We start from the raw sequence: 55,639 nt of genomic DNA, 5'->3' as shown, positions 1-55,639 counted from the left end.
TTGGGTTGCCTCGATCGAGCCTTCGATGGCGCCGAACAGATTCTCGCTGCCGTGCTCCGCAAGGCGCGCTTCTGGGAGGCGGTGGCGGGCCAAACGTTCAGCCAGCGTCAGCGCAAGGTCATCAACCGTCTGCTCGACGGGTTCGAGGGTAAGCTCACCTCGTCGAAATGGGCGACGCTGACCAAGACCTCGCCCGACACGGCGTTGCGCGACATCAACGACCTCGTGGCGCGCGGCATCCTGATAAAGGGCGAAGCAGGCAGCCGCAGCACGAGCTATTTGCTGGTTATGGGAGAGCGGTGATATTCCCGATGTCTCTGAAACCCGCAGAAAACCTGGGAAAAGTGGCTCCCTGGACTGGACTCGAACCAGTGACCCGCTGATTAACAGTCAGCTGCTCTACCAACTGAGCTACCAGGGAACACGAGCGCCGGATCGCTCCGGGCTGTTGGTGGCGCGGCTTATAGCAACCTCGCCTCGCCCTGCCAAGCCTCACCTGCACCTCCAATCGTACTTTTTGGGGATGCTGGTCCGGCCGGCATGTCGGGCGGGCCGTTTGGAGGCGCGAGCCGGAATCGAACCGGCGTGCACGGATTTGCAGTCCGCTGCTTGACCACTCAGCCATCGCGCCCCGACGGCGGCCCCCGTATATCGTCCGCCGAGAAGCAGGGTCAAGGAGGAACACGTGGATCTTTCGATCCTGTTCGCGCGGGCGATTGGGCCGGGCGGCATCAGACCGATTGTGTTGCGGGCGCGAAGGCCGATATAACCGCTGCGTTTGAGTGCACAGCGACCGCCCGGCCGCTGTGCCTCGCCGTTCTCAGAGTGCGGAATCCCATGGTCGACTACGCAGCCGCCCGCCTGAATATGGTCGAAGGGCAGATCAAGCCCAACAAGGTCGTCGACCAGGCCCTGATCGACGCGATGATGGCCGTCCCGCGCGAACGCTTCGTGCCGGCCGACCGGCGCGGCGTCGCCTATGTCGACGAGGATGTGGCGATCGGCGGCCGCCGGGTGCTGATGGAGCCACGGGTCCTCGGCCGGCTGCTGAACGACGCCCGGATCACGCCGGACAGCCGGGTGCTGATCGTCGGCGCCGGCACCGGCTACAGCGCCGCGATCGTTGCACGCCTCGCCGCCAAGGTGGTGGCGCTGGAGGAGGACAAGGCGCTGCTCGGCACCGCGCGTGGGGCGCTGTCGGAGCTGGGCGTTGGGAGTGTCGCGCTGGCCGAAGGGCGGCTGGCGGAGGGTTGGCCGGCCGAAGGCCCCTACGACGTCATCCTGGTCGACGGGGCGGTGGCGGAGGTGCCGGCGGCGCTGATCGCACAGCTGGCGCCCGGCGGCCGTCTGCTCACGGTGGTGGATGACGGCAACGGTGTCGGCCGTGCTATGCTGGTCGGCGCGGTCGATGGAGTCGCGTCGCAGCGCCCGCTGTTCGACGCGACGACGGCGATGCTGCCCGGCTTCGAGCGCAAGCCGGCTTTCCAGTTCTGAGTGCGACGGGGTATCGGGTGCAGCAGTTCGAGATCGACGTGACGACCCTGTCGGATTGGCGGCGCGACGGCACGGAGCATGTGCTGGTCGATGTGCGCGAGCCGCAGGAGCTGGCGGTGTGCCGGGTCGAGGGTTCGCTCGATATCCCGATGGGCGAGATCCCGGGCCGGCTGGAGGAGATTCCGGGCGATCGCCCGGTGGTCGTCATGTGTCACCACGGGGGGCGCAGCGCGCAGGTGGTGCGGTGGCTTTCGGCGAGGGGCATGGACAACGTGGTCAATCTGCGCGGGGGCATCGATGCCTGGGCGTGCGAGATCGACCCAACCATGGGACGGTATTGACGATGACACGATTTGGACGGTACGGGCTCTCCACCGCGGTCCTGGCCGCGGCGCTGGTGCTGGGCGCCGCCCCGGCCTCGGCCCAGTCGATGACCGAGGCGCTGGCCTCGGCCTACGCTACCAACCCGGACCTCGCCGCCGACATCGCCAATCTGAAGGCGGTCAATGAAGGCGTCGCCCAGGCCCTGTCCGGCTATCGGCCGAATGTGAGCGCCAGCGCCAGCATCGAGAGCCAGTTCACCAATACGACCTCGGACAACGTCCCGGCCACCGGCATCATCTCCCAGTTGCAGCCGAGCGGCCAGAAGGGCGATCCGGTGAGCTCCGGCGGCCGGGAGGGTTACTGGCACGAGGTCAACCCGGCTACGCTCGGCATCACGGTCACGCAGAACATCTACAATGGCGGCCGGACCCAGGCGTCGGTGAACCAGGCCGAGAACACGGTGATGGCGACCCGTGCCGTCGTCCAGACCACCGAGCAGACGGTGCTGCTGGACGCCGCCACCGCCTATGCCGACGTGGTCCAGGCCCAGGCAGCACTCGACGTGCAGCGCAACAACGAGGCGGTGCTGCGCCGGCAGCTGCAGGCGACCCAGGACCGGTTCAATGTCGGCGAGGTGACCCGCACCGACGTCAGCCAGGCCGAGGCCAGCCTGGCCAGCGCCACCGCCGGCCGGATCGAGGCCGAAGGCACGCTACGCGCCAGCCGCGCTACCTTCGAGCGCTTCATCGGCCAGCCGCCGGGGACGCTGGAGACGCCGGCAGTGCCCGTCGGGCTGCCGTCCTCGATGCAGGACGCGATCCAGAAGGCCCAGGCGAACTATCCGGGCATCGTCGCGGCGGTGTTCACCGAGCGCGCCGCGGCCGACAACATCGACCTGCAGTTCGGCGCGCTGCTGCCGTCGATCGATGTCCAGGCGCGGATCCAGCGGCAGTATTCGACGATCTCGCATCCGAAGACCAGCAGCGGAGCGCAAAACCGCATCGATTCCGCCGCGATCGTGGCCCAGCTGACCATTCCGCTGTATTCGCAGGGCAATCAGGAATCGCTGGTGCGCCAGGCCCGCTACACCCATGGCCAGCGCCGCATCCAGATCGAGTCGCAGCGGCGCACCGCGATCCAGGGCGCGGTCCAGGCTTGGCAGGCGTTGGTGACGGCGCGAGCGGCGATCAAGTCGTTCCAGGCCGCGGTCAAGGCCGAAGAGCTGGCGGTGGAAGGCCTGCAGCAGGAAGCGCAGGTCGGGTCGCGCACCGTGCTCGACGTGCTGACCGAGCAGCAGAACCTGCTCAACGCCCAGCTCAGCCTGGTGCAGGCGCGGCGCAACGAGGTGGTCGCCGGCTACCAGCTGCGGAACGCGACCGGCACCCTGACCGCGCAGGATATGGGCCTGCCGGTCAAGGTCTACGATCCGGAGCCGGACTATCAGAAGACCCGCGCCCGCTGGTTCGGGACGTCGGTCGACGAGTGAAGACCGCTTCTCCCGGCATGGGGGAAAGGGGCATGTCCTGTCATTGCCGGGCTTGACCCGGCAATCCGGAGGGTGTCGACACTCTTCGGATGCCCGGATCAAGCCCGGGCACGACATTGAAGTTGGAAGTGGAAGACGACCGAGAGGATGAGCGAGACGCGGGCACAGCAGGAGCCGTCGATGGAGGAGATTCTGGCCTCCATCCGGCGCATGATCATCGAGGACGATCCGGCGCGCGGCCGGGCCGTTCCGACCGATGCTGCGCGGGCCCAGCCTTTGCCGTCCGCTGCCCCGGCCGATGACGACGTGCTGGAGCTGACCGAGGCGCTGGACGATCCGCGGCCGGCCGCTCCTCCGCCGCCCCCCGAAGCTGCGGCCGCGGAGGACGATGCGGTGGTCTCGCCGGCCAGCGCCAGCGCCGCGCTGGCCGCCCTGGCCCGGCTGAACGCCGCGGCCCCGCCGCCGGCGGCGGTGCACAAGAGCCAGACGGTGGACGATCTGGTGCGCGAGCTTCTGCGGCCGATGCTGAAGGAATGGCTCGACGCCAACCTGCCACGGCTGGTCGAGCAGGCGGTCGAGCGGGAGGTATCCCGCATCGCCAGCGGCGCCGTACGGCGCTGATCCGCCCCTCCGCTTCACCGCTCCATCGTCAAGAATTCAAGAATACGGAAGGTTCAGCCATGCTGGACAAGACTTACGGGCCGCGCGAGGTCGAGGCCAAGCTCTATCCCGAATGGGAAAGCAGCGGCGCCTTCGCCAACAACGTCCAGTCGAACGCGGCGCCCTTCACCATCATGATGCCGCCGCCGAATGTGACCGGCAGCCTGCACATGGGTCATGCCTTCAACATGACCCTGCAGGACGTGCTGACGCGGTTCAACCGGCGGCGCGGCCGCGACGCGCTGTGGCAGCCCGGCACCGACCACGCCGGCATCGCCACCCAGATGGTGGTCGAGCGCGAGCTGGCGAAGGACGGCATCAAGCGCCAGGATCTCGGCCGCGACGGCTTCCTGGAGAAAGTCTGGGACTGGAAGGCGCAGTCCGGCGGCGCCATCACCAGCCAGCTCCGCCGCCTCGGCGCCACCCCGAACTGGGCGCGCGAGCGCTTCACCATGGACGAGGGCCTGTCCCGCGCCGTGGTCAAGGTGTTCGTGCAACTGCACCGCGAGGGCCTGATCTACCGCGACAAGCGGCTGGTGAACTGGGACCCGAAGCTGCGCACCTCGGTCTCCGACCTCGAGGTCGAGCAGAAGGAGACCAAGGGCCATCTCTGGCACTTCCGCTACCCGATCGAGGGCGAGGAGGGCCGCTTTATCGTCGTGGCCACGACCCGGCCGGAGACGATGCTGGGCGACACCGCAGTCGCCGTGCATCCGGATGACGAGCGCTACAAGGACCTGGTCGGGAAGAACGCGGTGCTGCCGCTGGTCGGCCGCCGCATCCCGATCGTCGCCGATGAGTATTCCGACCCCGAGAAGGGCTCGGGCGCGGTGAAGATCACCCCGGCGCACGACTTCAACGATTTCGAGGTTGGCCGCCGCCACGACCTGCCGCTGATCAACATCCTCGATGAGGAAGCGCGGCTGAACGACCAGGTGCCGGAGGCCTATCGCGGTCTGGACCGGTACGAGGCGCGGAAGCGCGTGGTCGCCGACCTCGAGGCGCTCGGCCTGGTCGAGAAGATCGAGGATCACGTCCATGCGGTGCCGCATGGCGACCGCGGCGGCGTGCCGATCGAGCCGTACCTGACCGAGCAGTGGTACCTGAAGGCCGAGGTGCTGGCGAAGCCGGCGATCGAATCGGTGGAGCAGGGCCGCACCGTGCTGCTGCCGAAGATGGCAGAAAGCATCTTCTTCGAGTGGATGCGCAACATCCAGCCCTGGTGCATCAGCCGGCAGCTGTGGTGGGGCCACCAGATCCCGGCCTGGTACGGGCCCGACAACGCGATCTTCGTCGAGGAGAGCGAGGCCGAGGCCAAGGCGGCGGCCGAGAACCATTACGGCGAGCCGGTCGAGCTGCGGCGCGAGACCGATGTGCTCGACACCTGGTTCTCCTCCGCCCTGTGGCCGTTCTCGACCCTGGGCTGGCCGGACCAGACGCCGGAGCTGCACCGCTACTACCCCGGCGACGTGCTGGTCACCGGCTTCGACATCATCTTCTTCTGGGTCGCCCGGATGATGATGATGGGCCTCCATTTCATGGGCGAGGTGCCGTTCCGCACCGTGTACTTCCACTCCCTGGTCCGCGACGAGAAGGGCCAGAAGATGTCGAAGTCCAAGGGCAACGTCATCGACCCGCTGGAGCTGGTCGACCGCTACGGTGCAGACGCGCTGCGCATGACCCTGGTGTCGCTGGCCGCCGGCCGCGACATCAAGCTCGGGCCGCAGCAGGTCGAGGGCTATCGCAACTTCGCCACCAAGCTGTGGAACGCCGCCCGCTTCTGCGAGATGAACGAGTGCCGGCCGGTGCCGGGCTACGACCCGGCGGCGAACACGCTGACGCTGAACCGCTGGATCGTCGGCGAGGTGGCGAAGACGGCGGAGAAGGCGGCCGCAGCGCTGGAGGGCTTCCGCTTCAGCGAGGCGGCGCAGGTGCTGTACCAGTTTACCTGGGCCGGCTTCTGCGACTGGTACCTCGAATTCGCCAAGCCGGTGTTCTCGGGCCCAGATTCTGATGAAGAGGCCGAGGCGGCCAAGGCCGAGACCCGGGCCACCACCGCCTGGGCACTTGAGCAGATCCTGAACCTGCTGAACCCGATCATGCCGTTCGAGACCGAGGAGCTGTGGCGGCACCTGGCGGATCGCGGCGACGCCACGCTGGTGACTCAGCCCTGGCCGGACTACCCGGCCGGCCTGGTCGACCCGCAGGCGGCGGCGGAGATGGACTGGGTGATCCGTCTGATCTCCGCGGTCCGCACCATCCGGTCGGAGATGAACGTGCCGCCGGCGGCCGAGCTGGCGGCGACGCTGCGCGGCGCCTCGGCGGAAACCAGGCGCCGGCTCGACACCCATGGCGCGCTGATCCGTCGCCTGGCGCGTCTCGCCTCGATCGACGTGTCGGAGGCGGAGCCGGCGAAGGGCTCGGCCCAGGCGGTGATCGACGAGGCGACGCTGGTGCTGCCCCTGGCCGGGATCATCGATCTCGACAAGGAGCGGGCGCGGCTGACCAAGGAGATCGAGAAGAACGCATCCGAGGCCGAGAAGATCGACCGCAAGCTCGGCAACGCCCAGTTCCTGGAAAAGGCGCCGGACGAGGTGGTCGAGGAGCAGCGCGAGCGCCGCGCCGAGGCGCAGGCCGCGATCGAGCGGCTGCGCGAGGCTTTGGCCCGCGTCGCCGGCTAGCCGCCGGGCCCGCCCCGGCCCCGCCACAAGCTGACATCGTATTGGCTGTCCGGGAGTGACCCCGGGGGGCGATTGAGGTCGCGCAGGATCGCGGCCTCGATGGGCTGCGTCCATTTCGGAAGGAGAAGCGGGGAACCGGCCGCGGGTGGCGGCTCGTTGACTTGATGAGCGGGTCGCGCAAGCGGCATCCCGCATCGCCCGACCCGCCGCCTATCTGCAATCGGACGGCCCTGGGCCGAGGGAGAGCGTCATGAGAATAGCCGAGGTTATGACCAGCGACGTCGCGGTGCTGCGGCCGCGGGACAGCATCCGTCATGCGGCGCAGAGGATGGATGAGCTGAACATCGGGTCTCTGCCGGTGTGCGACGGGAAACGGCTGGTCGGTGTGATCACCGATCGCGACATTACCGTCCGCGTTACCGCCGCGGGGCTGGACCCCGAGGGCACGGAGGTCTCGAACGCCATGTCCCAGGATGTGCGCTGGTGCTGGGCGGATGATGACGTCGAGGAGGTCTCGGAGCTGATGGGCGAGGCCCAGATCCGCCGCGTTCCCGTGATCAATGCCGACAAGCAGCTGGTCGGCATGGTCTCGCTCGGTGACCTGTCGACCAAGCATGCGCCGGGTGCGGCGGAGACGCTCGAGGAGGTATCCACGCCCTCCGCGCCGGATCGGAGCGGGAGAGGGACATGAGCGCGACCGGACTCGAAGTCTTCGACAAGACGCTGCAGACCACCAACATCTGGCTGAACGAGATCGGTGAGACACTGGGGCCCGACCGGCAGCGCTGCTATCAGGCGCTGCGCGCCGTGCTGCAGACCCTGCGGGACCGGCTCAGCGTCGAATCGGCGGCCCATGTCTCGGCCCAGCTGCCGATGCTGGTGCGCGGCATCTTCTATGACGGCTGGCGGGCACGCCCGAGGTGGTGCGCAGCCAGGACGAGTTCTTGCAGCGGATCTCGGCGCGGCTCGACAGCGGCCGGGCGATCGATGCCGCCGACGCCGCCCGCGCCGTGTTCGCGGTCCTGACTCACCACCTGCCGGAGGGCACGGTGCGGCATGTGACCGACACCCTGCCGGACGAGATCCGGCGGCTGTTTCCGCAGCAGGCGGTGCATTGACACCAGGTCCGGCCGGCACGATCCAGCCTTGACAAAAAAAATTGTCAAGGCTGGAATGGGCGCATGCTGGACGTGGATGTCATCGACGATCCGGCGGCCGCCATGGCCGCGCTCGAGCCGGTCCGCAGCCGCCTGCTGGCGGAGCTGGCCGAGCCGGCCTCCGCTGCCGGGCTGGCCGCGCGGCTCGGGATTCCGCGGCAGAAGGTGAACTACCATCTGCGCGCGCTGGAGGTGCACCGGCTGGTCCGCGAGGCGGAGACGCGGCGCTGGGGCGGCCTGACCGAGCGACTCTACGTCGCCACCGCCACCTCCTACATCGTCTCGCCCCAGGCGCTCGGGCCGGTCGCCGCCGACCCCGGGCGTGCCTCCGACCGGCTGTCGGCCAGCTACCTGATCGCGCTGGCCGCCCGCATCGTCCGGGAGGTCAGCGGCCTGTGGCGGGCCGCCATCCGCGCGGAGAAGCGGCTGGCGACCCTGTCGATCGACACCGAGATCCGCTTCGCGTCGCCGGCCGATCGGGCCGCCTTCACCCAGGAGCTGACGGCGTCGATCGCCGGTCTGGCGGCGCGCTACCACAACGCGTCGGCGCCCGGGGGACGGGACCACCGCCTGGTCCTGATGGCCTATCCCAAGCCCGCCGACCCATCGGGGAAGGAGCAGACATGCCACTGAAGACTGACGCGACGCGGCGCTGGGTCGAACTCGACGTGCTGCTGCCGGGAACGCCGGAGCAGGTGTGGCAGGCGATCGCCACCGGACCCGGCCTCAGCGCCTGGTTCACCGCGACCTCGGTCGAGGAGCGGGTCGGCGGCGCCATCCGCTTCGAGTTCGGCGAGGGCATGGCCTCCGCCGGCACCGTCACGGTCTGGGAGCCGCCGGTCCGCTTCGCCTATGAGGAGACGGGCTGGAACGGTGACGCGCCGCCGGTGGCGACGGAATGCGTCATCACCAGCCGGTCGGGCGATGCCTGCGTGCTGCGGCTCGTCCACACCCTGTTCACCACAGATGGCAGCTGGGACGACGAGCTGGAGGGCTTCGAATCCGGCTGGCCGGGCTTCTTCGTCATCCTGCAGCTCTATCTGCAGCGGTTCGCCGGCCTGCCGGCGGCGCCGGCCCGGGCCATGGCCATGCATCCCGGCCCCGATCTCGCGGCCTGGACCGACCTGGCCGGCAGGTTCGGCTTCGCCGGCGTGAATGTCGGGGAGCGCTGGAGCACGCCGGCCGGCGTCCCGGCGCTGGCGGGAACGGTGGAGCGAGTGAAGCAGGACACCAAGTCGCGCGAGGTGACGGTGGCGCTGGACCGGCCGGCGCCCGGCATCGCGCTGATCGGGATCCATGGCTGGCAGGGCCGAGCCCGGGTGGCGGCGAGCGTCTTCTTCTACGGCGACAACGCCGCCGACACCGCCACCCGGTTCCAGGCCGAGCTGCGCCGCTGGACCCAGGAGACCTATCCGGACAAGGAGGGGGGATAGCCATGCCCGTGAAGAGGGATGAGACCGGCCGTCGCACCGTCGCGGCCGAGGTCGAGGTGCCCGGCACGCCGGAGGAGGTGTGGCAGGCCATCGCCACCGGCCCCGGCGTGACCTCCTGGTTCGTGCCGACCCGGGTGGAGGAGCGGGTGGGCGGCACGATCGTCGCCAATTTCGGGCCGGGAATGGACTCGCTCGCGACCATCACCGCCTGGGACCCGCCGCGCCGCTTCGCCGCCGACAGCCGTGACATGGGGCTGGGCAGCCCGGCCATCGCCACCGAATGGACCGTCGAGGCCAAGGCCGGCGGCACATGCATCGTCCGGGTGGTGCATGCCTGGTTCGCCGAGACCGACGACTGGGACGGCCAGTTCGAGGGGCACGAGCACGGCTGGCGGGCTTTCTTCCGCATCCTGCGGCTGTATCTGGCCCATTTCCGCGGCCGGCACGGCGTCAATCTCCAGCTGATGGGCATGGCGTCCGAGCCGATGGTCGGGGAGGCCTGGGCGGCGCTGACCGGGCGGCTCGGCATCGCCGGCGCCGGGCCGGGGCAGCGGGTGCAATCGGCTGCAGGGACACCGGCTTTGGCCGGACAGGTCGAGGGCGTCGGCCCGGACGAGCATCCGGAGTTGTTGCTGCGGCTCGACGCGCCCGCGCCCGGCATCGCCCATCTCTTCGCCCTGCCGATGGGCGGGCAGATCTATCTGCCGGTCCGGCTGTATCTGTTCGGCGACCAGCCGGCGGCCGTCGCCGCGCAAGAGGAGCCGGCGTGGCAGGCCTGGATGGCCCGCCACTTCCCGATGCCGGCCCAGCCGGGCTAAGGCCTCAGCCGGCCTCGCGCTCCAGCAAGGCGCGCTTGCGGGCCACGCCCCAGCGGTAGCCGGAGAGGTCGCCGTCCGATCGGACCACGCGGTGGCAGGGGATGGCGACGGCCAAGTCGTTGGCGGCGCAGGCCTGGGCCACCGCGCGCACCGCCTTCGGACGATCGATCCGCCGGGCGATCTCGGCATAGCTGGCGGTGCTGCCGGCCGGGATGCTGCGCAGCGCCTGCCACACCTTCTGCTGGAAGGCGGTGCCGCGGATGTCGAGCGGCAGGTCCAGCATCACCTCCCCGTTGGCGGCTGACGGCGCCTCGACGAAGCCGACCACCCGGGCCACCAGCTGCTCGAATTCGGCATCGCCGCCGACCAGCCAGGCCTTGGGAAAGCGGTCCTGCAGCTCTTCCAGCAGCGCCTGCGGGTCGTCGCCGAACTGGATGGCGACGATGCCCTTCCCGGTCGCCGCCACCAGGATGGCGCCGAGATGGCACTGCCCGATGGCGAAGCGGATCTCGGCCCCGGTGCCGCCGTCGCGGAAGGCGGTCGGGGTCATGCCCAACCGCTGCGGCGCCGCGGCGTAGAAGCGGCCGTTGGAGTTGAAGCCGGCGCCGTAGATCGCCTCGGTCACCGTCTCGGTCTGCTCCAGCTCGTCGCGCATGCGGTCGGCGCGGTGGGCGTCGGCATAGGCCTTCGGGGTGACGCCGGTGACCGACTTGAACATGCGGTGGAAGTGGAACCGGCTCAGCCCCGCCGCCTCGGCCAGCTCGTCCAGGCTCGGCATCTCCTCGGCGGTCTCGATCTTGCGGCAGGCGGCGACCACCAGGGCGGTCTGGCGCTCCGCCAGCGACATCTCGTTCGGCTTGCAGCGCCGGCACGGGCGGAAGCCGGCGCGCTCGGCCGCGGTGGCGTCGACGTGGAAGCTGGCATTCTCGCGCCGCGGATGGCGCGAGGCGCAGCTCGGCCGGCAATAGATCCCGGTGGTGCGCACGGCGAAGACGAAGGCGCCGTCGGCGGCGCGATCGCGGCGCAGCACGGCCGCCCAGCGGGCCTCGTCATTGACGAAGACCGGGGCGGGGACGGGGGCCGGAGGGATGAAACCCATGATGCGCTCCTGTTCGACGGTGGGATCGACAGGTCCCGCCTATATGGGGATGCCGATCGTTCCACCGAAGATGGCGGGCCTGGGATCCGCCGGCACTCCGGCCCTTGCTCTCAAATTCCAGGCCCGGCGGCGACCCGGTTCTTGCGATCCCGGGCTTGCGATCGAATTCGGCGGCAACAAGCGGAGCGCGGGGCGGGAGGCGCGCGCAGATGCTCGCGGTCCCGTCTCCAGCCGTGAGCCTCTGATGTCCGCCCCGCTTCCCGCCCCGTTCCGCCGCCTGGCCTGGTCCAACCTCGCCGCGCAGTCGGCGGAGCAGATCGGCCTCGCCGCCGCGCCGATCGTCGCCGTGCTCGCCCTCGGCGCCGGGGCCGGCGGCACCGGCCTCTTGCAGACCGTGCAGACGCTGCCTTTTCTGCTGTTGTCCCTGCCGGCCGGCCTCCTGGCCGACCGCTCGTCGCGCCGACGGATGATGGCGGCGGCGGAGGCGCTGCGGGCAGTCTCGCTCTTCGCCGTGCTGCTGCTTCTCTCGACTGGCGGCCTCAGCCTCGGCCTGCTCGCGGCGCTCGGCTTCCTCGGCGCCGCCGGCACCGTGGCCTACAGCGTGGCCGCGCCCTCGCTGGTGCCGGACCTGGTGCCGCGGGCGGCGCTGCCGGTCGCGAATGGGCGGATCGAGCTGGCCCGCAGCGCCGCCTTCGCCGCCGGCCCGGCCGTCGCCGGCGCGCTGGTGGCCTGGACCGGCGCCGGCCTGGCCTTCGCCGTCGCCGCGGCCCTGTCGGTCCTGGCCGCGATGCTGCTGGCCGGCATCCGCGAGCCGCAGCGGCCGGCGGTGCCGCCCCGCCATGCCCTGCACGACCTGCGCGAGGGTGCCGGCTTCGTCCTGACCCATCCGCTGCTGCGGCCGGTGCTGCTGACCGCGGTGTTTTTCAACATCGGCTGGTTCGTGCTGCAGGCGATCTACGTGCCCTATGCGGTCGACCATCTCGGCCTCGGTGCCTCCTCCGTCGGCGCCACCTTGGCGGTCTACGGCATCGGCATGGTTCTGGCGGCGCTGGCGGCACCGCGGATCGCCCGGCGGATTCCGTTCGGGCCGATGCTGCTGGTCGGGCCGTTCTCCGGCCTCGCCGGCGCGCTGCTGATGCTGCTGACCGTCTGGCTGCCCTTCGCCCCGATCGCCGGCCTGGCCTTCTTCCTGTTCGGCGCCGGACCGGTGCTGTGGGTGATCGCCTCGACCACCCTGCGCCAGGCGGTGACGCCGCCGGCAATGTTGGGCCGGGTCTCGGCGATCATCACCATGGCCACCTTCGGCTCGCGCCCGCTCGGCGCCGTGATAGGCGGTCTGGTCGGCGACAGCCACGGCGCCGCCGCCTGCCTGGCCGTCGCGGTGATCGGATTCGTCATCCAGGCACTGGTGATCGCCGGCTCGCCGGTGCCGCGCCTCGCCGCACTGCCGGCGGCGTAGGGGCCTGGTCTGCGGAATCGTCCGACAATCGGTTGAGCTTCCGCAGGCGGTGGGGATAATGCCGCCGTCATTCGCGGGGCGGGGGCAGCAGGTGGGTTACGGTCGTTCGATCCTGAAGCATCCGCGGAGCCGGGTGCTCGCCGCCGCCGCGGTCCTGTTGCTGATCGGCGGTGGCGCCGCGGCCCAGACCAGCCCGCCTGAGGATGCGACCACCCAGGCCGTCGTCGCTCAGGCGGAAGCCGACGTCGCGGCCGGGCGCTACGGTCGGGCGATCGAACGCTATCGGCAACTGCTCAAAGTCACCGCTGACGATGCAGCCGCTTTCGACCTGGCGTTGCGGCTCGCGGAGCTGGCCAATGCCGTGGGGCGGCCGGACCTGTCCTATGACGCGCTGTTCCCGCGGATGAAGGCCGCCGCCGGAGTAGCCCCCGAGCAGGTCGAGAGCGGATACGAGCTGCTGACCGAGGCGGCGGGCATGCTTGGCCGGCAGGACGACGCCGTCGGCTATGCCCGGTCGTTGGCGGCGGCCCGGCTGAAGCGGCTCGGCGAGAACGCGCCGGCCACGCTGGCGGCCCGCCTGACTCTGTCGGTGGTCCTGGAGCAGGCGGGCGCGGCGGAGGAGGCCCGCGGCCTTCGGCAAGATGCTCTCACCCGCCTCGAACGGGGCGATCCGGGCCTCTATGTCCGCCTGCTCAACAACACCGCGATCGTCCTGCAGAACAGCGGCAAGCTGGACAGCGCCGCCGAGATGTTCGGCCGGCTCGTCCAGGCCCTGGCGGCGGAGCCCGAGAGCACGGAACTCGGCATCACCCAGTTCAACCTGGCCGTCCTCGACCGCGACCGGCGGCACTACGAGTCCGCGATCGAGCATCACCAGCGGGCGATCGAGATTCTGGAGCGGCTGGAAGGCCCGCTGTCGCCGGAGACGATCGCGGCCGTCGGCGGCCTCGGCCAGACCTACGACATCGCCGGGCGTCCGGCCGCCGCGCTGCCCTTCCTGCGCGACGCCCATGACCGCGCCGTCAAGGCGCTGGGCGACACTGACGACACGATGATCCAGGCGAACAACCTCGCCAATGTGCTGCGGCAGCTGCAGCGCTTCGACGAGGCCGAGCCGCTCGACCGCTCGGCCCTGACCTGGCGTGAACGCAATCTCGGCCCGGCGGATGATTCGACCCTGATTAGCCGGAAGAACCTGGCGCTGGACCTGATCGGCCTGGACCGGCCGAAGGAGGCGATGGAGCTGTATCGACAGGTCGTGACGACGCTCGAGAAGGAGCGCGGCCGCGACAATCCGGCGACGATGGATCTGCGCCGGGAACGGGACATGCTCGCGATGCTTACCGGGACGGCGCCGGCCGACGATGCGGCCTTCGGCAAGCTCGTAGCCGATGCCAAGCCCTCGGCCGGCTCCGTGCGCATGGCCAATCTCCTCGCCGGCATCGCCGAGAAGCAGGGCGACCTCGCGACGGAGGGGCGCCTGCATCGCCTCTCGCTGAAATTGTCCGAGGCCTATTACGGCGAGCTGGACCCGCACACCCTCGCCATGCTGACCAATGTGGCCCGGTCCGAGCGTCAGCAGACATCGAAGACCACGACCGCCACCTACCGGGCGCTGGAGCTGCGGCTCCGGCTCTGGTCGCGGCGGGAGATCGCCTCGACCTCCGACCCGGCGGTGATGGAGCTGGTGGCCGCGACCACCCGCGAGCCGCTCGGCGACATCCTCTCCTATTGTCTTTCCGTTTCGGCCGGCGACCCCGCGGCCACTGAGCTGTTCGCGACCGTGCTGCTCGAATGGAAGGATGTGCTCTCGCTGGAGAGGACGATGCTCGATACGGCGGCTGCCGGGTTTCCGGCGGAAGACCGGGCACTGCTCGATCGGGTGCGCGAGCTGCAGGCCGAAAGCCTGCGGCAACCGCGCAACACGGCCGCGGCGGAACAGACGGCACGCCAGCTTGGGATCGCGGAGGCGACGCTTTCGGACCGGATCACGGGGTTGCGCAAGCTGGAGGAGGAGCGTCGCCGGTCTTACGCCGCCATCTTGTCCACGCTCGGCCCGAAGGAGGCCGTGGTCGACACCATCATCGCACCGCTGAAGGTGTCGGACGGCGTGATCGAGGATCGCATCCTGGCGATGGTCGGCCGCAGCGACGGCAGCGTGTGGCTCTACAATCTCGGCGCGGCCGCCGATGTCGAGCGATGGCTGCAGGCTCCGGACGACACCGATCGAAAGGACGTGCGCCGGGCTCTCTACAAGAGCCTGATCGCGCCGCTGGAGGCCAAGCTGGATGGAATCGAACGGCTGGACGTGGTCCCGGACGGCATCCTTCACCTCGTGCCCTTCGATGGGCTGATCGACGAGTCCGGACGCAACCTGATCGAGACCCGGGATGTCCGCATCGCCCGCAGCGCGCGGGCGATCCACGGCGATCTCGAGCCGCAGCCGCCGGTGGAGGCGGGCGGGGTGCTGCTGGCAGGCGATGTCGACTACGGCACAGGCTCGGCCATGTCGGCCCTGCCGTTCACCGGCATGGAGGTCGACACCATCGCCGGGATCATGGCGGCGGCCGGGTTCGCGCCGAAGGTGCTGCGTGGCGATGCGGCCGATGAAGCCGACATCCGTTCCGAAGCCGGGGGCCGCAGAATCCTGCATTTCGCGACCCATGGCTTCTTCGATCCGATCTCGAAGGACGAGGCGGCGCCGCTCTGGCGAGCCGGCATCGCCCTCGCCAGCGCCAACGCGGGCGGCGAGGACCATATCGCGGCGGATGACGGGGTGCTGTATGCAGCGGAGATGACGACCTGGCCGTTGTCGGGTGTCGACCTCGTCGTGCTGTCCGCCTGCGACACCGCCCAGGGCGACCGCAGCTATGTGGAAGGGCTGAGCGGTCTGCCCTCGGCGCTGGCGATTGCCGGAGCCCGGCGCAGCCTGCTCGCCCGCTGGCCCGTCGATGACCGCGGGACCGCGCTGTTCATGGTCCGGTTCTATCAGGCCCTCGCCGAGAGCCGCTCCTACGAGCAGGCGATCCGCGCGGCGAAGCTCGATGCGATCACAGGCAAGCTGCCCGGTGTGCCGGACGATGTGTGGCTGGCCTTCGCCATGATCGCCAACTGATCGGAAAGGCGGGCGGGACGATGAGCCTGTCTTCAGCCCCGGATCCGACAGCCGTTGGCGGGACGTGGTCGAAGTGGCCGGGACCCTGGCGCCGCCCGGGCCGCTCCTGGCCTGACGGCGCGGAGCGGCCCGGAGATCAGCCGGTTACTCCGCCGCTCGGTTGACCGTCGGGGTGATGTCGATGGAGACCGGCTGCGCCGGCAGCGGGTAGCGGGTCTCGACGGGGTCCGACATGTTCAGCTTCTTGAGGTCGATCCGCATGATCGTCGGATTGTCGTAGGTGCGGAAGTTGAAGATCTTCTCCGTCAGCTCCTTGACCACGACCACCTGGGGGTAGTCGTATTCGGGCGTCTCGCCGTCCTGCGTCCGCGAGGCGCTGGTGCCTTTCGGAATGTCGACGGTGTTGAGCAGGTGCAGCGCCAGGTTGCAGGCCTCCTTGCTGTCCTTCGGCCGCTGGGCTTGCTCGGCGAAGTGCTTGTTGAAGACCGTGCGGATGAAGCGGGACGGCGGGGTCGAGTCCCCGGGCACACCTCGCATGCCGCTGCCGTGCCCCGTCTGCGCGAACCGCTTCAGACCGATCTCGATGGGCTCGGCGTCGACGTTCGACAGGCCGACATAGTTCTGGATGTTGGTGATCTGCCAGGGAAAGGGCGGATCGTTGGTCACCACGCCGACCGGATTGTCATAGACGTGGGTCTTGTGATCGAGGAACTCGACGACGATGCTCCGACCGGCCTCGTCATGGATCGGGAAATGCAGCGGTGACTGCTTCTCCAGCACAAGGTCCCCCCAGACCTCGACGTCTTTTTTGTCCAGCCTGTCCCTGACCTCGTCGACGGTGGCACAGGTGCCGAGCACCCAGCTGGCGAAGAGATCGACGACCAGGGCCTTGTCTCGAGACACGTCATGCTTGTAGCGCGAAGTGGGCAGCCACAAGGCGCCGATGCTCAGCCCCGCCTCGTTCATGCCGTCGGAGATGATGTTCCTGTTGTAGGCGCTGGTGCCGACATAGCCGTATCGGGCGTTCCAGCTATAGCCTTCCTTGCCCTCCGGCGCCGGGCTTTGCTTCAGGGTGCCTCTGCCGCCGACCAAAATCTCGGATTTGAGGTCCGTTCCGAACTCTACGCTGCGTCCGTTGACCACGCTGGCATCGCGCGCCAGCAACAGAAAATCGGTGCACATAATCTGCCTCCTCGGGAGAGAGATCCCGCCCGGAGCCGGCGAAATCGGCCGGCCGGCAATGCTCCGTGCCAGGACGGGACCCGGGTGATGCTGGGTTCAAAAGGGCTCGGCGGCGTGGTGTCCGGACCAATCGCCCCTTGCCGTCCGAGCCGAAGCCAGGATGGCATCTGTCCATCCGGAGCGGTAGGTCCAGATGGCTGTTATCGTTGAGTCCAGATCTATAAAATCCAATATTATGTGATAAATCCCATAGTAGAATAAAGACCTACCTCGACATGCTCCAAGCCGTCGCCCGGGAATGATCGCAGGACGGGTCTCTTCACGATCCGATTTTGCCTCGAGACCCGCTCCTATGAGCAGGTCAACGTAGAGGGAGGCGGCGTTGAGCAACAGACAATCGCCAGCTAGCCGGACGAAATCCGACTAGCCCTTGGCACGATCGGCGACAGATAAAGGCCGATGGCCGGCTTTGCGCATCTAGCCCTTCTTGTCGGTCGCGGGCGCCGGTGTCTGCGGGATCTGCGTCTGGCCGGCCTGGATCTGGCTCTGTCCGCCTTTGGCGTCGGCCTGGGCGCTGTAGGGGCAGGCGAAGGCAGGTGATGCGATCAGCAGCGCTGCGGCAGCAAGGGCAAGGAACTTCATGTCGGCCTCCCGTTCCTGCGCCGGAGCGCCGGATCTTGGATCCGGACTGCGGCGCCGTGGCATAAGGGATCGATCCGGATCATCGTACTCGCCTGCGCCGGGTCTGGAAAGCCGCTGTCCGGAGTCGGGCTCACGCCCGCTGCTTCTGCCGGGCCTGCTGCAGATAGGGCGCCAAGTACTGGCCGGTATAGCTGCGCTTGGCGCGGACCACATCCTCCGGCGTGCCGGCGGCGATGATCTCGCCGCCGCCGTCGCCGCCCTCGGGGCCGATATCGACGATCCAGTCGGCGGTCTTGATCACCTCGAGATTGTGCTCGATCACGATCACCGTGTTGCCCTGGTCGACCAGCTCGTGCAGCACCTCGAGCAGCTTGCGCACATCGTGGAAATGCAGGCCGGTGGTCGGCTCGTCCAGGATGTAGACGGTCTTGCCGGTGGCCCGGCGCGACAGCTCCTTGGCCAGCTTCACCCGCTGCGCCTCGCCGCCCGACAGCGTGGTCGCCGCCTGGCCGATCTTGACGTAGTCGAGGCCGACCCGGTGCAGCGTCTCCATCTTGTCGCGGATCGATGGCACGGCGCGGAAGAACTCCGCCCCTTCCTCGACCGTCATCTCCAGCACCTCGGCGATCGACTTGTCGCGGTACAGCACCTCCAGCGTCTCACGGTTGTAGCGATGGCCCTTGCAGACGTCGCACTGGACATAGACGTCGGGCAGGAAGTGCATCTCGATCTTGATGACGCCGTCGCCCTGGCAGGCCTCGCAGCGGCCGCCCTTGACGTTGAAGGAGAAGCGGCCGGGGCCGTAGCCGCGAGCCTTGGCCTCCGGCAGCCCGGCGAACCAGTCGCGGATCGGGGTGAAGGCGCCGGTATAGGTCGCCGGGTTCGACCGCGGCGTGCGGCCGATCGGCGACTGGTCGATGTCGATGATCTTGTCGAGGAACTGGACGCCCTCGATCGCATCGTGCTGCGCTGGATGCTCATGCGCCCCCATCAGCTGCCGGGCCAGCGACTTGTACAGGGTCTCGATCACCAGGGTCGACTTGCCGCCGCCGGACACGCCGGTGACGCAGGTGAAGGTGCCCAGCGGCACCTCCATGGTGACATTTTTGAGGTTGTTGCCGCGGGCACCGACCACCTTCAGCACCTGGCCCTTGTGACCGGGGCGGCGAGTCACCGGCACCTCGATCCGCTTGGCGCCGGTCAAATACTGGGCGGTGATGCTGTCGGGCGCGTGCAGCACCTCCTCGGGCGTGCCATGCGCCACCACCACGCCGCCATGCACGCCGGCGCCGGGGCCCATGTCGACCAGGTAGTCGGCGCTGCGGATCGCGTCCTCGTCATGCTCGACCACCAGCACGGTGTTGCCGAGGTCGCGCAGCCGCTTCAGCGTACCCAGCAACCGCTCATTGTCGCGCTGGTGCAGCCCGATCGACGGCTCGTCGAGGACGTAGAGCACGCCGGTCAGGCCGGAGCCGATCTGCGAGGCCAGGCGAATGCGCTGGCTCTCGCCGCCCGACAGCGAGCCCGAGCCGCGCGCGAGGGTGAGATAGGTCAGGCCGACGGCGCTGAGGAAGGTCAGCCGCTCGTTGATCTCCTTCAGGATGCGGTAGGCGATCTCCTGGTCCTTGACCGACAGCTTGGCGTTCAGCGCCGCGAACCACTGCCCGGCCTCGGCGATCGACTTCTCCGCCACCTGGCTGACATGCAGTCCGTCGATCTTCACCGCCAGCGCCTCGGGCTTGAGGCGGGCGCCGCCGCAGGTCTCGCAGGGCCGGGTGCCCTGGTACTTGCCCAGTTCTTCCCGGGTCCAGGCGCTGTCGGTCTCGCGGAACCGCCGCTCCATGTTCGGGATCAGCCCTTCGAACGGCTTCTCGGTCTTGTAGGTGCGCAGCCCGTCATCATAGCGGAAGGTGATCGGCTCCTTGCCGGAGCCGTACAGGATCGCATTGCGCACCTGCTCCGGCAGGTCGCGCCAGGGCGTCGTCGTGCTGACGCCGTAATGGGCGGCAATCGCCTCCAGCGTCTGGTGGTAGTATTTCGAGGACGAGCCCTCCCACGGCGCCACCGCGCCCTTGGCCAGGGTCCGGCTCTCATCCGGCACCACCAGCTCCGGGTCGAACACCAGCTTGGCGCCAAGGCCGTCGCAGGCCGGGCAGGCGCCGTGCGGGCTGTTGAAGGAGAACAGCCGCGGCTCGATCTCCGGGATGGTGAAGCCGGAGACCGGGCAGGCGAATTTCGACGAGAACAGCGTGCGGTCGCCGCTGTCGGCGTTCTCGGCGATGGCCAGGCCCTCGGCCAGGCCCAGTGCGGTCTCGATCGAATCGGCCAGGCGGTTGCCCAGGTCGTCGCGCACCACCAGCCGGTCGACCACCACCTCGATGTCGTGCTTCAGCTTCTTGTTCAGCGCCGGCACGTCCTCGATCTCGTACAGGGTGCCGTCGACCTTGACCCGCTGGAAGCCGCGGGCCCGCAGCTCCTGCAACTCCTTCCGGTACTCGCCCTTGCGGCCGCGCACGATCGGGGCCAGCAGGTACAGGCGGGTGCCGTCGCCCATCGCCATCACCCGGTCGACCATCTGGCTGACCGTCTGGCTCTCGATCGGCAGGCCGGTGGCCGGGGAATAGGGCACGCCGATGCGGGCGAACAGCAGCCGCATGTAGTCGTAGATCTCGGTCACCGTGCCGACGGTCGACCGCGGGTTGCGGCTGGTCGTCTTCTGCTCGATCGAGATCGCCGGCGACAGGCCCTCGATCGAATCGACGTCCGGCTTCTGCATCAGCTCGAGGAACTGGCGGGCATAGGCCGACAGGCTCTCGACATAGCGGCGCTGGCCTTCGGCATAGATGGTGTCGAAGGCGAGTGAGGACTTGCCGGAGCCGCTGAGGCCGGTGATCACGATCAGCTGGTCGCGCGGCAGATCGACGTCGACATTCTTCAGATTGTGCTCGCGCGCGCCGCGGACGCTGATGGACTTGTACATCGCCAGGATCACTCATGCGGGAAGGGCGTCCCCGGTCTCCGGGCACACCGATGTGCAATATGGGGCGGGCGAAGCCCGAAAGCGACTCCGGCCCGGCTGCCGGATCGCTGCGGGGGCCGCGGCCGCGTTCCGGCCCACAGCGAGTCCGATGACGGGACTCGAACATATCGGGAACGTTGCGGTCAAGCGGAAAGCGGGATAGGATGCCGGTCCAGAGCCTTTCAGGGGCAGGAAACCCCAAGGCCTTCGGTGCGAGATTCCATGATCCGTCGGGTCGGCTTGATTGCGCTTCTGCTGCTGCTGTCGTGGGCCGGCGATTCGATGGCCGCGACACTCGACTGCGGCGACGCCGGCAAGCGGCTGTGGAGCCACAGCGATCCCCAGGTCAATCTCAGCCACATCTTCTGCGGCGAGGTCGGGCGCAACGGCGACCCCAAGGGGTTCCATTCGCGCGCCGCCGGCCTGCCGACCGGCGCGGTCGACCGGGTGGAGGAGACCGCGCATCGCGGCAACGAGGTCTATGACGCGACCGTGATCTTCAGCAACGGCCGGCGCAAGCGGTCGACCTTCTATCCCGATGACTGCTCGGCGGAGGCGATCCTGCGCTCGGTGCTCTACGCCTGGCGCAACCAGACCGGCGCGCATCCGGCCTGGGGTGTGCTCGGCCCCTCTGCACCGGATGGGGCGGCGCCGGCGGGTGGCGGCCCGCAGGACGGCTATTGCCGCGACGACCGTCGCCGGCCCTTCGAGATCCGGATCGGCACGATCCAGCGCCACGGCCAGGATGCTGTCAACACCGCGTTCCCGAACTGAGAGGCCGGGATGAAGGGAAAGCAGAGCATGATCGAGGTCACCCGCGACGCCGAGGGCCGGCCGCGCGTCGTGTCCGGCACCGCGGCGCCGATCCTGGCCGATTTCCTCGAGACCGACCTGCGCGGCGACGACGCCTGGACGGCCCGGGTGGCCGAGCGCCTGGGCGAGGCCGGGGAGGGGGGAGAGCCGATCATCGGCAACCTCTATGCGCTGGAGATCCACGGTGCCCAGTCGGTGCTGCGCAACATCCACGACGCCAAGGTGCCGGCGCTGATGCTGCCGACCCAGGATCTGGCGGTGGCGGTCGGCGCCTGGCTGGCGGCGCTGCGCAAGCCCGGACGCGCGGCACGGCCGCGCCGGAAGGGATGAGGCTGGTGGCTCAAACGTGATTGGCATCGGCGGGCCATCCGTCTAGGGTCCGCCGCTAACAGGTATGGAGTGAGGTCTGGATCATGGCTGGCAGCGTCAACAAGGTCATTCTCATCGGCAATCTCGGCCGCGATCCGGAGATCCGGTCCTTCCAGAATGGCGGGCGGGTGGCGAATCTCTCGGTCGCGACGTCGGAGAACTGGAAGGACCGCACCACCGGCGAGCGTAAGGAGCGTACCGAGTGGCACCGCGTCGTGGTGTTCAACGACGCGTTGGTCGGAGTGGTCGAGCGGTTCCTGAAGAAGGGCTCGAAGATCTATGTCGAGGGCCAGATCGAGACCCGCAAATACACCGACCAGAGCGGCGCCGAGCGCTACACCACCGAGGTGGTGCTGCGCCCGTTCCGGGGCGAGCTGACCATGCTCGACGGCCGTGAGGGCGGCGGCGGTGGCGGGAGTGGCGGCTTCGAGGATGAGGGCGGCTCGGGCGGCGGCTACGGCGGCGGTGGCGGCTATGGCGGCGGCCGGTCCTCGGGCGGTGGTTCGTCCGGCGGCGGTGGCGGCGGCTCCTCCGGCGGCGGCCGTGGCCCGATGGCGGACGATCTCGACGACGAGATCCCGTTCTGACGCCAGCGGCGATGGACGACCGCGGGATGCGGGGCCTGGCGCCGCGCATCCTGCTGATCAATCCCAATACCAACCGCGCCACCACCGCGATGATGGTGGCGATCGCCCAGGCCGAAGCCGGCGATGCGATGATCGTCGAGGGCGCGACGGCCGCGTCCGGCGTGCCGATGATCCTCGACGAGGCCGCGCTCGCCGCCTCGGCGGAACAGGTCGTCGCGATCGGCGCCGGGGCGGCCGGAGCGGCGGGGATGATCGTGGCGGCCTTCGGCGATCCCGGACTGGAAACGCTGCGCGGTCGCGTGACGGTTCCGGTCGTCGGGCTCTGCGAGGCGGGGATGCTGGAGGCCGCGGCCGGCGGGCGCCGGTTCGGCGTCGCGACCACGACCCCGGCGCTTGCCGCCACGATCGACGCCAAGGCCCGGGCCCTGGGGCTCGGCCCGCTCTACACCGGCATCCGCCTGACGCCCGGCGACCCGGCTGCGCTGGTCGGCGATCCGGAACTGTTGGAAACGGCCTTGGCCGATGCGGTCGCCCTGGCGATCGAGCGGGACGGGGCCGAGGCGGTGGTGATCGGCGGCGGCCCGCTCGGCCGCGCCGCCAGCGCCCTGGAGAGGCGCTTCGCGGTTCCGGTCATCGGCCCGATTCCGGCCGCCATTCGCCGCCTGGCCCGGCTGCTGCAGGAGCGGTGACGCCTCAGGCGGTGAGCCGCACGCAGCGGGCCCAATGTCCCGGAGCCAGGTCGACCGGCGCGGGCTCCGCGGCGGCGCAGGTGTCGGCGAAGCGGTGGCAGCGCGGCCCGAAGGCGCAGCCCGGCGGCGGAGCGCTGAGGTCCGGCGGAGCGCCCGGGATCGCCTCCAGCCGGCCACCCTTCGCCAAAGCGTGATTGGTCCGGGTGGCCAGCAGGCCCCGGGTGTAGGGGTGCGCCGCCTCTCGGATCACCGCGGCGCAGGGCCCGGTCTCGACGATGCGGCCGGCATACATCACCGCGATCCGGTCGGCGACCTCGACCGCGACGCCGATGTCGTGCGTGACGAAGAGGATGGCCAGGCCGAATTCGCGCTGCAGCTCGCGCAGCAGCAGCAGCACCTGGATCTGCACCGTGGCGTCGAGCGCGGTGGTCGGTTCGTCGGCCAGCAGCACCTTGGGCCGGCAGGCCAGGGCCAGCGCGATCATGGCGCGCTGGCGCATCCCGCCCGACATTTCGTGCGGGTAGTTGTCCAGCCGCCGCTCCGGCGACGGGATGCGCACGCGCTCGAACAGCGCCAGCGCCCGGCGCCGCCCCTCGGCGCGGGAGACGCGCTCGTGCCGGACCACCGCCTCCGCGATCTGGTCGCCGATCCGGTACACCGGGTCGAAGGCGAGGCCCGGATCCTGGAACACCATCGAGGCGATGCGGCCGCGATAGGCCGACAGCTCGGCCGCCGACAGGGCGAGGATGTCGCGCCCGTTGACGGCGACCGTGCCGCCGATGCGCGCGGTCTTGGGGTGCAGGCGCAGCAGCGTCCGCAGGGTGACGCTCTTGCCCGAGCCGGATTCGCCGAGCAGGGCGACGGTCTCGCCCGGGGCCAGGCTGAGGTCGACCCCGGCGACCGCCCGCACGTTTCCGCCCGCGGCGGCGAAATCCACGGTCAGGTCCTTGACGTCGACGATGGGTGCTGCGGTCATGCGGCGGCGCTTTGCGGATGGCCGGAGGCCGGATCGGCGAGGTGGCAGGCCGCCCGATGCGCGCCGCCGACCGCGTGCAATTCCGGCTCGATCCGGGAGCAGGGGGCGGCTGCGGCGCGGCAGCGGGGGTGGAAGCGGCAGCCGGGCGGCGGGTCGATCGGGTTCGGCGGATCGCCGGACAGCGGCGCCTCCTCGGTGCGCCGGTCCGGATCCATCGACGGCATCGAGGCCAGCAGCGCCTCGGTGTAGGGATGGCGCGGCGTTTCGAAGATCGAGTCCGCCGCGCCGACCTCGGCGACCTTGCCGAGATACATCACCATCACCCGGTCGCAGATCAGGCGGACCGTGTGCAGGTCGTGCGAGATGAACATGTAGGTCAGGCCGAACTCGTCCTTCAGGTCGAGCAGCAGGTTCAGCACCTGCGCCTCGACCGATTTGTCGAGCGCCGACACCGCCTCGTCGAGGATCAGCAGGCGGGGGCTCAGCGCCAGCGCCCGGGCGATGTTGACGCGCTGCCGCTGGCCGCCCGACAGCTCATGCGGATAGCGCCCGGCGAAGCGGACCGGGTCGATGCCGACGCGGTGCAGCAGGTCCCGGGCCTGGGCTCGGGCCGCCCGGGCACCGAGGCCCTGGATCCGCGGGCCGAAGGCGATGGTGTCGAGCGCCGTCAGCCGCGGGTTGAGCGAGGCGTAGCTGTCCTGGAACACCATCTGCGCCTGCCGGCGGAAGGCGGCGACACCCAGCGCCGCCGACCCGACCTCCTCGCCGTCGAACAGGATGGCGCCGGCATCCGGCCGGATGATCCGCATGATCAGCCGCGCCGTGGTCGACTTGCCGCAGCCGGATTCCCCGACGATGCCCAGCGTCTCGCCCTTGGCGATGTCGAAATCGACGCCGTCGACCGCGCGCACGATGGCGCCGCCCTTGCTCAGGAAGCCCGTCTTCCGGCCGAAATGCTTCACCAGGCCGCGCACGGACAGCAGCGGCGTCCCCGGCCCGCCGCGATCGCGCGGATCCGGCGCGCTCACGACTTCACCTCCATCGCCGTGCGCAGTCCGTCGGAGAACAGGTTGAAGGATATGGAGGTGAGGAAGATCATCACGCCCGGCAGCGCCGCGACCAGCGGCTGGGAATAGATCGCGGTACGCAGGGTGTTCAGCATCAGGCCCCATTCCGGCTCCGGCGGTTTGACCCCAAGGCCGAGGAAGGACAGCCCCGAGGACAGGATCATCGACACGCTGATCAGGCTGGTGGCGTAGATGAAGATCGGCCCCAGCACGTTGCCGAGCACATGGACCCGGATGATGGTGACCGGGCCGGCGCCGGACAGGCGGGCCGCCTCGACATAGTCGCGGCCGCGGATCTGGGTGGTAACGCTTTCGGCCACCCGGGCGATCTGCGGCACGAACACCACGGTCAGCGACACGATCGCGTTCAGGATGCCGGCGCCGAGCGCGCCGGACAGCGCGATCGCCAGCAGCACCGACGGGAAGGCGAAGAACACGTCGATGACGCGCATCACCAGCGTGTTGATCCGACCGCCGACATAACCGGCGGCGATGCCGATGCCGGAGCCCAGGACGAAGGCGAACAGCACCGGCGTCACCCCCAGGAACAGTGACAGTCGGCCGCCATAGATCAGCCGGGTCAGCATGTCGCGGCCGAGCTCGTCCGACCCCAGCAGGTAGCCGGGAAAGCCCACCGGCTTCAGCCGGCGGGCCATGGTGCCCTTGACCGGGTCGGCCGGGGCGATCCAGGGCGCCAGCACCGCCGCCAGGACGATCGCGACGATCACGGCGAGGGCGACCATCGCCACCGGGTCGCGCATCAGCCGCCGTCCGACATTCGCCCAGTAGCCGCGCCGCGCGGGGCTCCGGGCCATGGTTTCGGCGATCGCCGTCATCGGTCAGCCCCGCTGGATGCGCGGGTCGAGCGCGGTCTGCAGCACGTCGACCAGGAGGTTGAGGAACACGAAGATCAGGGCCAGCACCAGGATGGTGCCCTGCAGCAGCGGCAGGTCGCGCTGGAAGATCGCGGCGTTGAGCAGGAAGCCGGTGCCCGGCCAGGCGAACACCGTCTCGATCAGGATCGAGCCGCCGAGCAGATAGCCGAGCTGCAGCCCCATCACCGCCAGGGCGGTCGGCGCGGCATTGCGGACGACATGGGCCAGCACGCTGCGCTCGCCCAGGCCCTTGGCGCGCAGCGCCTGGACGAACTCCTGGTTGAGGATGTCGCCGACCATCGCCCGCACCGTGCGGGCGATGATGCCCATCGGGATCACCGACATGGTGACGGCCGGCAGGATCAGGTAGCGGAGATGATCGAGATCGGGCCACCAGTTGCCGGAGCCGTCCGGCCCGGCCCCGGTCGGCGGCAGCCAGCCGAGCGTGGCCGAGAACACGATCACCAGCACGATGCCGAGCCAGTAATGCGGCACGCTGACCCCGAAGACGGAGAGGACCGAGGCGGCCTTGTCCAGCGCGCTGCCGCGGAAATAGCCGGCAACGAAGCCGAAGAAGGTGCCGAAGGTGAAGCCGATCAGGGTGGCTGCGGCGGCGAGGATCAAGGAGTTCCCCACCGCCCGCCCGACCTCCGACGCGACCGGCCGGCCGGTCGCGATCGACCGGCCGAGATCGCCCTGCGCCACCTTCCACAGCCACAGCCCGTACTGCACCGGCAGCGGCCGGTCGAAGCCGTAGGCGGTCCGCATCTCGGCCTGCTGCTCGGCCGTCGCGTCGATCGGCATCACCGCGGTCAGCGGATCGCCGGGCGCCAGATGGACGAGCAGGAAGCACACCAGGCTGACGCCGAGCGCCACCGGCAGGACGTAGAGCAGCCGTCGCAGGACATAGAGGAGCATCGCTCGATTCCCGCCGGCGTCAGGGTTCCATGGTGATCGGCGAGAAGTCCTGGAACCAGTTCTGGGCCTGGACGAAGCCCCTCACCTTGCCGCTCATGGCCCGGGCGTTGACGTCATGCGCCACCATCAGGAACAGGGCGTCGTTCACGTATTTCTCATGGATCTTCTGCAGGACCTTGGCCTGCTCCGCCGGATCGAAGGTCTGGCGCACCTGGTCGAACAGCGCGTCCATCTCCGGGTCGCAATAGCCGCCCCAGTTGGTGCCGGCCGGCGCCGCCAGGTTGCACTGCAGATGCCGGATGAAACCGGTGAAGGGATCCTGGATGAAGTAGGAATAGTTCATTCCGGTGGCGCCGCGGGCGCTCGGGTCCTTCGCGCCGGCCCGCCAGATGTTGATCAGCTGGTTCCACTCCACCACCTCGAACTCGACCTGGATGCCGATCTCGGCCAGGTTCTGCTGGATGAACTCGTTCATCGGCAGCGGCTGCATCTGGCCGGAGCCGGAGGAGGAGATCAGGATCTTGGTCGCGAGCGGATGGTCCGGGCCATAGCCGGCTTCTGCCATCAGCGCCTTGGCCGCCTCGGGATCATATTTCAGCTCGAAGCTGGGATGGCCGAACCAGGGGTGGCCCGGCGGCAGGAACCCCTGGGCCGGGATCATCAGGCCGGACAGCATCTCCGTCATGCCGTCGCGGTCGATTGCCAGGTTGGCCGCCTTGCGGATGCGGATGTCGTTCCAGGGCGAGCCTTCGCCGCGCGACAGGTGCCAGGTCCAGTTGTGCGGATAGGCGTTGGTGACGATCTGGAATCCGGCGCCCTTGAGCGATTCCACCGCATCCGGCGCCGGCGCCTCGATCCAGTCGACCTGGCCGGAGCGCAGCGCGGCGACCCGGGCATTGGCCTCGGGCAGCGGCAGCAGCACCAGCTTGTCGAGCTTCGGCACCCGGGCCTCGTCCCAATAATCCGGGTTCGGGGCCAGTTCGGCCCGCTCACGCGGCATGAAGGCCGTCAACTTCCACGGGCCGGTGCCGGACGGGGTCTTGGCGAAGGCCTCCCAGTTGCGCCCGACCTTCTCCCACTGGGCGGGAGAGGACATCATGATCCAGGCAAGCTGGTAGGGCAGGGTGGCGTCCGGCGCCTTGGTGACGATCTCGACGGTCAGGGGATCGACCACACGGTACGACGCGACCGACGGAATGCGCGACTTGCCCTGCGCCGCCTGGCGCTGGTCGTATTGCGGGCTGTCGGTCTTCAAGAGCTTGTCGAGGTTCCACACCACCGCATCGGCGGTGAAGTCCGAGCCGTCATGGAACTTGACGCCCTGCCGCAGCTTGAACAGCCATCTGGTCTTGGTCGCATCGCCGGGGTCCAGGCCCCAGGCGGTGGCAAGGCCGGGCACCAGCTCCGAAGGACCGGTCGCGCTCGACAGGTCCCAGTTGATCAGCGCGTCATAGACCGTATAGCCCATGAAGCGCATGCCTTCGCCGCCATTGTCCGTCTGCCCCGTGGTCAGCGGGATGTCGGACGCGGTCATGCCGATGCGCAGCGTGCCCTGCGCCTGGGCGCCGCCGCAGGCCGTGACGGCGAGCATGGCCGCCACGGCCGCCTTGAGGATGAAGTTTCGCATGTCGGCTCCCGATTGACGTCGGGCAGCGCACACGCAAGCCGCGGGCCAGACTCGCCGACGGGCTGTCGGCGCTGGCGATGCCGGTCCGTTCTGCCCGGATTGGATGCAATCGGCGGGTCAGATTGGATACATTTTATGCGCGGCGCTCAGCCGATCGCTTCGATCGGCTCCCGCCGCATATTGTCGGGCGGCGTGCGGCGCACCCCGGGCTGGGCGGCCCAGGACGCGGCGTTGGCGATCACCGTCTGCACCTCGGCGGTGTGGTAGCTCGGGAAGGTCTCGTGCCCCGGCCGGAAGTAGAAGATCCGGCCATAGCCGCGGCGATAGGTCAGGCCGCTGCGGAACACCTCGCCGCCCTTGAACCAGCTGACGAAGACCAGCTCGTCCGGCTCCGGCACGTCGAAGAACTCGCCATACATCTCCTCCTGCGGGAGCTCGATGTAGCGGTCGAGCCCGGCGGCGATCGGATGCGCCGGGGCGGTCACCCAGATCCGCTCGGTCTCGCCGTCCTTGCCGTGCACCCGCCAGTTGACGCTGCAACTGGTGCCCATCAGCCGGCGGAAGATCTTCGAGTAGTGGCCGGAATGCAGCACGATCAGGCCGAGCCCGCCCATGACGTGGCGGCGCACCCGCTCGACCACGGCGTCCGACACCTCCTCATGCGCCTTGTGGCCCCACCAGAGCAGGACGTCGGCGCCGTTCAGCACCTCGTCGGTCAGCCCGTGCTCGGGCTGGTCCAGCGTCGCGGTCGCGACCGGGAAGCCGCGCTGGCGCAGCGGGTCGGCAATGGCCTCGTGGATGCCGTCGGGATAGATCGCCGAGACCTCGGGGTTCTGCAGCTCGTGCCGGTACTCGTTCCAGACCAGCAGGCGGGGGAGGGTCATGTCGCTCGTCTCCGGGATTGCGCGGTCAGGGAAGGATTTCGGACAGCGACACCCATGTGCCGTCCTGGGCGCCCGACCGCATGCAGGCGAAGCTGGTGGCGAGGGAATGGATGTTGTCCTCACCCGAGGTGAAGTAGCGCGGCGGCTTGCCGTGGACAGCGGCGGCGAAGGCGTTCAGCGTGCCGGCCCGGTCGATCAGCGCCAGCGGTTTCATCGGCAGGTCCCGGACCGACCCGTCCGGCTTGCGCAGCGCCAGCTTGTCGGCGATCTCGCCGGCCATGCCGCGGGCCTGCCACACCAGCTGCCCCTCCTCGCATTCGATCGCCCATTCGCCGGTCCAGGTGGTCGGCGTGCCGCGCGACACCCAGGAGCCGTTGTAGGACACCATCAGCCCGTTCTCGAGCGCCAGCAGGGCATGGGCGGCGGCGTGGTCCTTGAACGGGCTGTCCGGCGTGTTCCAGCTGCGGCAGGCGACACGCTGCACATTCTCGCCGAAGATCATGCGCATCAGGTCGAAATGATGGATCGCCATGTCCAGCAGCAGCGGGCCTGGGATGTCGTGGTAACGGTGCCCGGTGACCTTCCAGTTCTGCCGGAAGTCGATCAGTGCCGACAGCGGCCGGCCATAGGTGCCGTCGCGCACCAGGTCGGCCACCATCTGCACCGCCGACATGTAGCGGTAGTTCTGGCTGACCATCAGGAGCCGGTCGACCCGCTTGGCCAGGTCGATCAGCTCCTGCGCCTCTTCCAGCGTCGAGGTGAAGGGCTTCTCGACCAGCACATGCTTGCCGGCCTTGAGCGCCGCCTCGCTGACGCTCTTGTGCCCGGCGGTCGGCAGCACCGCCAGGACCGCCTCGGCATCGAGCGCGGCGAGAGCCGCGTCTAGGCTGGGGAAGCATTTGTCCTCGGCCAGGCCGAGGGTTTCCTGGGCCCGTTTCAGCGCCTCCGGGCTAGCGTCGACGAAGCCGACCACATCGACCGCCTTGACCTGCGGCAGGATGGTGTGGGCCCAGTTCATGCCCCAGCCGCCGAGGCCGACCTGGATGACCTTGACCGACATTCCGTCTCCCTTCGTGCTTCCGTTATCCCGTGATGCTCACCAGCGGCCGCCGCGGCTCAGCCGGTTCAGGTCCTTCTGCAGCTGCGCCAGGTTGGTGGCGCCGTCGCCCTGCTTCGACAAGGTGCTGTGGACCGCGTTCCAGAACAGTGACGAGACCTCGCTGTATCGCTCGCCCGTCACCGCGGACGGCCTTGCCACCGCGCTGTCCAGGATCTGCCGCGTCGTCTTGAAGAACGGCCGCTTCTGCAGCAGCTCGGCATCCTCGTACAGCGCCGGAATGGTCGGCTGGTAGCCGCCCTCCAGGGCCCGTCGCTTCTGCTCGTCCCGGGAGGTCAGGTAGATGGCGAAGGCCGCCGCCTCCTTCGGGTTCTCCGAGTATTTCGAGACCGCGATCTGCCAGCCGCCCAGCGTCGCGGCGTTGCGGGCGCCGTCGCCCTCGCCCTTCGGCAGTGGCGCATAGCCGACCTTGCCCTTGACCGGGCTGTCGGCCGCCTCCGCCAGGCTGGCGGCATAGGGCCAGTTGCGCATGAAGGCGGCGTTGCCGGACTGGAACACGCCGCGGGCATCCTCCTCCATATAGTTCAGCACGCCGTCGGGGGCGATGGTGCCGATCCAGGAGGCGGCGGTGTCCAGCGCCTTGGCCGCCTGCGGGTTGTCGATCGTGATCTTGCCGTCCTGGCCGACGACGGTGCCGCCGCCGAAGCTGGCGATCCATTCCAGCGCGTCGCAGGTCAGCCCCTCATAGGCCCGGCCCTGGAAGACGAAGCCGAAGAAGCGGTCGTTGCCGGCCTGGCGCTCGCCCTCCTGGATGGTCTTGGCGGCCGCGGTCAGCTCGGCCCAGGTCCCGGGTACCTTGAGCTTGTACTTGTCCAGGAGATCCTGGCGGTAGTACAGCAGCCCGGCATCGGTATACCAGGGCAGGGCCAGCAGCTGGCCGTCACGGGTCAGGCCCTGAACGATGTTCGGGAAATACTGGTCGATCGTGGCCTGGTCGACATACTGCTTCAGGTCGACGAAGTGGCTGCCGAGGATGCCGGGCCAGATCACGTCGACCTGGAACACGTCGATGTCGCTCGACTTGCCGGTGAGGAACTGCTGGTAGAGGGCGAGCTGTTCCGAGGTCGATTGCGGGGCGGCGACGACCTTGACCGTATTGCCGGTCTTGGCCGACCAGGCCTTGGCCGCCTCGTCGCACAGCCTCGACTGGATGCCGGTCGAGCCGCAGGCGAAGGTGATCTCGGCGCCGAGGGCGGCCGAGGATGCTGCCGCGGCGAGGGCAAGAGCGGCGAGAGCGGTCAGGTGTTTCCCGGACATGGTTCCTCCTGTGGTCTCGACGAACGGATTCTGATGTCCGCTGCAATCGTTTGCAGATTAGTCGGGCGGCGGCGTTTGGCAACCGGCAATCGATGCCGCCGATCGGCATCCGCCTGTCGGAGGAGAATGGCGGCGAGGTCGCTTCGGAGATGCTTAAGGAGTACTTAAAGACATGCAGAGGGCATAATCCGCCTCAGTCACCCACAACCAGCGGTCGTGGCCGCCATGACACGGCTGAAGGTTTTCTCGATGCGAGGCTAGACAAAAAAATGGACATAAATAAATACTCCATATATTTCGATATAGTTTGCAACTCTCGGTCGGATTTCTAGGAAAATACTCCGACGCAGCGTAGGTTCATTCTCATGCATAATATGGTATGCAGCTTTTTCTGCTTTCCGGATTCTAGTAAGATCTGCTGCTGTCTTTACGAAACCTAATAAAGCTTGTGTCGTTGTCTGGTTTGTGCTACATAGTCGGCTATTACTGCTAGTTTAACTCATCTTTTAGGGAATGCGGGGAATGAACAAATACTCTGGAATCCTAAGGCGCTAGGCGAGTAGGTTTGGCAATGCCGCCCGTCTGGCAGGCTGTATGGTTTTGATATGTACCTTGAAGCCTCCCACCGATGAACACGAATGCGCTGACACGAGCTTATCTGGTCCTTGGGGGGCTTGGAGCGGCTTCGCTGATTGCTTACGGCATCTACAAGAGTTCCGTGCCGGTGAGCCAGGCCTCTACGCCAGCACCGGTGGTTCAGCCTGCGCCCGCCGATGTGAAGGTGTTCGGCGTCATGACGGCCGCCCGGTTCATCGCGCGCGGGCAGGCGATTACCCGCGAGGACGTGGCCACCACCTCGATCGTCGGCGCGGTGCCGCACGGGGCGCGGACGGCGATCGGCGACGTGGTCGGCAAGGTGGCGACGGCCGACATCATGGCGCAGCAGCTCCTACTCGATTCCACGATCTCCGCCGATCCGGCCCAGGCGGGCCTCGCCGCGCTGGTTCCCGCCGGCTACCGCGCGATCAGCATCCTGACCAATGACGAGATCGCGGTCAGCCAGTTCGTCCGGCCGGGAGACAGGGTCGACATCCAGCTCGTGCTGCCGGACACCGTCCTGAGCAAGCAGGGCGCGCTGGAGCGGCCGGAAAGCGATGCGAGTGAGGCGCGCACGGTGCTGCAGGACGTGCTCGTGCTCACCGTCGGCTCCACTCTCGGCGACCCGACCCTGGCCCAGGCCGCCGCCGAGCAAGCCGCGGGCGCCGCAGGGCGCCGCAGCGAACCGTCGCGGACTATCAGCCTGGCGATGACGCCCGACCAGATCGCCAAATTCGCCCTGGCCCGCAGCCTGGGCTCCTTCTACCTGTCCCTGCGCGGCTCCGACGACCTGCAACTCGTCGGGGACAACACCGCCAAGCTCTCCGACATCCGCGGCCCGACCCCGCCGCCGGCAGCAACCGAGCCGCCGCAGCAAAAGCCGATCGAGCTGATCGTCGGCGACAAGACCCAGCTGATCTATCCCAAGACGTCCGGAGAGCGGCGATGAGGTTTGTGGTCCGCATGCTGTGCGTCGCGGTTCTCGTCCTCGTCTCTCAGATCGCGGGGGCAGAGGAACTGCGGCTCGGCGTCGGGGCCCAGCGCGTGCTCAACCTGCCGGCGCCGATCACCCGCATCGTCGTCGGCCAGGGTGGCGTCATAGACGCGACTGCGCTGAACGAGGACCAACTGCAGATCACCGGGCTGCAATCCGGCAAGACCACGCTCAGCATCTTCACCGCCCAGTCGGATCAGGGGGTCTCCTACGACGTCACAGTGGGCGGCGCCCCGGCTGTCGCCCTGCCCACCATCCCCGACCGCGGTGATCCGGCTCGGCAGATCCGTGGTCAGCCCGGGCTGCAGGGGGTGCGGGTGAACCGCGACGGCGACACGCTGGTGCTGTCCGGCACGGTGCCGGATCTCGACTCCCACGCCCGGGCCTCGAGCATCGCCCGCGCCTATGGCGGCGGTAACGTCGTCGACCTGACCCGGGTCACCGGCAACCAGATGGTCGCGGTCGACATCCAGTTCGCGGCGGTGTCGTCGACCACGCTGCGGGCCCTCGGCTTCAACTTCGCGGCGCTGGGCGGCAGCGACTTCCAGGGGGCGATCGTCGGCCCGAACTCGCTTCAGAGCTTCCAGGCCAACCCCAACCTGTCTCTCTCGGCCTCGGTCCCGCTGGCCAGCGCCTTCAACCTGTTCCTCGGCGATCCGCGCAACGGCATCCTCGGCATCCTGAGCGCGCTGTCGCAGGCCGGTCTGACCCAGCTCCTGGCCCAGCCGACGCTGCTGGTCCGCTCCGGCGACCAAGCCGAGTTCCTGGCCGGCGGCGAGGTGCCGATCCCGGTGCCTCAGGGCGGCGCGTCGCTCGGCACCGTGACGATCGAGTACCACGAATACGGCGTGAAGCTGGAGATCGCGCCGGTGGTGATGTCGGACAAGCGCATCGTGCTCAAGGTCGCGCCCGAGGTCAGCGAGCTGGACTTCGCCAATGCGCTCGAGTTCCAGGGCTTCAGCGTGCCGGCCTTCCGCCGCCGCTCGACCTCGACCACGGTCGAGCTGGGCAACGGCCAGAGCTTCATCCTGGCCGGCCTGATGTACAGCAACAGCCAGATCAACGAGAGCAAGTTCCCCTGGCTCGGCGACCTCCCGATCATCGGCGCCTTCTTCAAGAGCACCAACAACCAGCAGGAGCGGCAGGAGCTGATCATCGTCGCGACGCCGCGGCTGGTCACGCCCCTGGCGCCCGGCAAGATCCCGCCGCTGCCCGGGGTGGATACGCGCAAGTACAATCCGACCATCGGCGACATGATCCTGAACGTTGACCAGGTTCAGGATCATCTCGCACCCTACGGGCTGATGAGGTAGGCCGCCGATGTTCCGGATCGTTGCCGCCACCACCGACACCGCCCTCGCCTCCGGCCTGATCGCCGCCCTGGAAGGGACGGCCGCCGTCATCCGCTCGGCGCCGGAGACAGCGCCGCTGGCGGAGCTGTGCGGCAAGGCGAAGCCGGATCTGATCCTGCTTGACGCCGATCCGGTCGAAGGCTTCGGCACCGCCCTCACCGAAGCGGTCCGCGCTCTGGCCGGCGCCGATCCGGACGCGCCGATCATCGTGCTCGGCGACGAGGGGGATGCCCGGTCGGTGCTGCGGGTGATCCGCGCCGGGGCCGCGGACGTCATCGACCGCGGCAGCGACCGGGAGGCCCTGCGCGGCCAGCTCGGCCCGCATCTGGCCGGCGCCCCCCGCGGCGACACCGGCGGCAGCGGCACCATGACCTTGGTGCTCAGCGGGCAGCCGGGCGGCGAGGGGCTGTTCGCAGTCAATCTCGCGGTGCTGCGGGCCAAGGCGGCGGGCGGGGCGCTGCTGGTCGACGGCGCGCTGCCGTCGAGCGAAGCCGGCGCCGCACTCAACGTGCCGCTCAACTACACCATGCGCGATGCGGTCCAGGACCTGTCGCGGCTGGATCGCACGTTGCTGTCCTCGGCGCTCGGCCATCATGTCGCCTCCGGGCTGCACATCCTGCCCCTGGCCGTGGCGGGGGAGGAGGTGCACGACATCGCGCCCGATGCCATCGTCTCGATGCTGCTGGTGCTGCGCGCGCTGTTCGGCGAGGTGGTGCTGAACGCCGGCGGCATCCGCCATCCCGGCCTGCTCGACGAGTTCGTCCGCGCCGCCGGCCGCATCTATCTCGTCGCGCCACAGAAGTTCACCGCGGTCAAGGCCTGCCGCGACCTCTTGGTCCAGATCGGCCCAAACGCCCAGATGTTAGACCGCGTTACCCTGGTGGTCGAGGACCATATGCCGGGGATCGGCCTGACCGAGGAGCAGATGCGCGAGGCGCTCGGCGTGCGCCGGTCGGTGCGGCTGCCCGCGGCCCGGATCGAGCTGATCAACGCGCTCAACGCCGGCCGCCCGCTGGTGCTGGAGCAGCCGCGCGCGTCCTATAGCCGGACGCTGGAGAAGCTCGCGGCCGAGGGCGCGTCGGCCTCCAGCCCGACCGCCCGGTCGGCATCGCGCGGCATCGGCCTGTTCGGCCGGCTGCGGACATCGTGAGGGCCCGGCGATGGCAGGGCTGATCAACAGCGTTGGAATGAGAGCTGCGGCGGATCCCGAGCTGGCCGCCGCCGAGTTGCGCACCACCGACGGCTATCAGCGCACCAAATTCGCCATCTTCAACCTCGTGCTGGAGCAGCTCGAGGCGCTCGGCATCACCGCCGAGACCGCCAGCGCGGCGATGATCCGGGACGGTGTCGAGCAGGGCATCACCCGCTTCGCCGCCAAGGAAGGGCTGGCGCTGAACGCCGCCGAGCGGGCGCTTCTGGCGTCCGAGGTGCAGAACGAGGTGGTCGGCCTTGGCCCGATCGAGCCGCTTTTGAAGGACCCGACGATCGACGACGTGATCGTCAACGGGCCGTTTCGGATCTATGTCGAGCGCGGCGGCCAGCTCTCGGCAGTGCCGGTCCGGTTTCGCGACAGTGCGCATCTGATGAACATCATCCAGCGCATCGTCAGCCCGATCGGCCGCCGAGTGGATGAGGCGACGCCCTATGTCGACGCTCGCCTGCCAGACGGGTCGCGGGTCAATGTCGTGATCCCGCCGGTCGCGCTGGACGGGCCGATGGTGTCGATCCGCAAGTTCCGGGTCCATGCCATGGGCGGGCAGGACTATGTGCGGCTCGGCTCGATGAGCTCGGAGATGCTGGGCTTTCTGGCCGCCGCCGTGCGCTCGCGCCTCAACATCCTGATCTGCGGCGGCACCGGCTCGGGCAAGACCACCCTGCTCAACATGCTCAGCGGCTATATCGAGGAGAAGGAGCGGCTGATCACCATCGAGGACGCGGCCGAGCTGCAGCTGCGGCAGAGCCATGTGGTGCGGCTGGAGACGCGGCCGCCCAATCTCGACGGCAGCCGCGAGGTCACCGCCCGCGACCTGGTGCGCAACGCCCTGCGGATGCGGCCCGATCGTATCATCCTGGGCGAGGTGCGCGGCGCCGAGGCGGTCGAGATGCTGCAGGCGATGAGCACCGGCCATGACGGGTCGATGGCGACGATGCACGCCAATACCAGCCGCGACGCCTTCGGCCGGCTGGAGATGCTGCTCGGCTTCGGTGGCCTCACGGCCGATCCGAAGACCCTGCGACGCTACATCGCCAACAGCGTCCAGATCATGGTCCAGGTCAACCGCATGGCCAACGGCAAGCGGCGAGTTACTTCGGTCTCCGAGCTGACCGGCCTGGAGGGCGACAGCTACAGCCTGAACCAACTCTTCACTTTCGAGGAGCAGCCGCCGCTGAGCGGGCTCGGCGAGTTCCGGGTCCATTCGGCGCGCCCGTTCTACGCTCACCGGCTGGTCGGCGCGCCCGACCTTCGGGCCGCCATGGGGGTGGCGCCATGACCGGCTTCGGCTTCCTGCTGCTTGGCATCCTGGCGCTGTTCGTCATGGCCGGGCTGAGCCTGCTGGCCGGCCGCGCCCAGCGCCGCCGGCAGCAGCAGGTACAGGAACGGCTGCAGGCGCTGCGCAGCGCGGTGCCGATCGGCGAGACGGCGGCCGCCGGGTGGACCGCCGCCCCGGCCCGGATGCCGCGTCTGCTGCGGCTGTGGCTGGCCAGGGCCGACCTGGCGCTGTCGCCGCGCCTCTTTGTCGCCGCCGGCCTGCTGCTGGCCGGCATCGTCGCCGGTCTCGCCTGGCTGTTCGGCCCGATCGCGGCGGCCGCGGTTGCGGCGGCCGTCCCGGCCGGCAGCCTCTACGTCTTGGGGCACCTGGCCAGCCGGCGCCTCAACGCCTTCATCGCCGGCCTGCCGATGTTCCTCGACGCCGTGCGCCAGTTGCTGATGGTCGGCAACTCGACGCAGCAGGCGTTGCTCAAGGCGGCGGAACATGCGTCGCCGGCGCTGCTGCGTTACCTGCAGCCGATGATCCGCCGCATCAACAACGGTGCGCCGATTCCGGAGGCGGTGTCCTGGCTCGCCGGCCGGCTGGAGGTGCCGGAGCTGTACATGCTGGCGACGGCGATCGAGACCAATTTCCGCTTCGGCGGCCGGCTGTCGGCAGTGCTTGCCAATCTGGTGCAGATCCTGCGCGACCGGGCGCGGGTAGGGCGCGAACTCAAGGCGGCGACGGCGGAGATCCGATTCAGCGCGATCATCCTCGGCCTGATGCCGATCATCGCCGCGGCGATGATCGGCATGGTCAAGCCGAGCTACGTACTGTTCTTCCTCGAAGCCGAGCAGGGCCCCCGGCTGGCGGCGATTGCGGTCGGGCTGCAGTTGCTCGGCATCCTCATCATGCGTCGCATCATGCGGCTGGAGTTCTAGGCCATGCCGCGCGAGCTCGTTGTCCTCCTCCTCACCGCAGGCTCGACCGTGCTTCTGCTCGGGCTCGGCCTGCGCGGCACGGTGGGCGAGGCGAGGCTGCGGCGACGGCTGACCGGGATCTCCGGCCGGTCCCATATCGGCGAGGTCGGCGCGGTTGGCTGGCTGAAGCCGTTCGAGCGGATCCTGGTCGGCGGCGGCAAGGATCGCGAGGAGATCCTGCAGTCCCTGCGTGCTGCCGGCTTCTACGACCCGCGCAGCCTGATCGTCTTTGCCGCCCTGCGCTTCGCCGCGGCGCTGGCTGCGATCGTCGCCGTCGCGCTGGCGCTGTGGCTGACGGGCCGCTGGTCCGGCCTGGCGCGCTTCTATCCGCTGGCCGCCGGCGGCATGGTCTATGTCGGCGCCAAGTTCGTGCTGCGCTCGCTGGCCGCGATGCGGCAGCGCCGGATCGGCGCCGAGCTGCCCTTCGCCCTCGACATCCTGCTGCTGATGCTGGAGAGCGGCGTCAGCCTCGACCAGTGCTTCCGCTCCCTGGCCCAGGCGGATGGAGGGTCGATGCCGCGGATCCACCAGTCGCTGCGCATCCTGGTCGATGACCTGCAGCGCGGCATGGGCTACGATCAGGCGCTGGACCGCTGGGCCGAGCGGCTGGCCGTCAACGGCACCCGCGAGGTCACCTCGCTGTTCAAGCAGACCCTGGTCTACGGCACCGAGCTGGGGCCGGCGCTGCGGGAATTCGTGCGCGAATTCTCCGACCGGCGGGTCTCGACCGCCCGCGAGAGCATCGGCCGCAAGACCACCCAGATGACCGTCGTCATGATCGTGTTTCTGATGCCGGCCCTGTTCATCGTGCTCACCGCGCCGGCCATCGTCTCCATTCTCAAGACCTTGTCGGGGCTGGGCCGATGATGCGGATGGCGCTTCGTCTCTCTGTGCTGGCGACGCTGCCCTGGCTGACGGCCTGCTCCAGCCTGTTCGGCGGCGACAGCCCGGCGCGGCGCGAGCCGTCTCCGGCCGACCAGCTGCCGCAGGCGGCGCCGCTCGACGCCGAGAATTCGCGCGACCTCTATCTCGGCATCGTCGACAAGCTGCGGCAGGGCGGCAAGTCGCGGGCCGCGCTGGCCTATCTCGACGATTACGACAACCGCCACCCTGGCGATCTCCGGGCGCAGGTGCTGCGGGCCGACGCGTTCCTTGATATCCAAGACTACGACCGGGCGGAAGGGATCTACCGCGAGCTTGTGAACGGCGACCAGGCGGCGGCGGCCTATGACGGGCTCGGCCGCGTCGCCGCCGGGCGCGGCGACTGGGCCAAGGCCCGGGCGCAGTTCCACGAGGCGGTGCGGCGCCAGCCGATCAACGTCAAATACCTGAACGACCTCGGCTTCGCCGAGATGCGCATCGCCTCCTATGACGAGGCGCTGTTCACGCTGCGCCAGGCCAGCGAGCTGGCGCCCGAGAACGCCCAGGTCCGCAACAACCTGATTCTCTGCCTCGACGTCGCCGGCCAGGGGGATGCGGCGAAGTCGATGATCGCCCGCATCGCCGACGCCAAGGAGCGGCGGGCGGTCGAGCAGATGATCAGGACCGCGCGCGGCCAGATCCGGGCGCCGACCACCGCCGGCACCAGCCCCGCGGCCGCCCCGCGGCGCCTGGCGCAAGCTTCGGAGACCCAGCCATGACCCGACCGGCCGCGACGAGAGCCCGGCTGCCGGCGCTGTGCGCCGCCCTTCTGTTGCTGCCGGTCGCCACGGCGGGGGCGCAGCAGACGCTGGTTCCAGCCCGGCCGGCGCAGCCCGACTGGTTCGAGTCCAATCGCACCCTGCAGGTGCTGCGGGCGCAGCAGCAATCGGTACCGCGCGGGGCGGGCCAGGGCGGCCTCGCCGCCGGCGAGGCGACGCAAATCTACCAGAACTACATGCAGGACATCGGCAAGCCGCTGCCGAGCGGGAACAGCCGATCCTATGGCGGGTCCGATTCCGGCTTCGGACCGGGCGGCATGACCGGATCATCGGGAGGGCAGCCATGAAGCCCGGCATCTTCGGCGACCGCGGCGCGATCGCGCCCTTTGCTGCCCTCATGCTGCTGCCGCTGATCGGCACCGCCGCTCTGGCGACCGATGTCGGCCTCTGGTACGCCCAGCGCCGCCACTTGCAGGCGGCCACCGACATGGCGGCGCTGTCGGCGGCGCAGAACCCGGCCAACGCCTCGGCGATCGCTGGCGATCTGTTGCAGCGCAACGGTTTCGATACCGAGGCGCTGGTGTCCACCACCCTCGGCACCTATTGCCCGGACGTCGCCATCTCGCCGCCGTCCGCCCGGTTTCTGCCGGGCCTCGCCACCTGCCCGGACGGGACCAGTCCGCCGGCGGAGAACGCGGTCATGGTATCGGCCCAGACGATCGTGCCGGGCGTGCTGTCCCGTGCCGTGCTGTCGGACGATGAGGGCAGCGGGCAGATCGGCGGGACACCGGGGGCCGATGACCCCAACCTGCACAAGGTCAGCGTCCAGGCCACCGCCGCGCGGATCGACGAGGCCGGCTTCCAGGCCGGAACCGGCCTGGTCGCGATCGACACCCAGAAGAGCGCGCTGCTCAACGCCGTCCTCGGCAATGTGCTGGGCACCCGGATCAACCTGACGGCGGTCCAGTACGAAGGGCTTCTGAACGCCGATATCGACGCGCTGACCTTCCTCGACGCGCTCGCGGTCAATATCGACGTCTCGGCCGGCACCTATGGCGGGCTGCTCGACGCCACGGTCGGCGTCGGCGATCTGCTGCAGGCAGCGATCGATGCGCTGAGCACGGCCGGCGCCGTCGCCGGCGTCACGATCGATGGCCTGGCGTCGCTGCAGGGGCAGATCGCCGGCAATCCGGAACTGACTGTCGGCGATCTGCTGGATCTCGGTGTTTGGAAGAACCTGCCGATCGGCGAGTCGAAGGCGCCCACGGCGCTGGCCGCCGACCTGAACGTCTTCCAGCTGGTCACCATGGCGATCCAGGTGGCCAACAAGCACAATGCGATCTACATCCCCGCGCTCGATGTCGGGCTGCCCGGAATCGCGTCGCTGCAGGTCACCGCGACAGTGATCGAGCCGCGCAAGTCGCCGCCCTTCGCCTTTGGGCCGAAAGGGATGACGGTTCACACGGCGCAGGTGCGGCTGCAGCTCAAACTGCAACTGCTGGATCTGTTCGGGCTGCTCGGCCAGGGCATCCAGCTGCCGCTCTATGTCGAAGCCGGCTACGGGGATGCGACGCTGAAGGACATCTCCTGCGGGCTTGAGCCGGCCAAAGACGCCACTGTGACCGTCGAGGCCAGAAGCGGCGTAGCCAAGGCTTTCATCGGTGTGTTGCCGCCCGATCTGATGACAAATTTCAGCCACGAGCTAACCGTTGAAGACTTCCAGCCCGCCGCGCTGGTGGATGTCAGCCTGCTGGGCCTGATCGGAATTGTCCGGGTCTCGGGCCGGGCCGGGGTCGATGTGGGCGGCGGCCCGTATCAGAAGTTGGTCTTCGATCGCGACGATATCGACGACCACGTGGCGCAATCAGTCGCCAGCGCCGGCATGATCGATAATCTGCTGGCCGAGCTCGGTGCCATCGACCCGGTCACCAAAGAGCCCGTGCTCAAGCTAAGCGCCTGCATCATCAGCCTCGGCGGATTCTGCCTGATTCCGGTCAAGCTGGACGCGGTCGGCAACACGGTCGGCGCTCTGCACCAGCTTCTCGACCCCGTGATCAACGGTCTTCTCGATCCGCTGGTCGACAATCTTCTCGCCGCCCTGGGCATCCGCCTGGGTGTCATGGATGTCGTCGTCACCGGGGTGCGCTGCGGCGTGCCCGTGCTGATCCGGTGATGAAGGCACCGCCGGCGGCGCCGGGGCCGCAGGCGGGGCGAAAATGATCCCGGTTGTTCAGGAGGTCACATCATGTTGCGGAAGATCTTTAACAAGACGCGCCAGATCGCTCGGGACGAGCAAGGCATTTCAGCCGTTGAATATGCCATCCTCGGAGCCTTGGTCGCGCTCGGGATTGCTACGGCGGCAACGGACCTGGCCGCAGACATCGGAACCGCCCTCAGCAATATCGGTGACAGGATCACCGGCACCGGCGGCACGGGCGGCACCAACTGATAGCCCGAGAGGCTCGTCACTCTCTTCAAGCGTTCATGGGAACAGCCATGATCATCTCTGCACGACGTGCAACCGGGGAGGCGGGCCGTAGGCGGCCCGCCTCGATTTCCGACGAGTCCGGGCTGGCTGCGGTCGAATTCGCCCTGGTCGCCCCAGTCTTCGTGATGCTGCTCTTCGGCATCATCATCTACGGCATCCACTTCGGCACCTGGCTCGCCGTCAACCAGGCCGCGACCGAAGGCGCGCGCGCCTCCGTCGCCGGGCTGGACAAAGGCGAACGGGAGACCCTGGCAAAGCAGACGGCCGAGGCGGTGCTTGCCGCCTACGGGCCGATCTTGGGTACGGCCGGTTGGGACGTAACAGCCACGCCGTCAACCTCGGATGAGCGCATGTTCGAGGTGACGGTGAGCTACGATCCGTCCAAGCCGGGAGGAAACGGCGGCTGGGGAGCGGACACGGATCTGGGCGAATTGCTGCCGCTGCCGACGAGCAGGCCGACGGCCACGGCGACTGTCTCCAACGGCGGATACTGATGGGCGGGCTGGATTTCATCTTCCTCGGCCTCCTGGTCCTGCTCCTGCTGCCGATCGTGCTGATCGATCTGCGCGAAAGCAGGATTCCGAATATCTGCAATCTGGCGCTGGCCGCGGGCGGGCTGGCCCAGGCCTTGGTCCGCAGCCCGACGCTCAAGACCCTCGGCCTCTCGCTCGGCGTCGCCGTACTCACCCTCGTTCTTCTGGCCGGCACGGCTTGGCTGATGCAGCGGATCAATCGGAATGCCCGGATCGGCTGGGGTGACCTGAAGTTCCTGACCGCCGCCAGCCTGTGGGTCGGGCTGCAGGGCAGCCTCGTGGTGCTGATCGTCGCCAGCCTGGTGGCGCTGCTGGCCACCCTGGCCATGGCGCCCTGGCGCGGCGTGAAGTGGCGCGAGATGCGGCCCTTCGGCCCGGCGCTCGCGGTCGGGCTTCTAGCCGTCACCGTCACGGTCTTCATCCGCAACGCGTGACATCGGCCGTATTTTGCGTGCCGCCGGTGTTGATCGGATCAAATCCCTTCATCTCGCATGATAATGGTGCTTAGCTCCCGCCATCCATAGCTGGGAGCCTGCCATGAGCACCGATGTGAATCGCCGGATCCTCCTGGCCGCGCGGCCGGTCGGAGAGCCGAAAGAGACTGATTTCCGCCTGGTCGAGGAGCCCGTGCCGGCGCCGGGGCCAGGTCAACTGCTGCTCCGCACCCTGTGGCTGTCGCTCGATCCCTATATGCGCGGCCGGATGAGCGATGCGAAATCCTACGCGGCGCCGGTCGAGATCGGCCAGGTCATGGTCGGCGGCGCGGTGAGCCGGGTCGTCGCCTCGAACCACCCCGGCTTCGCCCCGGGCGACATCGTCGAAGGCCGCATCGGCTGGCAGGACTATGCCCTGTCCGACGGCGCCGGGCTGCGCCAGGTCGACCCGGCGCTGGGGCCGATCTCGACCGCGGTCGGCGTGCTCGGCATGCCGGGGATGACCGCCTATACCGGCCTCCTCACCATCGGTCAGCCGAAGCCGGGCGAGACCGTGGTGGTCTCGGCCGCGTCCGGCGCCGTCGGATCGGCGGTCGGGCAGATCGCCAAGATCAAGGGCGCACGCGTCGTCGGCATCGCCGGCGGGGCCGAGAAGGGCGCCTACCTGACAAATGAGCTCGGCTTCGACGCCGCGGTCGACCACCGGGCGCCGGATTTCGCCGAGCGGCTGGGCGCCGCCGTGCCGGACGGGATCGACGTCTATTTCGAGAATGTCGGCGGCGCGGTGTGGGAGGCGGTATGGCCGCTGCTGAACCCCTTCGCCCGGGTCCCGGTCTGCGGCCTGATCGCCCAGTACAACGCCACCGGCCTGCCGGGCGGGCCGAACCAGGTCCCGGCGCTGATGCGCAGCGTGCTGTCAAAGCGGCTGACCCTGCGCGGCTTCATCGTCAGCGACTTCGCCGACCAGCACGCCGCCTTCCTGCGCGACGTCTCCGGCTGGATCCGCGACGGCAGGCTCCGCTACCGCGAGGATGTGGCCGAAGGCTTGGAGACCGCGCCCCGGACCTTCCTGCGGCTGTTCCGGGGCGAGAATTTCGGCAAGCTCCTGGTCAAGGTGGCGGAGTAGCGTCGGACATCACAGCAGCGTCCGCCCGGCCACGGCCATCAGGCCGATGCGGGTGATCGCGGCGTCGAAATTCGTGTCCAGCGGCAGGCCGAGGTCGCTGCGGGCGGAGTCGCTCAGCGTCTCCAGCCGCAGCCGGTTCTGCCGCGCGGCCGGCCGTGCCGGTCCGCCGGCGATGCGGCGCCAGATCCGCTCCAGCAGGCCGGCGGGGCGCTGACGCAGCGGCAGGCGCAGGACATGGGTGCTCATGACGATCTCCTGGAAGCCATGGAAAACGGGCAGGCGGCCGCCTTCGGCGCCGGCTGTGGGACCGTGTCGATACCGTATCGCCCGATGATCACCGGGCCGGTGGCGTCGGACACCGTGACCACGGTCTCGGCCGCGGCGCCGGGCCGGGCCCGGTACATCACCACCTCCGTCAGAACGGCCATCGGGTCCTCCATCTCCGGCCCCGGCGACCCGAGGCGATGGTGGAACACTACGCCACCCCTCCTGACATCATCCTGTCAGGAGAGATGGCCGAGCCGATGCATCGGACGGTCCCGAGTCGGAAGATGGGACTGAACGCAGACGTACGCCATTCGACAATATCGAAGATGGTCTGTACGATTCTGTTCAGGGCTGGCGCATGGGGCCGGCGCGCCGGTCTCGGCCTGATCTCAGCCGCGGCTGGCGATCAACGCGGCGGACCCCGCCATCATCGCGGCGGCGGAGCGGTTGGCCAGGCGCAGCCGGCGCGGCGACCGGAAGAAGCGGCGCGCGCGGGCCGCACCCAGCACATAGGCGGACTGAACGGCGAGGTCGATGCCGACCTGCACCGCGAACACCGCGGCGATGCCGGCCGCGTCCAGCGCGGCCAGGTCCAGCACCTGCGGCAGCACCGCGCCGAAGAACACCACCGCCTTCGGATTGCCGAGCGTCAGCGCGACCCCACCGAGAAAGCCGCCGGTCCGGCGCGGCGCCGCATCCGGCTCCGCCGCCGGGGCGCGCCACAGCTTCCAGGCCAGCACGGCGAGATAGACGATGCCGGCCCATTTCACCGCGACGAAGACCGGCTCATAGGCCAGGGCCAGCGCCGACAGGCCGAACACCGCGGCGGCCAGCCACAGCGCGTTGCCGGCGACCATGCCGAGCACGAAGGGCAGGGCCTCGCCGGCGTCGCGCGACAGCACCCGCGCCACCAGCGCCGTCTGCGCCGGGCCGGGGATCAGGGCGGCGAGGGCGACGGGCACGGCGAACAGGGCGAGGGCTGTCAGGGTGATCATGGCGGCAGCCTGTCGGGTGGTGGAAGGCTCATCCTAACCCGGTCCCTGTCGGTGGGGGAACTGCCCAGCCCGCCGCATGGCAGGCCGGCGTTCGAACCCCTGATTTCCGCCATGCTGTGCTGCTAGGGTGCCGCTCCAAGGGAGAGGCGCCGCGATGTACCAGGTTCCGATCCGGCCGGGCGAAAGCTGGATGCGCGCCCGGGTCCGGCGACATGTCCATGAGCTGCTGCGCCTGGCGCTGCCGGTCATCATCGCCCGCGCCGGCCTGATCCTGATGGCCTTGGTCGATACGCTCTTCGTCGGCCGATACGGCAGCACCGACCTGGCTCACCTGTCGATCGCCAACGCCCCGATCGGCAGCATGATCGGCACCGGCACCGGCCTGATCATCGGCACGCTGGTGATGACCGCCAACGCCCTGGGCCGCAACGCGCCAGCGGAGTGCGGCGCGGTCTGGCACCGGGCGCTGATCTATGGCGGCGGCATCGGCGTTGTCCTGATGATCCTGTGCCACTTCCTGGAGCCGCTGTTCGCCCTGACCGGCCAGACGCCGGAGATGTCGAGGGCGGGAGCAGAGATCGCGATCATCCTGGGCTGGGGCATGCCCGCGGCGCTGGTCTATTCCGTCACCGCCTTCTTCCTGGAAGGGCTGAAGCGGCCGATGCCCGGCATGATCGCGATGATCGTCGCCAACCTGCTGAACGCCCTGGTCAACTGGCTGCTGGTCTTCGGCACCTGGGGCTTTCCGGAGCTCGGGGCCGAAGGCGCCGCCTGGGCCAGCACCGCGTCGCGCATCTTCCTGGCCACCGCCCTGGTGATCTATGTCTGGCTGATGCCGGGCCACGCGGCCTTCGGCATCCGGCGCTGGCGCGGCTGGCGCTGGCGCGACTGGGCCAAGCAGCGCCAGCTCGGCTATGGCGGCGGCGCCAGCATCTTCATCGAATCGGGGGCCTTCGCGGCGCTGACCTTCTTCGCCGGCATCCTGGGCACCCTGCCGCTGGCCGCCTTCTCGATCGGCCTGAACCTGATCGCCCTGGTCTTCATGGTGGCGCTGGGGCTGGGGTCGGCCACCGCGGTGCGGGTGGGCGTCGCGCATGGCCGTCGCGACTTGAAGGACATGGTGTTGGCCGGCTGGGTCGGCCTCGGCGTCAACAGTGCCGTCATGGTGCTGCTGGGCGCCATGCTGTGGGTCTGGGCCGCTCCGATCGCCGAATCCTACACCACCGATCCGGCGCTGATCCCGCTGGTGGTGCCGGTGATCCTGGTGTCGACCTTCATCCTGATCGTCGACGGCGGCCAGGTGGTCGTGGCCAACGCGCTGCGCGGCCGCGGCGACGCGGTGGTGCCGACCTTCCTGCACACCGTCTCCTATGTCGTGATCATGGCGCCGCTGGGCTGGTTCCTGGGCATCCATCTCGGCCGCGGCGCCGTCGGCCTGTTCGAGGCGATCCTGATCGCCAGCGTGGTCTCCGTCGGCCTCCTGGCCGGCCGCTTCCACCTGCTGGCGCGCGGCGACGCCCGGGCTTCGGCGGCCGCCGGCGCGACCGCCTGAGGGCTGCTCCGGCGTGATTGTTCGCAGGTGCGGAAACGTGCTAGCGTCGCCGCGCCCGGCAGGCTGACCGGGCACGTCCTTTTGCCAGCCTGGACAGTGCCTTGACCGAACGTTCCGCCACGCCGCCCCACTTCGACATCACCCCGGTGACGATCGAGGAGGAGATGCGGCGCTCCTACCTCGATTACGCCATGAGCGTGATCGTCTCCCGCGCCCTGCCGGATGTGCGCGACGGCCTCAAGCCGGTGCACCGCCGCATCCTCTTCGCGATGAAGGAGGGCGGCTACGATTCGACCAAGCCGTTCAAGAAGTCGGCCCGCGTCGTCGGCGACGTCATGGGTAAGTATCACCCGCATGGCGACACGGCGATCTACGACGCCATGGTCCGCATGGCGCAGGACTTCTCGATGCGGCTGCCGCTGATCCAGGGGCAGGGCAATTTCGGCTCGATGGACGGCGACCCGCCGGCGGCGATGCGTTACACCGAAGCGCGCCTAGCCAAGGCCGCCGAGGCGATGCTGGACGACATCGACAAGGACACGGTCGACTTCCAGCCGAACTACGACGAGACCCAGTCCGAGCCGACGGTGCTGCCGTCGCGCTTCCCGAATCTGCTGGTCAACGGCGCCGGCGGCATCGCCGTCGGCATGGCCACCAACATCCCGCCGCACAATCTCGGCGAGGTGATCGACGCCTGCCTCGCCACCATCGAGAACCCGGCGATCACGATCGAGGAGCTGAACCAGATCGTGCCGGGGCCGGACTTCCCGACCGGCGCCATGATCCTCGGCCGCTCCGGCATCCGCTCGGCCGTCGCCACCGGCCGCGGCAGCGTGGTGATGCGGGCCCGGTCGAACATCGAGGAGATCCGCAAGGACCGCGAAGCGATCATCTTCACCGAGATCCCGTTCCAGGTGAACAAGTCGCGGCTGATGGAGCGCATCGCCGAGGTCGTCAACGAGAAGACGGTCGAGGGCATCTCCGAGCTGCGCGACGAGAGCGACCGCGACGGCGTCCGCATCGTCGTCGAGCTGAAGCGCGACGCCAGCGCCGACGTGGTGCTGAACCAGCTGTACCGCTCGACCCCGCTGCAGACCTCCTTCGGCGTCAACATGCTGGCGCTGCACGGCGGCCGGCCCGAGCTGCTGAACCTGAAGCAGATCATCGACGCCTTCGTCGCCTTCCGCGAGGAGGTGATCACCCGGCGCACCCGCTATCTGCTGGCCCGTGCCCGCGAGCGTGCCCATCTCCTGGTCGGCCTCGCCACCGCGGTCGTCAACATCGACGACGTGATCGAGCTGATCCGCCGCGCGCCCGACCCGCAGACGGCGCGCGAGGAGCTGATGGCCACGGCCTGGCCGGCCGGCGACATCGCGCCGCTGATCGCGCTGGTCGACGAACCCGGCCGCCCGCTGGCCGAGGACGGCACCTACCGCCTGTCCGAGGCCCAGGCCCGCGCCATCCTCGACCTGCGCCTGCACCGCCTGACCGGGCTGGAGCGGGACAAGATCGGCGACGACCTGCGCGCCATCGTCGCCGAGATCCAGGAATACCTCACGATCCTGGCGAGTCGCGAGAAGCTCTTGGAGATCCTGCGCGGCGAGCTGGTCGAGATGAAGGACCAGTTCGCCACCCCGCGCAAGACCGAGATCCTCGACCTCGAATTCGAGGCCGACATCGAGGACCTGATCCAGCGCGAGGACATGGTCGTCACCGTCTCCAACGGCGGCTACATCAAGCGCGTGCCGCTGTCGACCTACCGGGCGCAGCGCCGCGGCGGCAAGGGCCGCAGCGGCATGGCGACGAAGGAGGAGGATTTCGTCTCCGACCTGTTCGTCGCCAACACCCACACGCCGATGCTGTTCTTCTCCAGCCGCGGCATCGTCTACAAGCTCAAGGTCTACCGCCTGCCGATCGGCACGCCGCAGTCGCGCGGCAAGGCGATGGTCAACATGCTGCCGCTGCAGCAGGGCGAGACCATCTCCACCGTCATGCCGCTGCCGGAGGACGAGAGCACCTGGGACCAGCTCTACGTCATGTTCGCCACCGCCAGCGGCGGGGTGCGCCGCAACAGCCTGGCCGACTTCACCAGCATCAATCGCAACGGCAAGATCGCGATGAAGCTGGACGACGGCGACAGCCTGATCGGCGTCAAGGTCTGCCGCGACGACCAGGACGTGCTGCTGGCGACCCATGTCGGCATGTGCATCCGCTTCCCGGTCACCGACGTCCGCGTCTTCAAGAGCCGCGATTCGGACGGTGTGCGCGGCATCCGCCTTGGTGAGGATGACCACGTCATCTCGATCTCGATCCTGCACCATCTCGACGCCACGCCGGACGAGCGCGCCAACTACCTGCGCATGGCCAATGCGCTGCGCCGCGCCGAGGGCGAGGAGACCGACGGCGAGGACAGCGAGACGGTGGAGGAGCACGACCTCGACCCGGCCCGCTTCGCCGAGCTCGAGGCCGTCGAGGAGTTCATCCTGACGGTCAGCGAGGAAGGCTTCGGCAAGCTCAGCTCCGCCTATGGCTACCGGATCACCGGCCGCGGCGGCAAGGGCATCTGGACCATGGCGATGGGCGAGAAGAACACCGCCGTGACCGCCTGCTTCCCGATCTCGCCGAACCAGGAGATCATCCTGGTCACCGATGGCGGCCAGCTGATCCGCTGCCCGGTCGCGGATGTGCGGATCGCCGCCCGCAAGACCATGGGCGTGCGGCTGTTCAACGTCGCCGAGGGCGAGCATGTCGTTTCCGTCGCCTCGGTGCCGGAGGAGAACGGCGACGGCGGCGAGGGCGATGCGGCCGAGGACGAAGCGTCCGGCGAGGCCGCAGACGAGCAACCGGACGGCGCCGCGTCGGGCGGCGACGGCGCATAAGGAAAGCCGCACGGATGTCCAAGGGGCGCATCGGGGTCTATCCCGGCACCTTCGATCCCATCACCAAGGGCCATATGGACATCATCCAGCGGGCGACGCGGATCGTCGACCATCTGGTCGTCGCCGTGGCCCGCAACGATGGCAAGGGCCCGCTGTTCTCGACCGATGAGCGGGTGGAACTGGTGCGGGCCGACGTCGCGCCCCTGGTGGCCCAGGGGATCTCGATCGAGGTCCGCTCCTTCGACGTGCTGCTGATGCACTTCGCCGCCTCGGTCGGCGCCACCACGGTGGTGCGCGGCCTGCGCGCCGTCTCGGATTTCGAGTACGAGTTCCAGATGGCCGGCATGAACGCCAAGATCAATCCGGTGATCGAGACGGTGTTCCTGATGGCGTCGGACCGCTATCAGTTCATCTCCTCGCGCTTCGTCAAGGAGATCGGCCGGCTGGGCGGCGACATCGCCCCCTTCGTCAGCCCGCTGGTGGCCAAGCGCCTGAACGAGCAGTTCGCCCGCAAGGGGATGGTCGCGGATTAGGATCGAGCCTGTACCGGCTCGTCCGGCTTCTGGGCACAGGCGGCCCGCGGGATGTAACGAAGCTCACACTTTGCGGGTCGCAGGTGTTGACCGTCGGGCGGTGCCTCCCTAATGTGCGGCCCGCTCGCCCGGGGACAGCCCGGGCCGGCAGTGTGAGCCGGTAGCTCAGTCGGTAGAGCAGAGGCCTTTTAAGCCCCTGGTCGTGGGTTCGAGTCCCACCCGGCTCACCATCCTTCATGCTAAATAGTTGATTTGTAACAGGGTTTGTGGATCTGGCCGGCGAGGTTTGTAACTCCTTGTCCGCCAGATGTTCGGTCATCTTGATCACGGCGGCCTTCGCGAGGAGCTTCTGCCGAGCTGCGGCCACGTAGCGCTCGACCTCCTTGATCGACTTGTGGCCGGTGATCGACAGGATCTCCATCGTGCTGCAGCCGGCTTCAGCGAGTCGGCGTGCGGCTGCCTTCCGGAGGCCGTGGAGGACGCAGCGATCCGGCACGCTCGAGGTGCCGATCTTGTCGGCCATCCAGTTGCCGAAGCCGTTCGATGTGAACGGGTGTCCGTACTGTGTGGTGAGGATCACGCCGTGGCGGCGCGGCGTGGCCTGAAGCGCTTCCTGGAGATGGGGATGGACCGGTATGACGATGCTCTCATCCTTGGCCTCCTGGTCCGTCTTCTTCTGTGCGAGGGTGATCGTGCAGGTTGTTTCGCTGTAGTCGCTCCACCGCATCTTCACGATGTCGCTCTTGCGCTGGCCGGTATAGAGAGCAAGGACGAACGCGGTCCGCTCCATCGTCCCGACCGGCCAGCGCTGTTCGTAGGCCGCCAGCTCCTCCTCGGTCCAGGTGTGGAAGGTGCCGGACGGGAAGAACGCGATTTCCTGCGTCGGATCGTCCGTTCGCCACTTCAAGCGAATCGCCAGCTTCATCAGGGCACGGAGACGCTTCAGCAGATTGTTCGCGGCAGCCGGTGTCTCGGATTTCCTGGAGATGATCTTCTCGGCGTCCTCGTAGCGCATCTGGGCCACGAGCCGGTGGCCGTGCTCTTTGAGGAAGGCGTCGATGATCCCGCGGGGCTTGTCACGTTCGTGGCCTTGCGAAGGGCCGGCGAGCGGCGTAGCGGAGGCCATGATCCCACCTGACTATGCCGGTTATCGCTTTCCATCCGACGTGATCCAACGCGCCGTCTGGATGTACCTCCGCTTCACGCTGAGCTACCGCGACGTCGAGGACCTGCTCGCCGAACGCGGGATCGAGGTGTCGTACGAGACAAGCCCCCATCGACCATGGCAACCGCTCGCGGTTTACCTTTCGCCGGCCATGGGACGACCGTCCCGTGGCGCCGCGTTAAAAGGAGAGAGTCTCCTCGACCAATATAGGCTAACCTCCCGGCGGGGTCCAAAATCCCAGCCCCCTCTGCATTCGGCGGGGGCTGTCGGCGTCGAACCGAAGCACCCGTCGATGGGGCTCGACGCCGCTGCGGCAAGGGGTTCGGTATGACGTGGCGCAGTCGTCCGGTCCGCTGGGCTGTCGTGCTGGGCATCGCCGGGCTGACCACGCTGCTCGCCCTGGGCGGCTTCGTTGTCGAACGCTACATCCAGGGCAGTTTCGCGGCGCGCCGATCGACCGACCACAGCTACGCGGTGATCCTGGCCATCCAGGATTTGCGCATCTCCGTCGCGCGGGGCCAGTCGGCCCTCCGCGCCTATGTCATCGTCCTGGACGCCTCCCAGGCGGAGTTCGCCCGGACGGCAAAGGAGGACGCCAGGACGGCCCTCGGCCGTTTGCGCGATCTCGTCGCCGACAACCCGACCCAGTCGCAGCGTCTCGCCGACCTCACCCGGCAGCTGGACGTCGTGTTCGCTGGGCACGACGAGGTCCTCCGCCTCATGCAGCGCGGCGCTGCAGGCGAGGTTCGCTCAGCGGTTGCCGCTCAGATCGACCTCGCCCCGCAAATGCGTCAGTCGGTCCGTGAGATCACGGACGAGGAAACACGGCTCCTCGCCCAGCGCGACGTGGACGCAGCCGCCGCGATGAAACGCCTTGCGATTCTTCTGGTTGTCATCTTCGCTGCTGCGGTCGGATGCGCTCTCGTCGCGGTCCTCGCGCTCGTCTGGCAGCTTCGTGCCGGGGCGCGCCGTTACGCCGAGCTTGAACACGCGAAGCAGGAGACGGACGCCGCAAACCGGGCGCTCGGCGAGAGCGAGCGCCGGCTCGAGACGATTCTGGACAATGCCGGCGACGCGATTCTCGTCGTTGACGGGACCGGTCTCGTCCAGGTGGCCAACCCCGCCTGCGGCCACTTGTTCGGCGTCGATCCCTCCGCCCTGCTGGCGCGACCGATCGCCGACCTCATCCCCGGGACCTCCGCCGAATCCGGTCGCCCGGACCAGATCGTCCAGGGGAAGCGATCCGACGGCAGCCTGTTCCCAGCCGAATTCTCGCGCGGCACGCTGTCGATGGACGGGGCAGAGGCCACCGTCTACGTGCTGCGGGACGCCACCGAGCGGCAGCGTCTCGATGCGCTGAAGAGCGAATTCGTCTCGACCGTCAGCCACGAGCTGCGTACGCCCCTGACCTCGATCCGCGGTTCGCTCGGGCTGATCGTCGCCGGCGCGGCGGGGGTGCTGCCGGACAAGGCAAAGGCGCTCCTGGACATCGCCCATAAGAACAGCGAGCGCCTGGTCGGGCTGGTCAACGACATCCTCGATATCGAGAAGATCGAGTCCGGGCGGATGGAGCTTCGGCGCGACCGGCTGGAGGTCGGGTCCCTGCTCGACCAAGCGATCGACATGAACCAAGCCTACGCGGCACAGCACGAGGTCGAGTACTGGGTGTCGGCCCGGCCGGAGATGCAGGTGCCGGTGATGGGCGACGCCGACCGGCTGATCCAGGTGCTGACCAACCTGTTGTCGAATGCGGCCAAGTTCTCCCCGCCCGGCGCCGTGGTGGATGTCGCGTTCGATGTGATCGGTTCTCGTGTCCGAATCAGCGTGCGCGACCACGGCGCCGGCATACCGGAGGCATTCCGCGGCCGGATATTCCAGCGCTTCGCCCAGGCCGACTCCAGCGACGCGCGACAGAAGGGCGGCACCGGCCTCGGCCTGTCGATCACCAAGGCGATCGTCGAGCGCCACGGCGGCCAGATCGGCTTCGAGGCGGCCGAGGGCGGCGGCACCCGCTTCTGGTTCACCCTTCCGCTGCTGGCTGGGGCACCGGCAGACGCACCCGCCGGCGACGCCCAACGCCGGGTGCTGGTGTGCGAGGACGACCCGGACGTGGCGACGCTGATCGCAATGATGATCGAGCAGGACGGCTGGGGGGTCGACATTGCCCACGACGCCGAGACGGCGCTGGCGAAGGCCCGCGCCCGGCGATACGACGCGATGACGATCGACCTGCTGCTGCCGGGCATGGACGGAATCGCCCTGATCCGCAATCTGCGTACCGACCCGACGACGGCGGAGCTGCCGATCGTGGTCGTCTCGGCCGTCGCAGAGGACGGCAGGCGGGTGCTGAACGGCGGCGCGGTCCACATCGTCGACTGGCTGAACAAGCCGATCGAGCAACTGCGGCTGCGGGCGGCCCTGCGCCAAGCCGGGCTGCGCCGCCGCAACGGCCGCGCCCGCATCCTGCATGTCGAGGATGACGACGACGTGATCGCGGTGGTCGGCGCCATCGTCCGCGATGAGGCGGAGATCATCCCCGCGCGGTCGCTCAAGGAGGGCCAGCAGAGACTGGCGGAAGGACACTATGACCTGGTGATCATCGATGTCGGGCTGCCCGACGGCTCCGGCCTCGACCTCCTGGAGACGATCAACGCCCGCACGCCGCGGGAGCCGGTGCTGATCTTCTCGGCCCAGGACACCAGCGGCGCACTCGCCAGCGCGGTCTCGGCGTCGCTGGTGAAGAGCCGCACCGACAACGAGCAGTTGCATCGGACCATCACCGGCCTGATCGACGGGTTGATCCAGGACCAGCAGGAGGCCCCCCGCCATGCCCGATGAGCTGCTGGCCAGCATCCTCCATGTCGAGGACGATTCCGACATCAGCTCAGTCGCCGGCTAATACCCGGCTAACCTCCGGGTGATGTCCAAGATCCCAGCCTCCTCTCGCCGCATTCCGTTCACTCCGCAGAGCGGGCGGGCGAAATCGATTCGCGGCATGATCCAGCTATGTCGCTCCTTCGTTCCCAGATGTCGGACATCTACGCACAGTTCTTGTAACGACCCCTATTTGAGCGGTTCACAGATCCATTCGGTGGCGCTGGCGTTGCGGATGGCCGCAATCAAGCAATTTAACGTCGGTGCGCCCATAATCGCGCTGGATGACATCGTCACCTCCTACGATGGCGATCATCGGCGGACCATTGCCGGGCTCATCGCCACCATGTTTGGCGACTGCCAGATTCTGATCACCACACACGACGAGCGCTTCTTCAATTATTTGAAGGATCAGCTCGAGGCGAAAGCGTGGCACTTCACCCGGTCAATGGCCTCGATCCGGCCTACGGGCCGCGTTTCGCTGATCACGAGGTCAGCGATGAGATGATTGAGGCGCGCTGGGCGGCGGGCCAGTCGGCGGCCAACGAGATGTGCCAGGCCGAGGAGGAATGGCTTCTCGGCATCGGTCGGGATATCGGGGTCAGCGTCCGCATCCGACCGCTGGAAAGGGCGTATTCCTACGAGCGTAGCGAGTTGGCCTCGGCGCTCGCCGGCCTGCTCAAGGATGCCAAGCTGGTGCCGGCGCTGGTGCCTGGCGTCAACAACCGCTTCCTCGACAGTTTGGTGAAGGGAGTGATCGAGAATTTCGGCAGCCACTTCCAGGACGGGCCCTATGGCGACGGTTCGATTGGTGACGAGAAGGCGCGCTGGGAGGAGTTCAAGACTTTCCGCGATCAGTTCGCCTGCAAGAAGTGCAGTCGAACGAAGTTCCAGCGGCCCGTTACTCTCAAAAGGCCAGTATGTGCGTATGATGGCTGTGAGGCGCAGTTCGACTTTGCAGCAGCGCCGGCAGGGCCGGCTTGAATGGGAGGGCGTGCGAAACCCGTAGAT

52 protein-coding genes, 3 tRNA genes and 2 pseudogenes (1 of these 57 cut by a window edge) are annotated in these 55,639 nt (G+C 68.7%); 39 read left to right on the top strand and 18 right to left on the bottom strand.

Annotated elements, in window-relative coordinates; translation table 11 throughout:
* Positions 1-303: the end of a Fic family protein gene (locus AAHM41_RS06445; protein WP_342235696.1), read on the top strand. 810 nt of this gene lie to the left of the window's left edge; the window shows 303 of its 1,113 coding nt (coding positions 811-1,113); its start codon lies beyond the left edge, outside the window; it ends in the stop codon at positions 301-303.
* Positions 304-345: 42 nt separating this feature from the next.
* Here AAHM41_RS06445 and AAHM41_RS06440 read toward each other — a convergent pair.
* A tRNA-Asn gene (locus tag AAHM41_RS06440) sits at positions 346-421 on the bottom strand.
* Positions 422-557: 136 nt separating this feature from the next.
* Positions 558-631: transfer RNA gene (locus AAHM41_RS06435), tRNA-Cys, on the bottom strand.
* A 206-nt stretch (positions 632-837) separates the two neighbouring features.
* On the opposite strand from AAHM41_RS06435, the gene AAHM41_RS06430 reads away from it, so the two are divergent.
* The 11 genes from AAHM41_RS06430 (at position 838) to AAHM41_RS06380 (ending at position 10,053) form a co-directional block, all read left to right on the top strand.
* The gene (locus AAHM41_RS06430; RefSeq protein WP_342235695.1) at positions 838-1,494 is read left to right on the top strand and encodes a protein-L-isoaspartate O-methyltransferase family protein; all 657 of its coding nucleotides are present in this window, start codon (positions 838-840) and stop codon (positions 1,492-1,494) included.
* Positions 1,495-1,511: 17 nt separating this feature from the next.
* Positions 1,512-1,835 carry a rhodanese-like domain-containing protein gene (locus AAHM41_RS06425; protein WP_342235694.1) on the top strand — a complete coding sequence of 108 codons (324 nt, stop codon included), beginning with the start codon at positions 1,512-1,514 and terminating at the stop codon, positions 1,833-1,835.
* Positions 1,836-1,837: 2 nt separating this feature from the next.
* Entirely contained in the window at positions 1,838-3,304 is a 1,467-nt protein-coding gene (locus tag AAHM41_RS06420) for a TolC family outer membrane protein (RefSeq protein ID WP_342235693.1), read from the top strand.
* A 180-nt stretch (positions 3,305-3,484) separates the two neighbouring features.
* Positions 3,485-3,925, top strand: coding sequence for a DUF2497 domain-containing protein (locus AAHM41_RS06415; protein WP_342235692.1), 441 nt, complete (start codon positions 3,485-3,487; stop codon positions 3,923-3,925).
* Between the two features lie 59 nt (positions 3,926-3,984).
* Positions 3,985-6,645: a valine--tRNA ligase gene (locus AAHM41_RS06410; RefSeq protein WP_342235691.1), complete on the top strand. Its 2,661-nt coding sequence runs from the start codon at positions 3,985-3,987 to the stop codon at positions 6,643-6,645.
* A gap of 250 nt (positions 6,646-6,895) precedes the next feature.
* Positions 6,896-7,336: a CBS domain-containing protein gene (locus tag AAHM41_RS06405; RefSeq protein WP_342235690.1), complete on the top strand. Its 441-nt coding sequence runs from the start codon at positions 6,896-6,898 to the stop codon at positions 7,334-7,336.
* Positions 7,333-7,671: a DUF2267 domain-containing protein gene (locus tag AAHM41_RS06400; RefSeq protein WP_342235689.1), complete on the top strand. Its 339-nt coding sequence runs from the start codon at positions 7,333-7,335 to the stop codon at positions 7,669-7,671. Before AAHM41_RS06405 ends, AAHM41_RS06400 begins: the two co-directional genes overlap by 4 nt.
* Positions 7,590-7,763, top strand: coding sequence for a DUF2267 domain-containing protein (locus AAHM41_RS06395; protein WP_342235688.1), 174 nt, complete (start codon positions 7,590-7,592; stop codon positions 7,761-7,763). Before AAHM41_RS06400 ends, AAHM41_RS06395 begins: the two co-directional genes overlap by 82 nt.
* A gap of 63 nt (positions 7,764-7,826) precedes the next feature.
* Complete coding sequence (locus tag AAHM41_RS06390; protein WP_342235687.1) at positions 7,827-8,435, top strand: helix-turn-helix domain-containing protein; 609 nt, start codon at positions 7,827-7,829, stop codon at positions 8,433-8,435.
* The gene (locus tag AAHM41_RS06385) at positions 8,426-9,235 is read left to right on the top strand and encodes an SRPBCC family protein (protein ID WP_342235686.1); all 810 of its coding nucleotides are present in this window, start codon (positions 8,426-8,428) and stop codon (positions 9,233-9,235) included. The genes AAHM41_RS06390 and AAHM41_RS06385 overlap by 10 nt, the downstream gene beginning before the upstream one ends.
* Before the next feature lie 2 nt (positions 9,236-9,237).
* The gene (locus AAHM41_RS06380) at positions 9,238-10,053 is read left to right on the top strand and encodes an SRPBCC family protein (protein WP_342235685.1); all 816 of its coding nucleotides are present in this window, start codon (positions 9,238-9,240) and stop codon (positions 10,051-10,053) included.
* Between the two features lie 4 nt (positions 10,054-10,057).
* Here the strand turns inward: AAHM41_RS06380 and ada are convergent, their stop codons facing one another.
* Complete coding sequence (ada, locus tag AAHM41_RS06375) at positions 10,058-11,152, bottom strand: bifunctional DNA-binding transcriptional regulator/O6-methylguanine-DNA methyltransferase Ada (RefSeq protein WP_342235684.1); 1,095 nt, start codon at positions 11,150-11,152, stop codon at positions 10,058-10,060.
* Positions 11,153-11,396: 244 nt separating this feature from the next.
* On the opposite strand from ada, the gene AAHM41_RS06370 reads away from it, so the two are divergent.
* On the top strand, positions 11,397-12,611 hold the full coding sequence (locus AAHM41_RS06370; RefSeq protein ID WP_342235683.1) for an MFS transporter: 1,215 nt from the start codon (positions 11,397-11,399) through the stop codon (positions 12,609-12,611).
* A 91-nt stretch (positions 12,612-12,702) separates the two neighbouring features.
* Positions 12,703-15,726, top strand: coding sequence for a CHAT domain-containing tetratricopeptide repeat protein (locus tag AAHM41_RS06365; RefSeq protein WP_342235682.1), 3,024 nt, complete (start codon positions 12,703-12,705; stop codon positions 15,724-15,726).
* A 144-nt stretch (positions 15,727-15,870) separates the two neighbouring features.
* On the opposite strand, the gene AAHM41_RS06360 is transcribed toward AAHM41_RS06365, so the two are convergent.
* From AAHM41_RS06360 to uvrA, 3 genes are all read right to left on the bottom strand, one after another.
* Positions 15,871-16,908: a choloylglycine hydrolase family protein gene (locus tag AAHM41_RS06360; protein ID WP_342235681.1), complete on the bottom strand. Its 1,038-nt coding sequence runs from the start codon at positions 16,906-16,908 to the stop codon at positions 15,871-15,873.
* A 477-nt stretch (positions 16,909-17,385) separates the two neighbouring features.
* On the bottom strand, positions 17,386-17,550 hold the full coding sequence (locus tag AAHM41_RS06355; protein WP_342235680.1) for a hypothetical protein: 165 nt from the start codon (positions 17,548-17,550) through the stop codon (positions 17,386-17,388).
* Between the two features lie 130 nt (positions 17,551-17,680).
* Positions 17,681-20,530, bottom strand: a complete 2,850-nt coding sequence (gene uvrA / locus AAHM41_RS06350) for an excinuclease ABC subunit UvrA (RefSeq protein ID WP_342235679.1) — start codon at positions 20,528-20,530, stop codon at positions 17,681-17,683.
* A gap of 261 nt (positions 20,531-20,791) precedes the next feature.
* Between uvrA and AAHM41_RS06345 the strand changes: the two genes are divergently transcribed.
* The 4 genes from AAHM41_RS06345 (at position 20,792) to AAHM41_RS06330 (ending at position 23,027) form a co-directional block, all read left to right on the top strand.
* Positions 20,792-21,343 carry an EndoU domain-containing protein gene (locus AAHM41_RS06345; RefSeq protein ID WP_342235678.1) on the top strand — a complete coding sequence of 184 codons (552 nt, stop codon included), beginning with the start codon at positions 20,792-20,794 and terminating at the stop codon, positions 21,341-21,343.
* A gap of 9 nt (positions 21,344-21,352) precedes the next feature.
* The gene (locus AAHM41_RS06340; RefSeq protein WP_342235677.1) at positions 21,353-21,712 is read left to right on the top strand and encodes a hypothetical protein; all 360 of its coding nucleotides are present in this window, start codon (positions 21,353-21,355) and stop codon (positions 21,710-21,712) included.
* An 83-nt stretch (positions 21,713-21,795) separates the two neighbouring features.
* The gene (ssb, locus tag AAHM41_RS06335) at positions 21,796-22,338 is read left to right on the top strand and encodes a single-stranded DNA-binding protein (RefSeq protein WP_342235676.1); all 543 of its coding nucleotides are present in this window, start codon (positions 21,796-21,798) and stop codon (positions 22,336-22,338) included.
* 11 nt (positions 22,339-22,349) lie between these two features.
* Entirely contained in the window at positions 22,350-23,027 is a 678-nt protein-coding gene (locus AAHM41_RS06330) for an aspartate/glutamate racemase family protein (RefSeq protein ID WP_342235675.1), read from the top strand.
* 4 nt (positions 23,028-23,031) lie between these two features.
* Here the strand turns inward: AAHM41_RS06330 and AAHM41_RS06325 are convergent, their stop codons facing one another.
* From AAHM41_RS06325 to AAHM41_RS06290, 8 genes are all read right to left on the bottom strand, one after another.
* Positions 23,032-24,003, bottom strand: a complete 972-nt coding sequence (locus AAHM41_RS06325) for an ABC transporter ATP-binding protein (RefSeq protein WP_342235674.1) — start codon at positions 24,001-24,003, stop codon at positions 23,032-23,034.
* Positions 24,000-25,031 carry an ABC transporter ATP-binding protein gene (locus AAHM41_RS06320; protein WP_342235673.1) on the bottom strand — a complete coding sequence of 344 codons (1,032 nt, stop codon included), beginning with the start codon at positions 25,029-25,031 and terminating at the stop codon, positions 24,000-24,002. Before AAHM41_RS06320 ends, AAHM41_RS06325 begins: the two co-directional genes overlap by 4 nt.
* The gene (locus AAHM41_RS06315) at positions 25,028-25,906 is read right to left on the bottom strand and encodes an ABC transporter permease (RefSeq protein ID WP_342235672.1); all 879 of its coding nucleotides are present in this window, start codon (positions 25,904-25,906) and stop codon (positions 25,028-25,030) included. Before AAHM41_RS06315 ends, AAHM41_RS06320 begins: the two co-directional genes overlap by 4 nt.
* Positions 25,907-25,909: 3 nt before the next feature.
* Positions 25,910-26,863 (bottom strand): ABC transporter permease, encoded by a 954-nt coding sequence (locus tag AAHM41_RS06310; protein ID WP_342235671.1) that lies wholly within the window; start codon positions 26,861-26,863, stop codon positions 25,910-25,912.
* A gap of 19 nt (positions 26,864-26,882) precedes the next feature.
* Positions 26,883-28,490: an ABC transporter substrate-binding protein gene (locus AAHM41_RS06305; RefSeq protein WP_342235670.1), complete on the bottom strand. Its 1,608-nt coding sequence runs from the start codon at positions 28,488-28,490 to the stop codon at positions 26,883-26,885.
* 146 nt (positions 28,491-28,636) lie between these two features.
* Positions 28,637-29,374 carry a ThuA domain-containing protein gene (locus AAHM41_RS06300; RefSeq protein WP_342235669.1) on the bottom strand — a complete coding sequence of 246 codons (738 nt, stop codon included), beginning with the start codon at positions 29,372-29,374 and terminating at the stop codon, positions 28,637-28,639.
* A gap of 25 nt (positions 29,375-29,399) precedes the next feature.
* Positions 29,400-30,434 carry a Gfo/Idh/MocA family protein gene (locus AAHM41_RS06295; protein WP_342235668.1) on the bottom strand — a complete coding sequence of 345 codons (1,035 nt, stop codon included), beginning with the start codon at positions 30,432-30,434 and terminating at the stop codon, positions 29,400-29,402.
* A gap of 36 nt (positions 30,435-30,470) precedes the next feature.
* Positions 30,471-31,748: an ABC transporter substrate-binding protein gene (locus tag AAHM41_RS06290; RefSeq protein ID WP_342235667.1), complete on the bottom strand. Its 1,278-nt coding sequence runs from the start codon at positions 31,746-31,748 to the stop codon at positions 30,471-30,473.
* Between the two features lie 628 nt (positions 31,749-32,376).
* On the opposite strand from AAHM41_RS06290, the gene cpaB reads away from it, so the two are divergent.
* The 13 genes from cpaB to AAHM41_RS06225 all read left to right on the top strand — a co-directional run bounded on the left by cpaB (position 32,377) and on the right by AAHM41_RS06225 (position 44,363).
* Complete coding sequence (gene cpaB, locus AAHM41_RS06285; protein ID WP_342235666.1) at positions 32,377-33,294, top strand: Flp pilus assembly protein CpaB; 918 nt, start codon at positions 32,377-32,379, stop codon at positions 33,292-33,294.
* Positions 33,291-34,652 (top strand): type II and III secretion system protein family protein, encoded by a 1,362-nt coding sequence (locus AAHM41_RS06280; protein WP_342235665.1) that lies wholly within the window; start codon positions 33,291-33,293, stop codon positions 34,650-34,652. The genes cpaB and AAHM41_RS06280 overlap by 4 nt, the downstream gene beginning before the upstream one ends.
* Positions 34,653-34,659: 7 nt before the next feature.
* Positions 34,660-35,841, top strand: coding sequence for an AAA family ATPase (locus AAHM41_RS06275; protein WP_342235664.1), 1,182 nt, complete (start codon positions 34,660-34,662; stop codon positions 35,839-35,841).
* A gap of 37 nt (positions 35,842-35,878) precedes the next feature.
* Positions 35,879-37,183, top strand: coding sequence for a CpaF family protein (locus tag AAHM41_RS06270; protein ID WP_342235663.1), 1,305 nt, complete (start codon positions 35,879-35,881; stop codon positions 37,181-37,183).
* Positions 37,180-38,103, top strand: a complete 924-nt coding sequence (locus AAHM41_RS06265) for a type II secretion system F family protein (RefSeq protein ID WP_342235662.1) — start codon at positions 37,180-37,182, stop codon at positions 38,101-38,103. Before AAHM41_RS06270 ends, AAHM41_RS06265 begins: the two co-directional genes overlap by 4 nt.
* Positions 38,104-38,106: 3 nt before the next feature.
* Positions 38,107-39,009, top strand: coding sequence for a type II secretion system F family protein (locus tag AAHM41_RS06260; protein WP_342235661.1), 903 nt, complete (start codon positions 38,107-38,109; stop codon positions 39,007-39,009).
* 5 nt (positions 39,010-39,014) lie between these two features.
* Positions 39,015-39,782: a tetratricopeptide repeat protein gene (locus tag AAHM41_RS06255; protein WP_342235660.1), complete on the top strand. Its 768-nt coding sequence runs from the start codon at positions 39,015-39,017 to the stop codon at positions 39,780-39,782.
* Positions 39,779-40,129 (top strand): hypothetical protein, encoded by a 351-nt coding sequence (locus AAHM41_RS06250; protein ID WP_342235659.1) that lies wholly within the window; start codon positions 39,779-39,781, stop codon positions 40,127-40,129. The genes AAHM41_RS06255 and AAHM41_RS06250 overlap by 4 nt, the downstream gene beginning before the upstream one ends.
* Positions 40,126-41,955 (top strand): pilus assembly protein TadG-related protein, encoded by a 1,830-nt coding sequence (locus AAHM41_RS06245; RefSeq protein WP_342235658.1) that lies wholly within the window; start codon positions 40,126-40,128, stop codon positions 41,953-41,955. Before AAHM41_RS06250 ends, AAHM41_RS06245 begins: the two co-directional genes overlap by 4 nt.
* A 72-nt stretch (positions 41,956-42,027) precedes the next feature.
* On the top strand, positions 42,028-42,231 hold the full coding sequence (locus AAHM41_RS06240; RefSeq protein WP_342235657.1) for a Flp family type IVb pilin: 204 nt from the start codon (positions 42,028-42,030) through the stop codon (positions 42,229-42,231).
* Between the two features lie 47 nt (positions 42,232-42,278).
* Positions 42,279-42,764, top strand: a complete 486-nt coding sequence (locus tag AAHM41_RS06235) for a TadE/TadG family type IV pilus assembly protein (RefSeq protein ID WP_342235656.1) — start codon at positions 42,279-42,281, stop codon at positions 42,762-42,764.
* Entirely contained in the window at positions 42,764-43,237 is a 474-nt protein-coding gene (locus AAHM41_RS06230) for an A24 family peptidase (RefSeq protein WP_342235655.1), read from the top strand. The genes AAHM41_RS06235 and AAHM41_RS06230 overlap by 1 nt, the downstream gene beginning before the upstream one ends.
* Before the next feature lie 103 nt (positions 43,238-43,340).
* Complete coding sequence (locus AAHM41_RS06225; protein ID WP_342235654.1) at positions 43,341-44,363, top strand: NADP-dependent oxidoreductase; 1,023 nt, start codon at positions 43,341-43,343, stop codon at positions 44,361-44,363.
* Positions 44,364-44,372: 9 nt separating this feature from the next.
* On the opposite strand, the gene AAHM41_RS06220 is transcribed toward AAHM41_RS06225, so the two are convergent.
* The 3 genes from AAHM41_RS06220 to AAHM41_RS06210 form a co-directional block, all read right to left on the bottom strand.
* Entirely contained in the window at positions 44,373-44,609 is a 237-nt protein-coding gene (locus tag AAHM41_RS06220) for a hypothetical protein (protein ID WP_342235653.1), read from the bottom strand.
* Positions 44,606-44,791, bottom strand: coding sequence for a hypothetical protein (locus AAHM41_RS06215; protein WP_342235652.1), 186 nt, complete (start codon positions 44,789-44,791; stop codon positions 44,606-44,608). The genes AAHM41_RS06220 and AAHM41_RS06215 overlap by 4 nt, the downstream gene beginning before the upstream one ends.
* A 228-nt stretch (positions 44,792-45,019) precedes the next feature.
* Positions 45,020-45,625 (bottom strand): LysE family translocator, encoded by a 606-nt coding sequence (locus tag AAHM41_RS06210; protein ID WP_342235651.1) that lies wholly within the window; start codon positions 45,623-45,625, stop codon positions 45,020-45,022.
* A gap of 154 nt (positions 45,626-45,779) precedes the next feature.
* Here AAHM41_RS06210 and AAHM41_RS06205 point away from each other — a divergent pair, with 154 nt between their 5' ends.
* The 4 genes from AAHM41_RS06205 (at position 45,780) to AAHM41_RS06190 (ending at position 50,819) form a co-directional block, all read left to right on the top strand.
* On the top strand, positions 45,780-47,177 hold the full coding sequence (locus AAHM41_RS06205; RefSeq protein WP_342235650.1) for an MATE family efflux transporter: 1,398 nt from the start codon (positions 45,780-45,782) through the stop codon (positions 47,175-47,177).
* Between the two features lie 164 nt (positions 47,178-47,341).
* Positions 47,342-50,056 carry a DNA gyrase subunit A gene (gene gyrA / locus AAHM41_RS06200; RefSeq protein WP_446719432.1) on the top strand — a complete coding sequence of 905 codons (2,715 nt, stop codon included), beginning with the start codon at positions 47,342-47,344 and terminating at the stop codon, positions 50,054-50,056.
* Positions 50,057-50,070: 14 nt separating this feature from the next.
* Entirely contained in the window at positions 50,071-50,589 is a 519-nt protein-coding gene (gene coaD / locus AAHM41_RS06195) for a pantetheine-phosphate adenylyltransferase (protein ID WP_342235648.1), read from the top strand.
* 154 nt (positions 50,590-50,743) lie between these two features.
* Positions 50,744-50,819: transfer RNA gene (locus tag AAHM41_RS06190), tRNA-Lys, on the top strand.
* Between the two features lie 182 nt (positions 50,820-51,001).
* Here AAHM41_RS06190 and AAHM41_RS40590 read toward each other — a convergent pair.
* A pseudogene (locus tag AAHM41_RS40590) lies at positions 51,002-51,379 on the bottom strand (tyrosine-type recombinase/integrase); the annotation flags it as partial.
* Between the two features lie 334 nt (positions 51,380-51,713).
* Between AAHM41_RS40590 and AAHM41_RS06180 the strand changes: the two are divergent.
* The 4 genes and pseudogenes from AAHM41_RS06180 to AAHM41_RS06165 form a co-directional block, all read left to right on the top strand.
* A pseudogene (locus AAHM41_RS06180) lies at positions 51,714-51,857 on the top strand (IS6 family transposase); the annotation flags it as partial.
* Between the two features lie 224 nt (positions 51,858-52,081).
* Entirely contained in the window at positions 52,082-54,592 is a 2,511-nt protein-coding gene (locus AAHM41_RS06175; protein WP_342235646.1) for a response regulator, read from the top strand.
* Positions 54,593-54,821: 229 nt separating this feature from the next.
* Positions 54,822-55,136 (top strand): hypothetical protein, encoded by a 315-nt coding sequence (locus AAHM41_RS06170; RefSeq protein ID WP_342235645.1) that lies wholly within the window; start codon positions 54,822-54,824, stop codon positions 55,134-55,136.
* Complete coding sequence (locus AAHM41_RS06165; RefSeq protein ID WP_342235644.1) at positions 55,058-55,612, top strand: hypothetical protein; 555 nt, start codon at positions 55,058-55,060, stop codon at positions 55,610-55,612. The genes AAHM41_RS06170 and AAHM41_RS06165 overlap by 79 nt, the downstream gene beginning before the upstream one ends.
* Positions 55,613-55,639: the final 27 nt, after the last annotated feature.

Source organism: Inquilinus sp. OTU3971 (assembly GCF_038440215.1).
Note: the sequence above shows the minus strand (reverse complement) of the source record. Positions and strands in the feature narration are given on the sequence as shown.

What these genes read in the sequence shown, in the direction of transcription:
- AAHM41_RS06310 (WP_342235671.1), bottom strand. Translation starts at nt 26,863, where the DNA reads ATGCTCCTCTATGTCCTGCGACGGCTGCTCTACGTCCTGCCGGTGGCG.
- AAHM41_RS06270 (WP_342235663.1), top strand. Translation starts at nt 35,879, where the DNA reads ATGAGAGCTGCGGCGGATCCCGAGCTGGCCGCCGCCGAGTTGCGCACC.
- AAHM41_RS06210 (WP_342235651.1), bottom strand. Translation starts at nt 45,625, where the DNA reads ATGATCACCCTGACAGCCCTCGCCCTGTTCGCCGTGCCCGTCGCCCTC.
- AAHM41_RS06410 (WP_342235691.1), top strand. Translation starts at nt 3,985, where the DNA reads ATGCTGGACAAGACTTACGGGCCGCGCGAGGTCGAGGCCAAGCTCTAT.
- AAHM41_RS06430 (WP_342235695.1), top strand. Translation starts at nt 838, where the DNA reads ATGGTCGACTACGCAGCCGCCCGCCTGAATATGGTCGAAGGGCAGATC.
- AAHM41_RS06390 (WP_342235687.1), top strand. Translation starts at nt 7,827, where the DNA reads ATGCTGGACGTGGATGTCATCGACGATCCGGCGGCCGCCATGGCCGCG.
- AAHM41_RS06415 (WP_342235692.1), top strand. Translation starts at nt 3,485, where the DNA reads ATGGAGGAGATTCTGGCCTCCATCCGGCGCATGATCATCGAGGACGAT.
- AAHM41_RS06175 (WP_342235646.1), top strand. Translation starts at nt 52,082, where the DNA reads ATGACGTGGCGCAGTCGTCCGGTCCGCTGGGCTGTCGTGCTGGGCATC.
- AAHM41_RS06255 (WP_342235660.1), top strand. Translation starts at nt 39,015, where the DNA reads ATGGCGCTTCGTCTCTCTGTGCTGGCGACGCTGCCCTGGCTGACGGCC.
- AAHM41_RS06305 (WP_342235670.1), bottom strand. Translation starts at nt 28,490, where the DNA reads ATGCGAAACTTCATCCTCAAGGCGGCCGTGGCGGCCATGCTCGCCGTC.
- coaD (WP_342235648.1), top strand. Translation starts at nt 50,071, where the DNA reads ATGTCCAAGGGGCGCATCGGGGTCTATCCCGGCACCTTCGATCCCATC.
- AAHM41_RS06225 (WP_342235654.1), top strand. Translation starts at nt 43,341, where the DNA reads ATGAGCACCGATGTGAATCGCCGGATCCTCCTGGCCGCGCGGCCGGTC.
- AAHM41_RS06230 (WP_342235655.1), top strand. Translation starts at nt 42,764, where the DNA reads ATGGGCGGGCTGGATTTCATCTTCCTCGGCCTCCTGGTCCTGCTCCTG.
- AAHM41_RS06340 (WP_342235677.1), top strand. Translation starts at nt 21,353, where the DNA reads ATGAAGGGAAAGCAGAGCATGATCGAGGTCACCCGCGACGCCGAGGGC.
- AAHM41_RS06300 (WP_342235669.1), bottom strand. Translation starts at nt 29,374, where the DNA reads ATGACCCTCCCCCGCCTGCTGGTCTGGAACGAGTACCGGCACGAGCTG.
- AAHM41_RS06215 (WP_342235652.1), bottom strand. Translation starts at nt 44,791, where the DNA reads ATGGCCGTTCTGACGGAGGTGGTGATGTACCGGGCCCGGCCCGGCGCC.
- AAHM41_RS06370 (WP_342235683.1), top strand. Translation starts at nt 11,397, where the DNA reads ATGTCCGCCCCGCTTCCCGCCCCGTTCCGCCGCCTGGCCTGGTCCAAC.
- AAHM41_RS06205 (WP_342235650.1), top strand. Translation starts at nt 45,780, where the DNA reads ATGTACCAGGTTCCGATCCGGCCGGGCGAAAGCTGGATGCGCGCCCGG.
- AAHM41_RS06245 (WP_342235658.1), top strand. Translation starts at nt 40,126, where the DNA reads ATGAAGCCCGGCATCTTCGGCGACCGCGGCGCGATCGCGCCCTTTGCT.
- AAHM41_RS06330 (WP_342235675.1), top strand. Translation starts at nt 22,350, where the DNA reads ATGGACGACCGCGGGATGCGGGGCCTGGCGCCGCGCATCCTGCTGATC.
- AAHM41_RS06400 (WP_342235689.1), top strand. Translation starts at nt 7,333, where the DNA reads ATGAGCGCGACCGGACTCGAAGTCTTCGACAAGACGCTGCAGACCACC.
- gyrA (WP_446719432.1), top strand. Translation starts at nt 47,342, where the DNA reads ATGCGGCGCTCCTACCTCGATTACGCCATGAGCGTGATCGTCTCCCGC.
- AAHM41_RS06280 (WP_342235665.1), top strand. Translation starts at nt 33,291, where the DNA reads ATGAGGTTTGTGGTCCGCATGCTGTGCGTCGCGGTTCTCGTCCTCGTC.
- AAHM41_RS06295 (WP_342235668.1), bottom strand. Translation starts at nt 30,434, where the DNA reads ATGTCGGTCAAGGTCATCCAGGTCGGCCTCGGCGGCTGGGGCATGAAC.
- AAHM41_RS06265 (WP_342235662.1), top strand. Translation starts at nt 37,180, where the DNA reads ATGACCGGCTTCGGCTTCCTGCTGCTTGGCATCCTGGCGCTGTTCGTC.
- AAHM41_RS06260 (WP_342235661.1), top strand. Translation starts at nt 38,107, where the DNA reads ATGCCGCGCGAGCTCGTTGTCCTCCTCCTCACCGCAGGCTCGACCGTG.
- AAHM41_RS06250 (WP_342235659.1), top strand. Translation starts at nt 39,779, where the DNA reads ATGACCCGACCGGCCGCGACGAGAGCCCGGCTGCCGGCGCTGTGCGCC.
- AAHM41_RS06355 (WP_342235680.1), bottom strand. Translation starts at nt 17,550, where the DNA reads ATGAAGTTCCTTGCCCTTGCTGCCGCAGCGCTGCTGATCGCATCACCT.
- AAHM41_RS06345 (WP_342235678.1), top strand. Translation starts at nt 20,792, where the DNA reads ATGATCCGTCGGGTCGGCTTGATTGCGCTTCTGCTGCTGCTGTCGTGG.
- uvrA (WP_342235679.1), bottom strand. Translation starts at nt 20,530, where the DNA reads ATGTACAAGTCCATCAGCGTCCGCGGCGCGCGCGAGCACAATCTGAAG.
- cpaB (WP_342235666.1), top strand. Translation starts at nt 32,377, where the DNA reads ATGAACACGAATGCGCTGACACGAGCTTATCTGGTCCTTGGGGGGCTT.
- AAHM41_RS06385 (WP_342235686.1), top strand. Translation starts at nt 8,426, where the DNA reads ATGCCACTGAAGACTGACGCGACGCGGCGCTGGGTCGAACTCGACGTG.
- AAHM41_RS06240 (WP_342235657.1), top strand. Translation starts at nt 42,028, where the DNA reads ATGTTGCGGAAGATCTTTAACAAGACGCGCCAGATCGCTCGGGACGAG.
- AAHM41_RS06405 (WP_342235690.1), top strand. Translation starts at nt 6,896, where the DNA reads ATGAGAATAGCCGAGGTTATGACCAGCGACGTCGCGGTGCTGCGGCCG.
- ssb (WP_342235676.1), top strand. Translation starts at nt 21,796, where the DNA reads ATGGCTGGCAGCGTCAACAAGGTCATTCTCATCGGCAATCTCGGCCGC.
- AAHM41_RS06380 (WP_342235685.1), top strand. Translation starts at nt 9,238, where the DNA reads ATGCCCGTGAAGAGGGATGAGACCGGCCGTCGCACCGTCGCGGCCGAG.
- AAHM41_RS06420 (WP_342235693.1), top strand. Translation starts at nt 1,838, where the DNA reads ATGACACGATTTGGACGGTACGGGCTCTCCACCGCGGTCCTGGCCGCG.
- AAHM41_RS06360 (WP_342235681.1), bottom strand. Translation starts at nt 16,908, where the DNA reads ATGTGCACCGATTTTCTGTTGCTGGCGCGCGATGCCAGCGTGGTCAAC.
- AAHM41_RS06315 (WP_342235672.1), bottom strand. Translation starts at nt 25,906, where the DNA reads ATGACGGCGATCGCCGAAACCATGGCCCGGAGCCCCGCGCGGCGCGGC.
- ada (WP_342235684.1), bottom strand. Translation starts at nt 11,152, where the DNA reads ATGGGTTTCATCCCTCCGGCCCCCGTCCCCGCCCCGGTCTTCGTCAAT.
- AAHM41_RS06325 (WP_342235674.1), bottom strand. Translation starts at nt 24,003, where the DNA reads ATGACCGCAGCACCCATCGTCGACGTCAAGGACCTGACCGTGGATTTC.
- AAHM41_RS06290 (WP_342235667.1), bottom strand. Translation starts at nt 31,748, where the DNA reads ATGTCCGGGAAACACCTGACCGCTCTCGCCGCTCTTGCCCTCGCCGCG.
- AAHM41_RS06220 (WP_342235653.1), bottom strand. Translation starts at nt 44,609, where the DNA reads ATGAGCACCCATGTCCTGCGCCTGCCGCTGCGTCAGCGCCCCGCCGGC.
- AAHM41_RS06275 (WP_342235664.1), top strand. Translation starts at nt 34,660, where the DNA reads ATGTTCCGGATCGTTGCCGCCACCACCGACACCGCCCTCGCCTCCGGC.
- AAHM41_RS06235 (WP_342235656.1), top strand. Translation starts at nt 42,279, where the DNA reads ATGATCATCTCTGCACGACGTGCAACCGGGGAGGCGGGCCGTAGGCGG.